General features: G+C 67.5%; 54 protein-coding genes and 1 pseudogene (2 of these 55 cut by a window edge). 29 read left to right on the top strand and 26 right to left on the bottom strand.

Going from position 1 to position 56,372, the window contains the following annotated elements:
- From ligM to AC5RUH_RS02575, 6 genes are all read right to left on the bottom strand, one after another.
- Positions 1–1,096, bottom strand: partial view of a vanillate/3-O-methylgallate O-demethylase gene (ligM, locus tag AC5RUH_RS02600; RefSeq protein ID WP_494127844.1) — the 5' portion only. 311 nt of this gene lie to the left of the window's left edge; only the first 1,096 of its 1,407 coding nucleotides appear in the window; the start codon lies at positions 1,094–1,096; the stop codon falls past the left edge of the window.
- A gap of 102 nt (positions 1,097–1,198) precedes the next feature.
- On the bottom strand, positions 1,199–1,873 hold the full coding sequence (locus AC5RUH_RS02595; protein WP_494127843.1) for a GntR family transcriptional regulator: 675 nt from the start codon (positions 1,871–1,873) through the stop codon (positions 1,199–1,201).
- Between the two features lie 52 nt (positions 1,874–1,925).
- Positions 1,926–2,903, bottom strand: coding sequence for a VOC family protein (locus AC5RUH_RS02590; protein WP_494127842.1), 978 nt, complete (start codon positions 2,901–2,903; stop codon positions 1,926–1,928).
- 18 nt (positions 2,904–2,921) lie between these two features.
- Positions 2,922–4,070 (bottom strand): 4-oxalomesaconate tautomerase, encoded by a 1,149-nt coding sequence (locus AC5RUH_RS02585; RefSeq protein ID WP_494127841.1) that lies wholly within the window; start codon positions 4,068–4,070, stop codon positions 2,922–2,924.
- Positions 4,060–4,755 carry a 4-carboxy-4-hydroxy-2-oxoadipate aldolase/oxaloacetate decarboxylase gene (locus tag AC5RUH_RS02580; protein WP_494127840.1) on the bottom strand — a complete coding sequence of 232 codons (696 nt, stop codon included), beginning with the start codon at positions 4,753–4,755 and terminating at the stop codon, positions 4,060–4,062. The genes AC5RUH_RS02585 and AC5RUH_RS02580 overlap by 11 nt, the downstream gene beginning before the upstream one ends.
- A complete protein-coding gene (locus AC5RUH_RS02575; protein ID WP_494024689.1) occupies positions 4,752–5,486 on the bottom strand; it encodes a PIG-L deacetylase family protein in 735 nt (244 codons plus the stop codon). The genes AC5RUH_RS02580 and AC5RUH_RS02575 overlap by 4 nt, the downstream gene beginning before the upstream one ends.
- 189 nt (positions 5,487–5,675) lie before the next feature.
- Between AC5RUH_RS02575 and purU the strand changes: the two genes are divergently transcribed.
- Complete coding sequence (purU, locus tag AC5RUH_RS02570) at positions 5,676–6,572, top strand: formyltetrahydrofolate deformylase (RefSeq protein ID WP_494127839.1); 897 nt, start codon at positions 5,676–5,678, stop codon at positions 6,570–6,572.
- Here the strand turns inward: purU and AC5RUH_RS02565 are convergent.
- The 3 genes from AC5RUH_RS02565 to AC5RUH_RS02555 all read right to left on the bottom strand — a co-directional run bounded on the left by AC5RUH_RS02565 (position 6,569) and on the right by AC5RUH_RS02555 (position 9,749).
- Positions 6,569–7,825 (bottom strand): aminomethyl transferase family protein, encoded by a 1,257-nt coding sequence (locus tag AC5RUH_RS02565; protein ID WP_494127838.1) that lies wholly within the window; start codon positions 7,823–7,825, stop codon positions 6,569–6,571. The genes purU and AC5RUH_RS02565 overlap by 4 nt on opposite strands.
- The gene (locus tag AC5RUH_RS02560; protein WP_494127837.1) at positions 7,822–7,998 is read right to left on the bottom strand and encodes a hypothetical protein; all 177 of its coding nucleotides are present in this window, start codon (positions 7,996–7,998) and stop codon (positions 7,822–7,824) included. Before AC5RUH_RS02560 ends, AC5RUH_RS02565 begins: the two co-directional genes overlap by 4 nt.
- Before the next feature lie 80 nt (positions 7,999–8,078).
- Positions 8,079–9,749, bottom strand: a complete 1,671-nt coding sequence (locus AC5RUH_RS02555) for a CocE/NonD family hydrolase (RefSeq protein WP_494127836.1) — start codon at positions 9,747–9,749, stop codon at positions 8,079–8,081.
- A gap of 234 nt (positions 9,750–9,983) precedes the next feature.
- On the opposite strand from AC5RUH_RS02555, the gene AC5RUH_RS02550 reads away from it, so the two are divergent.
- From AC5RUH_RS02550 to AC5RUH_RS02530, 5 genes are read left to right on the top strand one after another with little or no spacing between them, the layout of a single operon-like run.
- Positions 9,984–10,754, top strand: a complete 771-nt coding sequence (locus AC5RUH_RS02550) for an ABC transporter ATP-binding protein (RefSeq protein WP_494013144.1) — start codon at positions 9,984–9,986, stop codon at positions 10,752–10,754.
- Positions 10,751–11,464, top strand: a complete 714-nt coding sequence (locus tag AC5RUH_RS02545) for an ABC transporter ATP-binding protein (protein ID WP_494024419.1) — start codon at positions 10,751–10,753, stop codon at positions 11,462–11,464. Before AC5RUH_RS02550 ends, AC5RUH_RS02545 begins: the two co-directional genes overlap by 4 nt.
- A gap of 3 nt (positions 11,465–11,467) precedes the next feature.
- On the top strand, positions 11,468–12,352 hold the full coding sequence (locus AC5RUH_RS02540; protein WP_494024692.1) for a branched-chain amino acid ABC transporter permease: 885 nt from the start codon (positions 11,468–11,470) through the stop codon (positions 12,350–12,352).
- Positions 12,349–13,380 carry a branched-chain amino acid ABC transporter permease gene (locus tag AC5RUH_RS02535; protein ID WP_494024693.1) on the top strand — a complete coding sequence of 344 codons (1,032 nt, stop codon included), beginning with the start codon at positions 12,349–12,351 and terminating at the stop codon, positions 13,378–13,380. Before AC5RUH_RS02540 ends, AC5RUH_RS02535 begins: the two co-directional genes overlap by 4 nt.
- Before the next feature lie 58 nt (positions 13,381–13,438).
- Complete coding sequence (locus AC5RUH_RS02530; protein ID WP_494024694.1) at positions 13,439–14,710, top strand: ABC transporter substrate-binding protein; 1,272 nt, start codon at positions 13,439–13,441, stop codon at positions 14,708–14,710.
- 49 nt (positions 14,711–14,759) lie between these two features.
- Here the strand turns inward: AC5RUH_RS02530 and AC5RUH_RS02525 are convergent, their stop codons facing one another.
- From AC5RUH_RS02525 to AC5RUH_RS02515, 3 genes are read right to left on the bottom strand one after another with little or no spacing between them, the layout of a single operon-like run.
- Complete coding sequence (locus AC5RUH_RS02525) at positions 14,760–16,892, bottom strand: iron ABC transporter permease (protein WP_494024695.1); 2,133 nt, start codon at positions 16,890–16,892, stop codon at positions 14,760–14,762.
- Positions 16,893–16,909: 17 nt separating this feature from the next.
- On the bottom strand, positions 16,910–17,878 hold the full coding sequence (locus AC5RUH_RS02520; protein ID WP_494024696.1) for an ABC transporter substrate-binding protein: 969 nt from the start codon (positions 17,876–17,878) through the stop codon (positions 16,910–16,912).
- On the bottom strand, positions 17,875–18,729 hold the full coding sequence (locus tag AC5RUH_RS02515; RefSeq protein WP_494024697.1) for an ABC transporter ATP-binding protein: 855 nt from the start codon (positions 18,727–18,729) through the stop codon (positions 17,875–17,877). Before AC5RUH_RS02515 ends, AC5RUH_RS02520 begins: the two co-directional genes overlap by 4 nt.
- A 152-nt stretch (positions 18,730–18,881) precedes the next feature.
- Between AC5RUH_RS02515 and AC5RUH_RS02510 the strand changes: the two genes are divergently transcribed.
- Complete coding sequence (locus AC5RUH_RS02510; RefSeq protein WP_494024698.1) at positions 18,882–19,658, top strand: VOC family protein; 777 nt, start codon at positions 18,882–18,884, stop codon at positions 19,656–19,658.
- A gap of 73 nt (positions 19,659–19,731) precedes the next feature.
- Here the strand turns inward: AC5RUH_RS02510 and AC5RUH_RS02505 are convergent, their stop codons facing one another.
- Positions 19,732–21,450, bottom strand: coding sequence for an amidase (locus tag AC5RUH_RS02505; RefSeq protein ID WP_494024699.1), 1,719 nt, complete (start codon positions 21,448–21,450; stop codon positions 19,732–19,734).
- Entirely contained in the window at positions 21,447–22,493 is a 1,047-nt protein-coding gene (locus AC5RUH_RS02500; RefSeq protein WP_494024700.1) for an agmatine deiminase family protein, read from the bottom strand. The genes AC5RUH_RS02505 and AC5RUH_RS02500 overlap by 4 nt, the downstream gene beginning before the upstream one ends.
- Before the next feature lie 98 nt (positions 22,494–22,591).
- Here AC5RUH_RS02500 and AC5RUH_RS02495 point away from each other — a divergent pair, with 98 nt between their 5' ends.
- Entirely contained in the window at positions 22,592–23,236 is a 645-nt protein-coding gene (locus AC5RUH_RS02495) for a TetR/AcrR family transcriptional regulator (RefSeq protein WP_494024701.1), read from the top strand.
- A 131-nt stretch (positions 23,237–23,367) separates the two neighbouring features.
- On the opposite strand, the gene AC5RUH_RS02490 is transcribed toward AC5RUH_RS02495, so the two are convergent.
- From AC5RUH_RS02490 to AC5RUH_RS02475, 4 genes are all read right to left on the bottom strand, one after another.
- Positions 23,368–24,123 (bottom strand): type 1 glutamine amidotransferase, encoded by a 756-nt coding sequence (locus tag AC5RUH_RS02490; protein WP_494024702.1) that lies wholly within the window; start codon positions 24,121–24,123, stop codon positions 23,368–23,370.
- A 1-nt stretch (position 24,124) separates the two neighbouring features.
- Complete coding sequence (locus AC5RUH_RS02485; protein ID WP_494024703.1) at positions 24,125–24,868, bottom strand: amino acid ABC transporter ATP-binding protein; 744 nt, start codon at positions 24,866–24,868, stop codon at positions 24,125–24,127.
- Between the two features lie 2 nt (positions 24,869–24,870).
- The gene (locus AC5RUH_RS02480) at positions 24,871–25,902 is read right to left on the bottom strand and encodes an amino acid ABC transporter permease (RefSeq protein WP_494024704.1); all 1,032 of its coding nucleotides are present in this window, start codon (positions 25,900–25,902) and stop codon (positions 24,871–24,873) included.
- A gap of 83 nt (positions 25,903–25,985) precedes the next feature.
- Positions 25,986–26,888: an ABC transporter substrate-binding protein gene (locus AC5RUH_RS02475; protein ID WP_494127835.1), complete on the bottom strand. Its 903-nt coding sequence runs from the start codon at positions 26,886–26,888 to the stop codon at positions 25,986–25,988.
- Positions 26,889–26,999: 111 nt separating this feature from the next.
- Between AC5RUH_RS02475 and AC5RUH_RS02470 the strand changes: the two are divergent.
- A pseudogene (locus AC5RUH_RS02470) lies at positions 27,000–27,167 on the top strand (LacI family DNA-binding transcriptional regulator); the annotation flags it as partial.
- 63 nt (positions 27,168–27,230) lie between these two features.
- Positions 27,231–28,052 (top strand): substrate-binding domain-containing protein, encoded by an 822-nt coding sequence (locus AC5RUH_RS02465; RefSeq protein WP_494127850.1) that lies wholly within the window; start codon positions 27,231–27,233, stop codon positions 28,050–28,052.
- A gap of 150 nt (positions 28,053–28,202) precedes the next feature.
- Here AC5RUH_RS02465 and AC5RUH_RS02460 read toward each other — a convergent pair whose 3' ends face one another.
- Complete coding sequence (locus AC5RUH_RS02460) at positions 28,203–28,607, bottom strand: VOC family protein (protein ID WP_494013154.1); 405 nt, start codon at positions 28,605–28,607, stop codon at positions 28,203–28,205.
- A 9-nt stretch (positions 28,608–28,616) separates the two neighbouring features.
- Complete coding sequence (locus tag AC5RUH_RS02455) at positions 28,617–29,057, bottom strand: helix-turn-helix transcriptional regulator (RefSeq protein WP_494024707.1); 441 nt, start codon at positions 29,055–29,057, stop codon at positions 28,617–28,619.
- A gap of 286 nt (positions 29,058–29,343) precedes the next feature.
- On the opposite strand from AC5RUH_RS02455, the gene AC5RUH_RS02450 reads away from it, so the two are divergent.
- Together AC5RUH_RS02450 and AC5RUH_RS02445 are read left to right on the top strand one after the other, a co-directional pair.
- Entirely contained in the window at positions 29,344–30,540 is a 1,197-nt protein-coding gene (locus AC5RUH_RS02450; RefSeq protein ID WP_494024708.1) for a M14 family zinc carboxypeptidase, read from the top strand.
- A gap of 164 nt (positions 30,541–30,704) precedes the next feature.
- On the top strand, positions 30,705–31,454 hold the full coding sequence (locus AC5RUH_RS02445) for a TMEM175 family protein (RefSeq protein ID WP_494024709.1): 750 nt from the start codon (positions 30,705–30,707) through the stop codon (positions 31,452–31,454).
- Positions 31,455–31,597: 143 nt separating this feature from the next.
- On the opposite strand, the gene AC5RUH_RS02440 is transcribed toward AC5RUH_RS02445, so the two are convergent.
- Positions 31,598–33,271 (bottom strand): ribonuclease J, encoded by a 1,674-nt coding sequence (locus AC5RUH_RS02440; RefSeq protein ID WP_494002171.1) that lies wholly within the window; start codon positions 33,269–33,271, stop codon positions 31,598–31,600.
- A 367-nt stretch (positions 33,272–33,638) separates the two neighbouring features.
- On the bottom strand, positions 33,639–34,250 hold the full coding sequence (locus AC5RUH_RS02435; protein ID WP_494024710.1) for a DUF8548 family protein: 612 nt from the start codon (positions 34,248–34,250) through the stop codon (positions 33,639–33,641).
- 211 nt (positions 34,251–34,461) lie between these two features.
- Here AC5RUH_RS02435 and AC5RUH_RS02430 point away from each other — a divergent pair, with 211 nt between their 5' ends.
- The 4 genes from AC5RUH_RS02430 to AC5RUH_RS02415 all read left to right on the top strand — a co-directional run bounded on the left by AC5RUH_RS02430 (position 34,462) and on the right by AC5RUH_RS02415 (position 38,575).
- Complete coding sequence (locus AC5RUH_RS02430; RefSeq protein WP_494024711.1) at positions 34,462–35,694, top strand: MFS transporter; 1,233 nt, start codon at positions 34,462–34,464, stop codon at positions 35,692–35,694.
- A gap of 242 nt (positions 35,695–35,936) precedes the next feature.
- Complete coding sequence (locus AC5RUH_RS02425) at positions 35,937–36,848, top strand: matrixin family metalloprotease (RefSeq protein ID WP_494127834.1); 912 nt, start codon at positions 35,937–35,939, stop codon at positions 36,846–36,848.
- An 84-nt stretch (positions 36,849–36,932) separates the two neighbouring features.
- Entirely contained in the window at positions 36,933–38,150 is a 1,218-nt protein-coding gene (locus AC5RUH_RS02420) for an MFS transporter (RefSeq protein ID WP_494024713.1), read from the top strand.
- Positions 38,151–38,290: 140 nt separating this feature from the next.
- Entirely contained in the window at positions 38,291–38,575 is a 285-nt protein-coding gene (locus tag AC5RUH_RS02415; protein ID WP_494002346.1) for a DUF1540 domain-containing protein, read from the top strand.
- On the opposite strand, the gene AC5RUH_RS02410 is transcribed toward AC5RUH_RS02415, so the two are convergent.
- Positions 38,556–39,536 (bottom strand): ornithine cyclodeaminase family protein, encoded by a 981-nt coding sequence (locus AC5RUH_RS02410; protein WP_494024714.1) that lies wholly within the window; start codon positions 39,534–39,536, stop codon positions 38,556–38,558. The two genes, AC5RUH_RS02415 and AC5RUH_RS02410, sit on opposite strands and share 20 nt — an antisense overlap.
- Before the next feature lie 341 nt (positions 39,537–39,877).
- Between AC5RUH_RS02410 and AC5RUH_RS02405 the strand changes: the two genes are divergently transcribed.
- Together AC5RUH_RS02405 and AC5RUH_RS02400 are read left to right on the top strand one after the other, a co-directional pair.
- Entirely contained in the window at positions 39,878–41,776 is a 1,899-nt protein-coding gene (locus tag AC5RUH_RS02405) for an FAD-binding monooxygenase (RefSeq protein WP_494127833.1), read from the top strand.
- A 116-nt stretch (positions 41,777–41,892) separates the two neighbouring features.
- A complete protein-coding gene (locus AC5RUH_RS02400; protein WP_494127832.1) occupies positions 41,893–42,465 on the top strand; it encodes a CueP family metal-binding protein in 573 nt (190 codons plus the stop codon).
- Between the two features lie 167 nt (positions 42,466–42,632).
- On the opposite strand, the gene AC5RUH_RS02395 is transcribed toward AC5RUH_RS02400, so the two are convergent.
- Positions 42,633–43,538, bottom strand: a complete 906-nt coding sequence (locus AC5RUH_RS02395; protein ID WP_494127831.1) for a LysR family transcriptional regulator — start codon at positions 43,536–43,538, stop codon at positions 42,633–42,635.
- A gap of 156 nt (positions 43,539–43,694) precedes the next feature.
- Between AC5RUH_RS02395 and AC5RUH_RS02390 the strand changes: the two genes are divergently transcribed.
- The 4 genes from AC5RUH_RS02390 to AC5RUH_RS02375 all read left to right on the top strand — a co-directional run bounded on the left by AC5RUH_RS02390 (position 43,695) and on the right by AC5RUH_RS02375 (position 48,237).
- The gene (locus tag AC5RUH_RS02390) at positions 43,695–45,326 is read left to right on the top strand and encodes an amidohydrolase (RefSeq protein WP_494127830.1); all 1,632 of its coding nucleotides are present in this window, start codon (positions 43,695–43,697) and stop codon (positions 45,324–45,326) included.
- 65 nt (positions 45,327–45,391) lie between these two features.
- On the top strand, positions 45,392–46,369 hold the full coding sequence (locus AC5RUH_RS02385) for an ABC transporter substrate-binding protein (protein ID WP_494127829.1): 978 nt from the start codon (positions 45,392–45,394) through the stop codon (positions 46,367–46,369).
- Positions 46,370–46,378: 9 nt separating this feature from the next.
- Entirely contained in the window at positions 46,379–47,365 is a 987-nt protein-coding gene (locus tag AC5RUH_RS02380) for an amino acid ABC transporter permease (protein ID WP_494024444.1), read from the top strand.
- On the top strand, positions 47,362–48,237 hold the full coding sequence (locus AC5RUH_RS02375) for an amino acid ABC transporter ATP-binding protein (RefSeq protein WP_494024445.1): 876 nt from the start codon (positions 47,362–47,364) through the stop codon (positions 48,235–48,237). Before AC5RUH_RS02380 ends, AC5RUH_RS02375 begins: the two co-directional genes overlap by 4 nt.
- A gap of 97 nt (positions 48,238–48,334) precedes the next feature.
- Here the strand turns inward: AC5RUH_RS02375 and AC5RUH_RS02370 are convergent, their stop codons facing one another.
- Positions 48,335–49,006: a DNA alkylation repair protein gene (locus tag AC5RUH_RS02370; RefSeq protein WP_494127828.1), complete on the bottom strand. Its 672-nt coding sequence runs from the start codon at positions 49,004–49,006 to the stop codon at positions 48,335–48,337.
- Between the two features lie 559 nt (positions 49,007–49,565).
- Between AC5RUH_RS02370 and AC5RUH_RS02365 the strand changes: the two genes are divergently transcribed.
- The 4 genes from AC5RUH_RS02365 (at position 49,566) to AC5RUH_RS02350 (ending at position 52,504) form a co-directional block, all read left to right on the top strand.
- Entirely contained in the window at positions 49,566–49,700 is a 135-nt protein-coding gene (locus tag AC5RUH_RS02365) for a hypothetical protein (RefSeq protein ID WP_494002157.1), read from the top strand.
- A 5-nt stretch (positions 49,701–49,705) separates the two neighbouring features.
- Entirely contained in the window at positions 49,706–50,851 is a 1,146-nt protein-coding gene (locus AC5RUH_RS02360; protein WP_494127827.1) for a N(5)-(carboxyethyl)ornithine synthase, read from the top strand.
- 181 nt (positions 50,852–51,032) lie between these two features.
- Positions 51,033–51,647 carry a dTMP kinase gene (locus AC5RUH_RS02355; protein ID WP_494127826.1) on the top strand — a complete coding sequence of 205 codons (615 nt, stop codon included), beginning with the start codon at positions 51,033–51,035 and terminating at the stop codon, positions 51,645–51,647.
- A gap of 215 nt (positions 51,648–51,862) precedes the next feature.
- A complete protein-coding gene (locus AC5RUH_RS02350; RefSeq protein WP_494127825.1) occupies positions 51,863–52,504 on the top strand; it encodes an NAD(P)-dependent oxidoreductase in 642 nt (213 codons plus the stop codon).
- A gap of 132 nt (positions 52,505–52,636) precedes the next feature.
- On the opposite strand, the gene AC5RUH_RS02345 is transcribed toward AC5RUH_RS02350, so the two are convergent.
- Positions 52,637–53,605 (bottom strand): nuclease-related domain-containing protein, encoded by a 969-nt coding sequence (locus tag AC5RUH_RS02345; protein WP_494127824.1) that lies wholly within the window; start codon positions 53,603–53,605, stop codon positions 52,637–52,639.
- A 192-nt stretch (positions 53,606–53,797) separates the two neighbouring features.
- Between AC5RUH_RS02345 and AC5RUH_RS02340 the strand changes: the two genes are divergently transcribed.
- The 3 genes from AC5RUH_RS02340 to AC5RUH_RS02330 form a co-directional block, all read left to right on the top strand.
- Positions 53,798–54,166, top strand: coding sequence for a hypothetical protein (locus AC5RUH_RS02340; RefSeq protein ID WP_494127823.1), 369 nt, complete (start codon positions 53,798–53,800; stop codon positions 54,164–54,166).
- Entirely contained in the window at positions 54,163–56,136 is a 1,974-nt protein-coding gene (locus tag AC5RUH_RS02335) for an alpha/beta hydrolase (protein WP_494127822.1), read from the top strand. The genes AC5RUH_RS02340 and AC5RUH_RS02335 overlap by 4 nt, the downstream gene beginning before the upstream one ends.
- A gap of 131 nt (positions 56,137–56,267) precedes the next feature.
- Positions 56,268–56,372 carry the start of a hypothetical protein gene (locus AC5RUH_RS02330; RefSeq protein ID WP_494127821.1) on the top strand. 399 nt of this gene lie beyond the right edge of the window, so 105 of the gene's 504 nt are visible here — the first part of the coding sequence; its start codon is at positions 56,268–56,270; its stop codon lies beyond the right edge, outside the window.

Raw genomic sequence — 56,372 nt, 5'->3', positions numbered from 1 at the left:
GCAGGTCGAAGTACTTGTAGGGCGTTCCCTCCGTGTCGAACAGCGAGGCGAAGATTTTGGTCATGTCCTCGGCGTTCCAGGCCAGCGTGGCCTTCTTCCGCTGCGCCTGGCCGTCGATCTTCTCCAGCGCCTCGCGGCCGATGAAGTCGTGGTCGAACTTGATGAACGAGCCGTAGCCCAGCTCCCACGGGTTCAGGTAGTAATCCTCGATGTTGTCGGAGACGAAGCTGCCGGCCACGGCGTTGACAGCTTCGTAGCTGTCCGCACCCAGCCATTCCCGGTACGGACGAAGCTCTTCCCCGGAGTAGATGGCCGGCAGCGGGGACGGAATCCAACCCGATTCCAAGGTGTTGGACGAGTAGGCCCGGGCGCCGACGGGCAAGAGGCCGAGCTCCCGGCCGGCCTCCAATATGAACTCGCGGACGCGCTCGTAGGACTCGTAGGGCCCCCAGAGCTCCAGCCCGGGGGCGCCGGCCATGCCGTGGCGCAGCGTGCGCACCTGCGCCCCGGCCACCTGCATGTGGTCCATGCTGAAGAATTTCAGCTGCTCCACGGTGCCGCCGTTGAGCTTTTCGATGACCTGCCACGCGTTCGGACCCTGGATCTGGAACCGCCAGTACCTGCGCTGCACCGGCTTGCCCATTGGCCGCGACGGCGACCGCCGGTCCACCTCCAGCTCCACGTCGTACCCGCCGGTCTGCCCGTGAAAGAGCAGCCAGTTGGCCGCGGGGGAACGTCCCACGTAGACGAACTGGTCCTCGGCCTCGTGGAAGAGGATGCCGTCTCCGATCACGTGCCCGGAGGGCGTCGTCGGGACATATTGCTTGGCCCTGTTCACCGGGAAGGTGGCCACCGAGTTGATCGCGGTGTCGGAGATCAGTCTCAACGCATCGGGGCCCTTGATGAACAGGTTGTCCATGTGGTGGGACTGGTCGTACAGCACGGCGGTCTCCCGCCAGGCCCGGACCTCGCTGCGCCAGTTGGTGAATTCCGGTGCCACCACCGGGTAGACGTAGGCGCCGATCTGCGAATTGCGCAGCAGTTCCACCGTATTGCCGGCCTGGTCCAGGACGTCCTGCAGGTTCTGTGCACTCATGATTCCCCTATCCCCGCCGGCCGGGGGCCGGCGTCTCTTCCATGCCTCCATTGGCCGTAGGCATGCTGTGCGGTTTCGGGGCGGCAGGGGAACCGGCGTCTCTTAACGGCCGGGGTCCTCGGCCGCCCGCGTGATGGCATCGGCGACGCTCTTGAGGTGCTTATCCATGGCTGCGGCGGCCCGTTCCGGGTCCTTGGCGCAAACAGCGTCCACAATCTCCAGGTGTTCGGGCAGCGAGACGGCCGGCCGCCCCGGCTGCATGGCCAGCCGGAACTGGAAGCGGACGCTCTGGCCGCGCAGGCGCGCGATCAGTGCGGCCGCCGTTTCGTGCCGGCTCAGTTCGACGACCCGGCGGTGCAGGGTCTTGTTCAGGTCCGAATATCTCAGCAGCTCCCCGGCGGCCACGGCCCGGCTCATGGCCTCGCCCAGGGCCCGCAGTTCCTGCACGTCCTCGTCGGTGACCTGTTCGGCGGCCTTGGCCGCGCAGATGGCTTCCAGGGCGGCGCGGACCTCGGTGATTTCCACCGCTTCCTCCACCGCGACCGCGCGCACCCGGGCGCCCCGGTTCTGGATGCGCTCCACCAGCCCCTCCAGCGTCAGCTCCGCCAGCGCCGCCCGGACGGTGGCCCGGCTGGCATGGAACTCGGCGCAGATATCCGCCTCCACCAACCGCTGGTTGGGCACGAGTTCGCCCCGGTCGATCGCCCTTTTCAGCCCGGCGACGACGGCGGCCGGGTCGGTTGATCGGGGTGCGGCAGTTTGGCTGGCGGTGCTCACGGGAGGCTGCTCCATGCTTGGATAGTGTGCTGACGAAGTTGTTGCCAATAACCTAGCCCATCGGTTCTGAGTGCGTGTCCGGCACCTCGACGGGCGGTGTGCCGTGGGTATGGAAGGTCGAGATGGTCTGCATCCCCCAGGCCTGGCCCTTCTTCCGTTCCGTCTCGGTCCAGACCACCGGTTCCCAGTCCGGTGCCAGCAGGAGCCGCGCGCCGGCGTTGGCGAACTCGATGCGGTTCCCGCCCGGCTCGTAGACGTAGAGGAAGAACGTCTGGTTGATGGTGTGCTTGTGCGGACCGGACTCGATGTGGATGCCGTTCTCCAGGAAGATGTCGGCGGCCTTGAGGATGTCTTCACGGGTGTCCGGGGCGAAGGCGATGTGGTGCAGGCGGCCGGAGGCGCCCAGGTGGTCGGCCGAGTAGACCAGGTCATAGGACTTCTGGCCGAACCGGAACCAGTGGGCGGCCGTGCGTCCGTTGTCCAGCCGGATCAGTTCGCTGTCCTTCAGGCCCAGGACGTCGGCCGAAAACTTCGCGTTCTCCTCCACGTTGGCCGCCAGGTAGTTGATGTGGTCCAGCCGGCGGGCGTTGACCCCGTGGCCGGGGAACCGGGACGCTTGGTTCTTCAGGGCCGGCTTGTCGTCCGTGGCCCGGTACCACTCAGTCTCGTAGTAGACGGACATCGGGTGGCCGTCCGGGTCCGTGAAGTGGAACGACGGCCCGACGCCGAATTCACCGTCCCGCCACTCCCCGCCCTGCCCGGACTCCTGGATCGAAGCCACCAGCCGGTCCAGCGCCTCGGGTGAGGCCGCCCGGTGCGCGACCAGTCCGACGCCGGAGGCCTGCCGCGGGGTGAGCTTGATGCTCCAGTTTTCGTAGTCGTCCCAGGTGCGCAGGAAGACCGAGTCTCCGGCGCGGGCGGCCTCCCGCATGGCCAGCAGGTCGTTGAAGAACCAGTAGCTCTCGTCGAACTTGTCAGTGAACAGTTCGATGTTGCCCAGGTGGGCGATGTCGCGGTGCTGGGGTGTCATGGTCTTCCTTCATTTCGGTTACGGGGCCACCCGGTCTCGGGGAAAGACGGTGCCGTCGAACAGCTTCCGCGCCGTCCGCAGCACCGTGGAGGACGTGGTGGTGATGCCGGCGGGACGCTCGGCCAGTTCCGCGCCGACGTCCAGGTAGCCGGTGGGGTGCTCGAGTCGGAGCGGCCTTCCGCCGGCGGGGAGCCGGGCCAGTTCGTGTCCGACGGCGTTCGGCAGTTGGATGCCGGCCGCCACGGTGGTGGCGCCGAGCACGCCGATGGACGTGTGGCAGCGCACCGGCAGGAAGCTGCGGGTGTTGACCGTGCCCCCGTTCCGCGGCGCGGAGAGCAGCACCAGCTTCGGCACGGTCTTGCCGGACACGTCGCCCATGCCCATCAGCTTCGCCGCCTCAATCCGGATCCGGGCCAGCCGGTCCGCCAGGGCGGTGTCGGCTTCCAGCTCGGCCGGGTCCTCGTAGCCGGTGACCCCGAGATCGGCCGCGCGCAGCAGGACCGACGGCATGCCGTTGTCCACGCAGGTAACGTCGACGCCGTCCGCCACGTCCGCCTCCTGCCCGGTGGGCAGCAGCGCCCCGGTGGAGGAGCCGGCGGTGTCGGCAAAGTCCAGGGTGACCGGGGCGGCGGTACCGGGCACCCCGTCGATGGCCGCGTCCCCGCGGTAGTCCACCCGGCCGCCGGGCGTCGGGAAGGTGGCCGTGGCCCTGCTGTCTGTATTCACCATCCGGATGCGCACCGCCGTCGTGCTTTCCTGCGCCCGAAGCAGGCCGCGTTCGACGGCGAAGGGTCCGACGCCGGCGAGGATGTTGCCGCAGTTCTGGCTGTCCGTGACCGTCGCCTCGTCCACCGCGACCTGCAGGAACAGGTAGTCCACGTCGGTCTCTTCGCCGGCCGACGGCGAGATGACCGCCACCTTGCTGGTCAGCGGGTGGGCCCCGCCGATGCCGTCGATCTGGCGGGCGTCCGGGCTGCCCATGATCCGCAGCAGCAGGTCGTCGCGGTCGCCGCTGTGAGCCGGCAGGTCCGCGGCCAGGAAGTAGGCGCCCTTGGACGTGCCGCCGCGCATCAGCATGCAGCGGACGCCGTAGTCGTAGTCCCCGCCGGCTCCGGAAGGGGCGTCCGCGCCCAGGGGCCGGGCGTCGCCGTCGTGCTCAGCCGTCATAGTCTTCGGCCGCCACGTACTGAACGCCGAGCTTCTCCAGCACCGGCCGCAAGCCGTAGTAGTCCAGGCCCAGCGTCCCCTCCTGGAACCGGGACCGGGTCTTTTCCTCCTTGTCCAGGCGCGCCTGCGAAGCCTCGACCGCCGCCGGTGCTTCCAGTCGCGGCACGCAGACCACGCCGTCGTCGTCGGCCACGATCACGTCGCCGGGCCGGACAGCGACCCTTCCCAGGGTGATGGGGACGTTGACCGCCCCGGCGCTCGCCTTCACCGTGCCCTGGGCGTGGACGGCGGCGGACCAGGCGGGAAAGCCCATCGCCTGCAGTTCGGCCACGTCGCGCACCCCGGTGCTGGTGACCACGCCGCGGACGCCGCGGTACTGCAGGGCTGTGGCGAACAGTTCGCCGAACAGGCCGTCGGTGCATTCGGACGTGGTGGTGACCACCAGCATGTCCCCGGGGCGGCACTGCTCAATGGCCGCGTGGACCATCAGGTTGTCGCCGGGCCAGCAAAGCACCGTGACGGCGGTGCCGGCCACCCGGATGCCGGACTGGATCGGCCGGAACTGCGGTCCGGCCAGGCCGGTGCGGCCCATCGCCTCGTGGACCGTGGCGACGCCGAAGCCGGCGAGCGCGTTGGCGTCGGCCAGGTCGGCGCGGGGCGGGTTGGTGACGATGACGTTTTTCATGCCAGCGTGCCGGTCACTTGGGGGTAGTAGCGCATGTACGCCTCGCCCTTGGTGTCCGTGGGGAAGCCGAGGTTGGGCCCCGCGTTGCGTTTGACCTGCACGCCGCGGCGCGTGGCCAGGTCCGTGTAGTAGTCCCACATGTGCTGCTGCGCCGGCAGGCATTCCATCGCGGTGCGCTTGGCCGGGAAGGCCGCCGTGATGTCGAGCAGGACGTTGGGCTTGAAGTCGCTTTGCTCCGGCTGGTGCGGTTCGAAGAAGAACACCGGCGGGGCGCCCAGCGGGTCGCCGGGGGCGTCGTAGCCGATGGCCTGCGCCAGCACCCGCGCGTCCAGCGCCATCCGTGCCGCGGCCGGGTGGTCCCCGTTGTAGGGGTCGGCCAGCGGATGGGTCAGCACCACCGTGGGCTTGACCTCGCGGTAGATCCTGACCAGTTCATCCACCAGGTGCCGCGTGGGCACCAGCGGATAGTCGCCGGCGTCCAGGAAGCGGACCTCGGCGCCGAGCGCCGCGGCGGCGTTCTCCGCCTCCTGCCGGCGGATCGCCTTGATCTCTTCCAGTTCCTTGCCCTCGCGCCAGGCCTTGGCGGACTCGCCGCGTTCGCCGTAGGACAGGCACACGACGACGGCGCGTTCCCCGCGCTGTGCCGCGGCGGCGATGGCGCCGCCGGCCCGCCAGACGAAGTCGCCCGCGTGCGCGCTGACCACCAGCAGGGCCGGCTCGGTGTCGCTCAAGGGTCCTCCCGGGGTGGTTGTCCTAGGGGAAGTCAACCACCGGGAACCAGAATCGTCAACAATTCTGGTTTCACTTTCCGTGCGTGCCAAAGGAGTGGCAACATCGGTCCCTTCCCACCAGGAGCCTCCGGGCCGCGGGCCTGCTAAATTATTCGCAACAAACTGCGAGCCCTCGGAAGGCAGGGCGCCATGACTACCTACCCGCAGAAGCCCCCGGCAGGAGCGCCGTCGACAGAAGACCAGGGGCGGTTGATCGTCCAGGGCACCGACCGGCCGGGCATCGTCGCCAGCGTTTCCACCCTGCTGACCGAGGCCGGCGCCAACATCGTCTCGCTGGATCAGCACTCGACCAATCCCGAAGGCGGCCGGTTTTTCCAACGGACGGTTTTCCATCTGCCCCACCTGACGGCCCGGGTGGAGCAGTTGGCGCACAGCCTGGAGCAGCAACTGTCCGGCGACCCGGACCTGTCGTGGCGGCTGGTGGAAGTCAGCCGGCAGAAGCGCGTGGCGATCTTCGTGTCCAAGTCGGACCACTGCGTGCTGGACTTGCTCTGGCGGCAGCGGCGGGGCGAGCTGCCGGTGAGCATCGCCATGGTCGTCTCCAACCATCCCGATCTCAGCTCCGATGTGCGCCAGTTCGGGATCCCCTACTTCCATGTGCCGGTGGACAAGGAGGATAAAGCCGCGGCCGAGAGGCGCCACCTGGAGTTGCTTCAGGGCAACGTGGACCTGGTGGTCCTGGCCCGGTACATGCAAATCATCTCGCCCGGCTTCCTGGAGGAGGTGGGCGTCCCGGTCATCAACATCCACCACTCGTTCCTCCCCGCCTTTATCGGCGCGGCACCGTACCGCAAGGCCAAGGAACGCGGCGTCAAACTCATCGGGGCCACGGCCCACTACGTCACGGAAGACCTGGACGAGGGGCCGATCATCGACCAGGACGTCATCAGGGTCTCGCACAGCGACTCCGCGGAGGACCTCGCCCGGCTGGGCGCCGACGTGGAACGCAGCGTCCTGTCCCGCGCGGTGATGGCCCACTGCGAGGACCGGGTGCTGCGCGACGGCAACAGCACCATCGTGTTTTAGAGGTTGCCGCGCGTCCGGGCCACGTTGCTGCCGCCGCCGAGTCCGTTGATCATCGACGGCGCGGCGCGCGCGGGGTCAGGATCGGTAGGTCTTCCGCGCGAAGTCGGCGTACGGCACCGGGGCGACCGTCGCCCGGATTTCCACCTGGCGGTGCGGCTCGACCTGGGGCTTGCGGGTATTGGGCTCCTCGCCCCAGAGCACGGTGACTTCCGTGCAGGTGCGCTGTGCCGCTTCTCCACGGTGGCCAGCGAGAGGAAGGCCTGCTCGTTGGCCGCATAGCCGCAGTCGAAGGACAGGCCGGCGGGTTCCCCGCCTGCCAGCACCTGGTCCACCTGGTAGAACGCGTAGCGGGCCTTGGGCATATCGAAGTACTTGGCCGGCAGCCCGTCCTCGCCGAGCGACTTGAACACGCCGGCCACGTCGTCGCTGTTCCAGACCAGCGTGACCTTTTCGCGGGCCGGGTTTTCCCGCATCCGCTCCAGGGCGCTGCGGCCCAGGAAGTCATGGTCGAAGGAGACCACGCGGCCGTAGTTCAGGTCCCAGGGCGTCAGGTAGTAATCCTCGATGTTTAAGGAGGCGAAGCTTCCGCCGAGGGACCCGGCGGACGCCAGCGGCAGCCACTTCCGGTAGTCGGCGAGCCGGTCTCCGCTGAAAATGGCGGGCACCGGCGTCGGCACCCACCCGGAGCCGAGCGGGGAGGTGGAGTAGGCCTTGGCGCCCACTTGGCGCAGATCAAGCTCTTCGCCCGCCTCGAGGATGGCCTGGCGGACGCGCTCGCCCTCCTGCCATGGGCCGAAGATCTCGAACCCGGCCTGGCCGGCGATGCCGTGCCGGATCGCCCGGACCCGGCAGCCGGCGATCGTGAAGTCGGTCATGTGGAAGAACTTCACGTCGGGAACCGGCCCACCGGTGAGCTTCTCCACCAGCGGAAGCGCCTGCGGCCCCTGCAGTTCATACCGGTAGATCTTCGGGTTGCCCTTCCGGACCAGGGAGTTGCCATCGCGCTCGGCTGCGGCGTCGTAACCGCCCTTCCCCAGGTGGAACTCCACCCAGTCCACGACCATGTGATGGCCCACCAGGTTGAAGCTGCCCTCGGCCAGGCAGGCCAGGATGGCGTCACCGATCAGGTGGCCGTCCTCGTTGACCGCGACGAACTGCTTCGCGGTGTTCGGCCGGAAGTTGGCGAACTTGTTCACGCCCAGGTCGCTGAGCAGCTTCAGGGCGTCGGGTCCGTTAAGGTACAGGTCGGTCATGTGGTGGGACTGGTCCAGCAGGGCGACGGACTGGTCCCAGGCCGCTGCTCCGACCGCCAGTTGGTGAACTCCGGCTGGATCGGAAAGACGATGGGCAGCGCGGGCAGATTCCGCAGCAGCTCCACCGGATTGCCGGTGCGTTGGATGGCATCTTCGAGGTTTTCGGCAGGCATGTCATGTTCCCTTCGGTGATCTGGTTCCACGGCCGGGCCGGCTGGCCGCCGTGCGCGGCCCGGGCTGCGGCGTGTTGCGTTTAGCCCGGGGTTTCGGCGAACACTGGGAGCACCAGGTGCGAGGCGGATTGCCCGCCGGTGTGAATGCGGTGCTCCCCGCGGTTGACCGAGTCCTCGTGCCGGGCGTAGAGGTCGGGCTTGGGGTAGCGCATGACGTCGGACCCCTGCACCACCAGGACCAGGGTGTCCCCGGCCTCGAAGCGGGTACCGGAGGGCAGGATCTCGATCTCCAGCCGGACCGGGCCGTCCTGGGGCAGCGGCAGGGCCCGCCGGTGGGCCAGCACCGGGAGGTAGCCGGTGGAGCGGACCGGATCGAGTTCACGGTGGGAGGCGCGCTGCCAGCCCACCGCGACGGGGCCGTCGTCGAAAATGGCGTAGTAGGGGAAGCCGACCACCGTGCCGTCCCGGTCCTTCTTGAACAGTGCCACGAAGACGTCCAAATCCTCGGCGTCCGGGGCCGACAGGAAGAGCACGGCCTTGGCGTGGCCCACGAGCATGGTCTCCTCGCGGAAGGCGAGGCTGAATTCCGCCCGGTGCGGCCGCAGCCCGCTGCCCAGCGAGTCGTAGGCGGCGGCCCCTTCTGCGGCGGGCGGCTCGTCCGCGAGCGAGCCGGCTGCGGCATCGAGATAAAGGGTGCGGTACCGGGTCTGCGGCGCCGGCCAATCGGCGGCAGCGTAGGTGCTCCCCTCGTAGAAGCGGTCCCGCACCTCCAGCCGCACCCGCGGCCAGTCCGCCAGTCCGCTGTCCCGCCCGTGGAGGAAGTAGTCGAAGAAGATCCGCTGCTGCTCCACCATGCCGGGGCGGTAGTACTCGGCCCACTTCTTCCGGCCGTGCACGTACAGCCATTTCTCCTCGGAGGCGATCCGCCGGAAGCCCTCCAGGGTTCCCCGCGTGTGCAGCCCCTGGTCCGACCAGCTGGCGACGACGAACGCCGGGACGGTGACCTTCTCCAATTCGGCGCTCTTGGACTCCCAAAAGGCGTCGTAGAACGGATGCGCGGCCGTTTCGGCTTCCAGGTCTTCGATGGGGCCGGTGGCGTAGCCCCAGCGTTCCCAGATGTAGGGCCAGAACCACGTTTCCGGGATGCCGCCGTGCCGCGCGACTTCCCGATAGGTGTCGGTCCAGCCTTCCCAGGGGTTGATTGCGGCCAGGTGCGGCGGGTCCAGCTCGGCCACGCGCCACTGGGAGACGGTCAGGTAGGAGACGCCGGACAGTCCGACCTTGCCGCTGCTCCATTCCTGCCCGCCGGCCCACTCGATCAGGTCGTAGAAGTCTCTGGCTTCCTCCGGAGAGCAGTAGGTTGCCGCGCCCTCCGAGTACCAGGTGCCCGGGATGTCGGCCACGACGACCGCGTAGCCGTGCGGCACCCAGTAGGCGGGGTCCGGCGCCTCGAAGGTCGTCAGCCCGCTGGTGTAACCGGCCAGCACCCCGCTGGTGGGGCGGACCACGCCCAGCTGCTCGGTGATGTGCTTACCGTACGGCGACCAGCTGACCAGCGGAGCGGCGGGCACCGCGCCGTCGGGCCGGTAGACATCCACGCGGATCACCGCGCCGGACGACGCGGCCACGGCGACGTCCCGCTCGATGACCATGCCGGGCAGATGTTCGGTCCGCGGCTGCGGCGGACGGCCGCCGCGCTCCTCGGGAGCATGGCGGTGTCCCCTGAAGAGATACGGGATGGAGCCAGACATCGTGTCCGCCTTTCCGCGGTGCAGCCGTGCAGCCGTCGAACGCCTGTTGTTTCCCCTGCCTGACGACGGCGGCCATAACGTTCCCATCACCGCCTTGACATGAGATAGATCACATCGTTAGCTTCAATGTCAACATTCTTGTTAGCACCAGCCGGCCCACGGCGCCGGAATGAGCAGTCTCCCGCCTCCAGGAAGCGTTGAATCCATGTGGCGTATGGCAGAGAGTGTGCGGCCATGACGGCCCGGCTGACCGTCGAGGATGTTTCTCTGCACTTTGGCGGCATCACGGTGCTGGATTCTGTTTCCTTCGAGGTGGAACCGTCGACGGTCTTCGGGCTCATTGGCCCCAACGGCGCCGGCAAGACGTCCCTGTTCAACTGCGTCAGCGGACACTACAAGCCGTCGTCGGGGTTCATCGGCATCGACGGCGCGGACGTCCTCTCCCGTGCGCCGTCTGCCCTGGCGCGGATGGGGCTGGCCCGCACGTTCCAGCATCCCGCGCTGCAGTTGGACCAAACGGTGCTGGACAACGTGCTCCTCGGCGGCCATTCACGGCTGTCCGGCGGTGCGCTGTCCTGGGCGCTCCGGCTCCCGCACGCCGTCCGCGGCGAGCGCGCGCTCCGCCGGCGGGCCCATGACGTCCTTGCCCGGTTGGACCTGGACTGGGCCACCCGGCTGCCGGCCGGCGAGCTGGCCCACGGCTTCCGCAAGCGCGTGGAGTTGTGCCGGGCGCTGCTCAGCCAGCCCAAACTGCTGCTGCTGGATGAGCCGGCCGCCGGGCTTTCGCACGCGGAAGTCGAGGACCTGATCGGCTGGATCAGGAACCTGCGCGCGGAATTCGAGCTGACCATCGTCGTCGTCGAACATCACATGGGTTTGATTTCCGCGGTGACGGACCGCCTGGCCGTGCTCAACCAGGGGCGGAAGCTGGCGGAGGGCACGGCGGCCGAGGTCCGGCAGGATCCGCGCGTGGTCGAGGCGTACCTCGGGCAGGGGGCGGCATGACGGGCCTCCTCGAACTCTCCAACGTGCGCGCCTGGTACGGCCGGGCCGTGGCGCTGCACGGCATCAGCCTGAGCGTGGCCGACGGCGGCGCGACCGGCATCCTGGGCGCCAACGGCGCCGGCAAGACCACGACGTTGCGCGCCATCAGCGGCATGGTAAAGACCAGCGGGGACATCACCTTCGAGGGCCGCAGGATCGGCGGGATGCGGCCCGACCAGGTGGCCCGGCTGGGTATCGCCCACGTGCCGCAGGACCGCGGCACCCTGGCCAACCTCAGCGTGCAGGACAACCTGCTGGTCGGTGCTTACCGGCGCAAGGACCAGCGCGGCGTCGCCGCCGACCGGGACCACTACTTCGATCTCTTCCCGCAGCTCGCGGCGCGGAGCAAGACACCGGCCGCCGCGCTGTCCGGCGGTGAGCAGCAGATGCTCGCGATCGGGCGCGCCTTCATGTCCGGGCCCAAGCTCGTGCTGCTGGACGAGCCGTCTTTGGGGCTGGCGCCCAGCACGGCCGGCCAGGTCTACGAAGCGATCACCAAACTGCGCACCGAAACGGGGTTGTCCATGGTGGTGGTGGAGCAGAACGCTGCCCTGGCCTTCTCCATTGTGGACGAGGCCACGGTCCTGGAAACCGGGCACGCCGTGCTGTCCGGGCCGCGCGAAGAGCTTATGGGCCTGGAAGCCATTCGCAAAGCGTACCTGGGCGGGTGAGCCGTGGATTCACTGTTCCTGCAGCTCATCATCGACGGCCTGGGCAACGGGGCCATCTACGCCGCCCTGGCGCTCGCCATCGTGCTGGTGAACAGGGCCACCGGGCTGATCAATTTTGCGCAGGGCGCCATGGCCGTGTTCTCCACCTTCCTGGCTTGGACCCTGTGGCAGGCCGGCATTCCGCCGGCGCTCGCCATTCCCCTGGCGATCCTGGTCTCGGCGCCGCTGGGCGCCGGGGTGGAGCGCCTGATCATGCGGCGCTTCGAGCGCGGACTGCCCGACACCGCCATCATCGTCACGGTGGCCCTGCTGGTGCTGTTCACCGGGCTGGCCGGCCTGTTCTGGGGCTACAACTCCCAGCAGTTCCCCTCGCTCTTCGCGCTGGGCACCTTCCAGGTCGCCGGGGCCTTCATCAGCTATCAGTCGCTGGGCAACATCGTGGTGCTGCTGCTGGTGGTGCTGGCACTCCAGCTGCTGTTCAAGAAAACCAAGCTCGGCCTGGCCCTGCGGGCGGTGGCGGACAACCCCGAGTCCAGCGCGCTCTCGGGCATCCCGGTGGGCCGGCTGCTCATGGTGGGCTGGGCCCTGGCCGCCGTGCTGGGCGCCATCGCGGGCGTGTTGATCGCCCCGAAGGTCTTCCTGTCCCCGCACATGCTGGACCAGGTGCTGGTCTACGCCCTGGCCGCCGCCATCCTCGGCGGCCTCAACAGCCCGCTGGGCGCGGTGGTTGCCGCCGGCCTGATCGGCGTGGTGGAAAACCTTGCCGGGGCGTACATCGGCTTTATCGGCGACGACCTCAAGATCGCCGTGCCGCTGATCGCCATGTTCATCGTGCTGCTGGTCAGGCCCCAGGGCCTCTTCGGGCAAAAGGAGGTGGTGCGGGTATGAAGCGCAACGTCTTCGCCTCGCGCTGGTTCCGGATCGCGGTTGCCGCCGTCGTCGTCGTGCTGGCGGTCCTGGCGCCGCTGCAGCTCATCCCCTACGTGAACTACCAGCTGACCGTGGTCGCCGCCTTCGCCGTCGCGATCCTGGGGCTCAACCTCGTGACCGGGTACGCCGGGCAGATCTCGCTGGGCCAGAGCGCGTTCGTGGGGCTGGGCGCCTACGTCACCGCGTACGGCGTCACCGAGGGCTGGCCGGTGCTGCTGACCTTCGTGCTCGCCGCCCTGATCCCCGCCGTCGTCGGTTTCCTGGTCGCCCTTCCCGCGGTCCGGCTGCGCGGGGTTTCGCTGGCCATGGTCACCATCTCGCTGCCGATCATCGCGGACCGGCTGGCCAAGCGGCTGGACGATTTCACCGGCGGCTCCGTCGGCATCACCGTGCAGTGGATGAACGCCCCGGACTGGACCGGCTTGGCCGACGACCAGTGGCGGTACTACGTGGTGCTCGGCATCGCCGCCGTGCTCTTCGTGCTGGCGGCCAACCTGACCCGTGGCCGGATCGGACGGGCCTTCGCCATCGTGCGCGAGAACGAGGCCGTGGCCACCGCGATGGGCGTCTCCAATTACCGGTACAAGGTCCTCGCGTTCACCGTCGCGTCCCTGTACGGCGGCGTCGCGGGCTTCCTGTACCTGGCCGCCGTGCAGTACATGTCCCCGGCCACCCTCAGCTTCGTGGTCTCCATCAACATGCTGGCGGCCATGATCATCGGCGGGTCGGCCAGCATTCTCGGGTCCCTGCTGGGCGGACTCTTCTTCGTTTTCATTCCGGTCCTGGCCGGGCAAATCGATGCCTCGCACACCCCGATCATCTACGGCGCGGCCCTGCTGGTCATCCTGTTCCTGGCACCCGGCGGGCTGGTGACCCTGCCGGCGCTGCTGCGGCGGATGCGCCGCCGACGCGCGGAGCCCGAGGCCGCCCTCAAGGCTCCCGAGACCGGCCCGGAGGTCCATACCCCGACCACCACGGCGATGTGAGCCGGCGGGGGGCAACTCACCGATCCAGCACAAGGCCCACAAGGCTAAGGAGAGAACAATGCGAACACGGCAGATCGGACGCGGCGCCACGGGTGCCGTGGCGGCCGCGGCGGCCCTCACGCTCGCGCTCAGCAGTTGCGGCCGGGGCGACGGCGGCAACTCGCCCGAGGGCAGCCCGGGCGCCACGGAGGGCGGCGGAGCCGAACAGGGCATCACCGACACCAGCATCCTGCTCGGCAGCACCACCTCGCTCAGCGGCGTGGCCGGGGCGCCGGGCAGCTGCCTGGTCGCGGGCATGGAGGCCTACTTCGGCGCCGCCAATGCGGACGGCGGGGTGGAATTCGGCGACGGCAAGACCCGCAAAGTGGAGCTCAAAGCGTACGACGACGCCTACGATCCCGGCCGCGCCGTGGCGAACTTCCGGCAGATGATCGCCGAGGGCGTCTTCGCCGACGTCAACGGTCTGGGCACCCGCACCAACCTGGCCGTCATGCCGGTGGCCACCGAGGAAGAATTCCCGCAAGTGTTCGTGGCCTCCGGAGACTCGGTGTTCAGCGAAGACCCCGAGGCCAACCCGTGGACCATCGGCTGGATGCCCACCTACTATGCCGAAGGCAACTCCTTCGGCAAGTTCCTGGTGGACTCCGGCACGGCCGTCACCGTCGCCGTGCTGGAACAGAACGACGACGCCGGCAACGAGTTTGTTGCCGGGCTGGAGGACGCCATCGAAGGCTCGGAGGTGGAGATCGTCCAGCGGGCGACGTTCGAACCGGGCGACCCGACGGTGGACGCGCAGATGGCCCAGCTCGCGGACAGCGAGGCCGACGTCTTCTTCTCGGCCAACACGGTGCCGGCGCTGACGGCGTCGTCGATGGTCCGCGCGCAGGACCTTGGCTGGAACCCGTCCATCTTCCTGGCGGCCGTGGCCGCCAACGAGCGGGACGTGCTGGAACCGGGCAATGCCAGCGCCTTCCCGAACGTGTACAGCACCGGCTTCACCAAGCAACCCACGCAGACCGACGACGAGGAAGTGAAGCAGTTCCTGGCCGACATCAAGGAGTACGCCCCCGATACCGCCGACCAGGTCATCCCGCATTGCCTCTGGGGCTACGCCACCGCCGCCACCCTCGAGGAAGCGTTCAAGAACATGGCCGAGCCGACCCACGAGGCGCTGATGGAAGCGGTCCGCAACGTCAAGGACTTCGAGCCGCCGCTGCTGCTCGACGGCCTGAGCGTGGACACCACCACCAACATGGCGCCGATCTCCGAGGTACAGGTCCAGGAGCACACCGACGAGGGCTACGTGCCGGCGGAGTCCTTCACGCCCTAACGGCACCCCGTGCGCCGGAACGGTTCCGGCCGTTCCGGCGCCCGAAGGGTCATGCAGTCCGGTCGACGCGTGAGCGCCAGAGCAAGTACACGAAGTACGGGGCGCCGACCAAGGCGGTCATGATGCCGGCCGGGATCTGTGCCGGGGCGATGACCGTCCGCCCGATGATGTCCGCCAGCACCACAGTGCAGGCGCCGAGCATTGCGGCCACCGGCAAAACCCGGCTGTGCCGGGCGCCCACGAGCGACCGGGCCGCGTGCGGGGCGACCAGGCCAACGAAGGCGATCACGCCCACCGAGGACACCGCGCCCGCGGTCAGCAGCACCGCCGTCGTCAGCAGCAGCAGCCGGGTGCCGTTCAGGCCGACGCCCAGAACGCGCGGGGAATCGTCGTCGACGGCGATCAAGTCCATGTCGCGGCGCAGTCCGGCCAGCACCGGCACGGCAAGAACCAGCGCGGCAAGCGGCGGCAGCACCGAGGCGAAGGTCCGGCCGTACGTGGAACCCGAGAGCCAGGTCAGGGCTTTCGTCTGGTTGTAGGGGTCCGTGGTGACCAGCAGGACTGCGATCACCGCGGTGAGCGCGGCGGAGACGCCAATGCCGATCAGGACGAGCTTGTTCTGCTGCAGGCCGCCACGGAACGCCAAACCAAACACCAACAGAGCCGTCAACGCCGATCCGACCAGCGCGGTTCCGGTGACCGCCCAGGCGCCGGCCAGCGGAACAGTGGTGATGACGATGATTGCCGCGAGCCCGCCGCCGCCGGACACGCCGATAATGCCCGGTTCGGCCAGGGAATTCCGGGACACCGCCTGGATCAGCGCTCCGGCGAGCGCCAGCGCCGCACCGGCCAGCACTGCCGCCACAACGCGAGGCATCCGCGTACCCAGAACCGCGCTCACGCGGTCTCCGGATTGACCGGTGAGCCAATTGGCCAGATCGCCGAGCAGCAATTTTGCGTCGCCGAGCAGCGCCCCGGCCACCACCAGGCCGGCCAACAGGAAGACAAGCCCCAAAACCACGCTGAGATAAAACGTGCGGGAACGCAATCTGGCCAGGGCGTCGCCGGCTGCGCTGAGTCCGGCGTCCGGCATCCGCAGCGCCAGGATCACCAAGAACACCGCGCCGAACACCGTGGTGACCGCACCGGTCGGCACTTCCACCCCGGCCTGCGCACCGAGCACCACCCGGACCGCCACATCGGCGCCGACCACGACCACCGCGCCCGCCAGCCCCGAGATGGGCAGCAGCACCCGGTGGTGGCCCAAGCCCCGGACGCGGGAGGCCAGCAGCCGCACGATGGCGGGTGCGCACAGACCCACGAAGCCGATCGGACCCGCAACGGTCACCGCGCAAGCGGACAGCATCACGGCCAGGACGATCGCGCCGGTGCGCGCGATCCGGGGGTCGGCGCCGGCCAGCCGGGAAGCATCGTCGCCCAGACCCAGCAGGTCCATCCTCCGGGCCAGGAACATCAGCCCGGCAACAGCCAGCAGGATGATCGGGGTGAACTGCAGCAGCTCATCATTCCTGGTTTGGGTAATGCTGCCCTTGCCCCAGGCATACAAGCCGGTGGTCTCCTGGCTGAACAACAGCAGCAGGCCGCTGGTAGCCGAGTGAAGCCCCAGGGCGAGGGCGGTTCCGGCCAACACCAGACGGATCGGGCCGCCATTGCTGTTGGCCCCCGCCCCGGACAAGGCAAGCACCAGTGCAGCAGCGGCGAGGCCACCGATGAATGCGAGGCCGCCGGAGAGCAGCGCGGGTAGCGTGATCCCAAACGCGGCGACCGCGACGATCGCCAGATGGGCGCCGGCGTCGACCGCCAGCGTATCCGGGGACGCCAGGACATTGCGGGTAGCGGACTGCAAGGCGGCACCCGCTACCCCGAGGGCAACGCCGACCAGGATTCCGGCCAGCAGCCGCGGAATGCGGGAAGCAACCAAAACGGCGGTCTGCTGGTCGGAACCGCCGCCGTCGAGCAGGCCGAGCAACTCGGCCAGCCCGACGGCGGCGGTCCCTTGGGTGAGGTGGACCAGTGAGAAGAGGAGCAGGAGCACCAGTCCGCTTCCGGCGACCACCCCTGTTGCGGCCCGTCGCCCGCCTGCCCCGGCGGGAACCGGTTCGGGAGCCCCTGCAACGGCCGCCTGCACGGACGGCGCGGGCCTATTCACCGTCTCGGTCATGGTTGGTCCGTCCCGTGCTACTTGGTGAGCGTGGAAACTATGGCGTCGACGTACTGGGTCATCGACGCGGGACCGCCGAACAGCCAGATGCCGTCCTCCAGCCTGTGGACCTCGCCGGCCTGCACGAACGGCAGCGACTTCCAGACGGCGTTGTTGGCCAGTTCGTCGGTGAAATCGCCCTCGACGCTGTTGGTGATGTAGACGAAGCTGTCCGCGTCAACCGTGGTCAGCCCCTCAACGTCGGTGGAGGCCAGGCCGTAGGCGGCATCTCCTTCGAGGTCCCAGGGAGAGACCAACCCCAATCCGGTGTTGATGTCGGCCAGCAACGAACCTTCAACGAAGGGCCGGATCGAGACCTGGCCGTCTGCCACCCAGCCGTCGGCGAAAGCGACCCGCGAGCCGGCAAGTCCTGCTTCTTCCAGTGCGGCTTTGCCATCCGCCATGGCGGCGTCGAACTCGGCGATGGCGTCGTCGGCCTTCGCTTCGGTGGCTGTGGCCTCGGCGATCAGCCGAAGGTTGTCCTTGGCCTGATCGATCTGGCGGCTGGCGTCGGCGGACTTAACCACCACCACCGGGGCCAGCTCTTCCAGCTGGGAAACGACGTTCTCGGCCAGGTCGGTGGTGGCGACAATCAGGTCCGCGTCCAGCGAGGCGATCGTGTCGAAGCTTGGTTCACCGCGGGTGCCGATGTCAGTTACCGTGTCGTCCAGCGGAGCGGCATTCACCCAGGCGCCATAGCCCTTGACGTCGGCGACGCCGACCGGCATCACGCCCAGGGTGACCAGGTTTTCAACCACGTTCCACTCGGTGCCGACCACGCGGGTGGCCGGTCCTGAGAGCTCCACGTCTACGCCGCGCGAGTCGGTGACCGTGAGGCTGCCGCCGCTGCCGGCGGCTGCGGGTTCGGCAGGCTCTTCGGTGGTGCCACAGCCGGTGAGCAACAATGCCACGGCGCCGAGGGCCGCCAGGGCCTTATGGATCTTCATGGACGGATGGTCCTTTCGTGTTGGTCATGCGTTTGGTCGGTGTGCCGCCCCACGGCCCGGGTGCGCAGCCGCCCGGTCAGCGGGTCGGCATGGGTGACAATGGGGATGGAGTAAACCTTGCTGAGCAGCTCCGCGTCCAGCGCCTCGTGGGCCGGGCCGGCGGCTGCGATGCGGCCTTCCGAGAGCACCACGACGTGGTCGGCCAGCGCGGCGGCCTCGTCGAGATCGTGCAGTACCAGGCCGATCGCTACGCCGTGGACACGGGCCAGGTCATAGACCAGATCGAGGATCTCCACTTTGTAGCGCAGGTCCAGGTGATTGGTGGGCTCGTCCAACAGCAGCACGGCAGCATCCTGCGCCAGGCAGCTGGCCAGCCACACGCGCTGCAGCTGGCCGCCGGACAGTTCCTGGACGCCCCGGTTCGCCAGATCCGTGATCCCCGTGAGCAGCATCGCCCGTTCGACGGCGACGGGCCCCTCAGGATCGGCAGCCCTCCAGCGTCCGCGGTACGGGTGGCGTCCGAATTCCACCACCTCGCGAACGCTTAGTCCATGGGGAACCGGCCGGCTCTGCGACAGGAGAGTCACGTGTCTGGAAAACTCGCTGCGTTTCATCATGAGCGCATCGGTTGGGGCTCCGTCGTCGGGCTGCACGGTGATCGTTCCGGCAGACACGGCGTGCAGCCGCGCGAGCGCCCGCAGCAGGGTTGATTTGCCGCTGCCGTTCGGACCGACGAGTGCGATGATCCGCCCCGGCTCCAACTGAAGGCCGGCACCGTGGACAACGTCCTTGTCCCCATAGCGCAGCACTAAGTCGCGTGCGTGGAGTCCTGCTCGTGTTGGTTGGATCACGCGGAACAGATTAGCTAAGGCTTACCTAATTAACCTAATGCGGCCGCAATGTTGCGGCGCCCCTCGGTCCCCCGGAACACCCATTGCCGCCGCGGCCCGGGCCCGAGTAGGCTCGCGCTTGTTTCCACTCAACCGCGGAACAGGAGCCAGCCATGCCCAAGCCCACCCTCGCCCCCGGTGCACCCTGCTGGGTGGACCTGATGACCTCCGATCCGGACAGGGCCAAGCAGTTCTACACGGAGCTTTTCGGCTGGACCTATGAGACCGGCGACCAGGAGAAGTACGGCGGCTACATCATGGCCTTCAAGGACGGCCATGCCGTTGCGGGCATCATGCAGAGTCAGCAGGCCGACACCCCGGACACGTGGACCACCTACCTGCGCGTGGATGACATCGACACCACCGCCAGCATCGCCGCGGCCCACGGCGGCCAGGTCTACGTTGAGCCGATGGAGGTTCCCGAACAGGGCAAGATGGGCATGCTCGCCGACCCCGGAGGGGCCGCCGTCGGCCTCTGGGAGTTCGCCGGGCATACCGGCTACGAGTTGGCCGCCGAGCCTGGCTCCCCCGCCTGGCACGAACTCTTCACCCGCGACTACCCCGCCACCGTGAAGTTCTACCAGGACGTGTTCGGCTGGGACACGGACGTCATGAGCGACACCGACGAGTTTCGCTACACCACGCTTGGCTCCGGCGACACCGCGGCGGCCGGGATCATGGACGCCGGCGCCTGGCTGCCCGAGGGCGTCCCGGCGCACTGGCGCATCTACTTCGCCGTCGAGAACGCCGACGCGGCCGTCGACAAGGCCACCGCCCGGGGCGGGAGCGTGGTCCAGCCCGCCGAAGACACGTCCTTCGGTCGCGTCGCCACCCTGACCGACCCGACCGGCGCCATGTTCCTCGTGGTCCAGGAGTTGCCGCACGCCTAGCCCCCCGGAAATTGCGGGCCGGGCCCATCAGGTGCGCGTGTGCCGGCCCGCCCCTTGCTGGCCGGCCCGGCCGTCAGCCGAGCCGCGGGGTCCGCGGCGGCTCGGTGCGGCGGGCGCCGGTCGCCTCGAAGGCGGCCGCCACGGCCAACAGGGCGTTGTCGTCGTAGGCGCGCCCCGCGAAGGTGAGTCCCACGGGCATGCCGATGTCCGCCGTCGTGCCCATGGGCACGGTGACGGTGGGAATGCCGAGGTGGCGCGGGACGAGGTTCCCGTTGGCCACCCAGACGCCGTTGCGCCAGCCAAGGTCTGCCGAAGCCTGGTTGATGTCCATGTCCGCGGGGCCGATGTCCGCCACCGCCGGGAAGACGACGGCGTCCAGCGCGTGGTGGTCCAGCCAGGCTTCCAGGTCCACCCGGCGGGTTTCCTCGAGTCCCCGCAGCCCCTCCTCCAGATGGGGGATGTCGGTGAACGAGGCAACGCCGTGTTCGCGCACGTGCGCCGGATAGGCGGCGATGTCGTCGAAATCGTCGTAGGGGTCGGGCAGGGCTCCGGGCGGGTGCGGAAAAATCTTTGACCCGTCCACGTCGGCCAGGGTCCGGAGCGCGGGGTCCCCGTTGGCGGCGAGGAAGTCATCCCACGCCCACGCGGAGAGATCCAGGATCTCCCGCCGCAGGTACTCCGGGCTGACCAGGCCGCGGGTGCCGATCTTCGGGGCGCCGGGGCGGTCGCCCTCGTAGTTGGAGACGACCGGGAAATCGACGGGAACCACCTCGGCCCCCGCCGCCTCCAGGTCCCGGCGGGCAGCTTCCCACAGCTCGATGACGGAGGCCCGGGTCTCGATCCGCTGCCCGGTGGGACCGCCGATGCCGGGGTCCTCGCCGGTGCCGGCATCGGGGTCGGCGTTGATGTACATGCGGGGCACGCCGAACCGTTTTCCCTGCAGCGCGTCCCGTGCCTGCTGCAGTCCGCGGGGCGCCAGGGCCGGGTAGGAGTCGGTCCGGACCGACGAGGCGGCGGGGATGGGCACCCAGGGCTGCAGGCGCCAGAAGTCGCCGCGGGTTTCGGGGTCGTCCGCCACGATCACGTCCAGCACTTCCAGCAGGTCGGCCATGGTCCGGGTGTGCGGCACCACCACGTCCATGGTGGGAACCAGCGGCCAGTTGCCCCGCACCGAGATGACGCCGCGCGACGGGGTGTAGGCACACAACGCGTTGTTCGACGCCGGCGCCCTGCCGCTGGACCAGGTCTCCTCGCCGAGGCCGAAGGCGGCGAAACTTGCCGCGGTCGCGGTTCCGGAGCCGTTGGATGAGCCGGAGCCGAAGGCGGCCGTCAGGAAGTCGGCGTTGTAGGGGCTTTCGGCGCGTCCGTAGAGGCCGCGCTGCATGCCCCCGTTGGCCATCGGCGGCATGTTGGTGAGGCCCAGGAGCACCGCCCCTGCCGCGCGCAGCCGTTCGATGGCGAACGCGTCCCGCCTGGCGACCAGATGCTCGAAGGCGGGCGAGCCGGCGGCGGCGGTGAGGCCTTCGGCCATGTAACTGTCCTTGGCCGTATAGGGGATGCCGTCCAGCGGTCCCAGGGTTTCTCCGCGGGAACGCCTCCGGTCGGAAGCGCGGGCGTCCGCGAGCGCCTCGGGATTCATGACGACGACGGCGTTCAGCCGGATGCCGCCGTGGTCGTAGGCGGCGATGCGTTCCAGGTAGGCGTTCGTGAGTTCCTCGCTGGTCGCCTGCCCCGTGTGCAGCGCCTCGCGCAGCTGGGCAATCGAGGCCTCGACCACGTCGAACCGGCTCATGCTGCCGCCTTCGCGCCGAGCTTGGGTTGCTGCTGCGTGATGCAGTGGATCCCGCCGCCGCGGGCCAGTATCGGCCGCGCGTCCACCGTGACCACGCGGCGGCCGGGGTAGGCCTCGGCCAGGATTTCGGCCGCCAGCGCATCGGCGCGCTCCTCGCCGTAGCCGCAGGCGATCACGCCGCCATTGACCACCAGGTGGTTGACGTAGCTCCAGTCGACGAAACCCTCCTCGTCCTTCACGGTGTCGGGGGCGGGCAGCTCGATGATGTCGAACGGCTTGCCCGCCGCATCGACCTGGGTCTCGAAGAAGGACCGCAGGGACCGGCTGACGTCGAAGTCGGGGTGTGCGGGGTTGTTTTGCATGTGCAGCAGGATCCGTCCTGGTGCGGGAAGGGCGGCCACCATGTCTATGTGCCCGCGCGTGCCCAGGTCCTCGTAGTCACGGGTCAAGCCCCGGGGGACCCACACCGTATGCGTGGCGCCCAGCGTGCGGGCCAATTCCGCTTCCACCCGCCCCTTGTCGGCATACGGATTCCGATCGGGATCGAGCTGCACGGTTTCGGTCACCAGCACGGTGCCCTCGCCGTCAACGTGGATGGCGCCGCCTTCGTTCACCAGCAGGGAGGTGACGAGTTCGGCGCCGGCCTGCGCGGCGACAAAGCTTCCGATGCCGCGGCTCTTCTCCCACTCGGCCCAAGCCGGCGCGCCCCAGCCGTTGAAGGTCCAGTCCACCGCTCCCAGGACGTCCGGCCTTTCGTCGTCGACCACGAAGGTGGGGCCGATGTCACGCATCCAGAACTCATCCAGCGGCGCCTCGAGTCGGTCGATACCACCGTCCAGCATGCGGCCGGCGCGCTCCCGTTCCGTCGGGTCGACCACCATGGCAACGGGTTCAAACTCCGCGACGGCATGCGCGACCGCGGCCCAGGCGCCATACGCTTCCTCGACCGACGCCGCATCCCCGCCCAGCGTCAGCCCGGCCCGCGGGAACGCCATCCAGGTGCGCTCGTGGGGATCGGTTTCCGCCGGCATTCTCCAAGCCACAGAGGCCTCCGTCTCGTGAGGGAACAGGAAGGCGGTCCGACCCGCCTTGTTGATCGCATGATCAATAATGCAGCGAAGTTACTCTAGACTGTTCTGTGATGTCAAGCACACCCAAACGCACCCCGCGCAAGGCGCCCGCCGAACGCGCCGCAGAACTCGCCGAAGCGGCCCGGACCATCGGGCTCGAGCAGGGCCTTGCCGCGATCACCCTGCGCAACGTGGCGGGCAGGGCCGGTGTGGCCCCGGGCCTGGTGGCGCACTACCACCCCACCGTCGATGTCCTCGTGGCCGGCGCCTTCACCTCCATCGTGGCCGCTGAAATCGATGAGGTGTCGGCCATGGTGGCGGAGAAGCCCACGCCCCGGCAGGGCCTCGGCCTGCTGCTTGACACGCTTCTGGACGACCGCCGGCTGGATGTGACGGCGGTATGGGTGGAAGCGTGGTCCTTGGGCCGCCGGAACGAGGCGCTGGCAGTCAGCGTGCGCGCGCAGATGGACGCGTGGCAGGCGGTGATCCGGCATTTGCTCGAGGCGGGCGTTGCCGCCGGCGAATTCGCCACGCCGGACGCGGAAACCGTGGCCTGGCAGGTTCTGGGCATGATCGACGGGCTGAATGCCCAGGGGCTGGTGCGCTGGAACGGGGTCAGTGACCGGCACACCCACCTCGCCCGCGCCGTCGAAGTGATGGTCGGCGCGGCGCCGTCGTCGCTGCTGCCCCACGCGGCGCCCGTCACGGACCAATAGCGCGCGGCCGCCTTTCGGTGGGCAGGACGACGGCGGCATCAGGCTTATGCTCTTCGCGTCGGAAAGCTTGGGAAGAGTTCCTTTGCCATGGCTGCACCAGGGCACCGGCACGCGCCTCGGGAAAAGTCCGCTTAGGCCTCAACGTGCGCATGCTCGCGGACCACTTCAATCCAGCGGTCTGTGACCAGCGACCATTGTTCTCTGAGCGCGGATTCGGCTTTCATAAATCGGTCAATAATCTCCGATTCCGGGTTGATCCCCAGACCGGCCAAGATATCCCCGCTCTCGAGGCTCCACTGACTTGCCGTGCGTGCGACTGCTTCGAGGTGGAATTGCACACCCCAGGCGTTCCGACCGACACGAAATGCTTGGTTGCGGCAAACGTCGCTCGAGCACAAGGAGACAGACCCTGCCGGAAGCGTGGCCACTTCAAGCCAGTGCCATTGGAGCGCTTGGAGCGGTTTGTCAAAGCCGTAAAGCAGCGGATCCGCGGCTCCCTCGGGAGTCAATTGCATCTCCACGAGCCCGATCTCCGGCCCCGCGGCGATCGTGTCAACACGTCCACCGGCGACATGGGCGAGCAATTGCGCGCCCAGGCAGATTCCCAAGAGCGGGACCTGCGTCTCCAGGGCGTCCTTCACCAGGGCGCGCACTCCAGGCAGCCACGGGGCGGACTCGTCGTCGACGGGCCCGGGAGTACCACCGAGCACTACGATCCCGTCGCAGCCGGCGCTGGTAGCGGGCACAGAGTTCGCAGTTTCCGGTCCCACCACGGTCGTCTCCACCCCAGCCCGGGCCAGTCGTTCGCCGACCAGCGCTGCGTCGGCGCTGCGTTCGTGTTCCACGATGAGGACTTTAAGCTTGCCGCCTTCGGCGGCTTCCAACATCTCAAAGCCTCCCTGCTGCAATGATTTTTTTCAGAAATTCCTGCGTCCTGGGTTCCGCGGGGTTGCCGAAAATTTGCTCGGGTGGCCCAACCTCCAAGACCTGCCCCTCATGGAGAAAGGCCACACGGCTTGAGACTTCCCGGGCGAAAGACATCTCGTGGGTGGCCATGAGGATAGTCAGTCCGTCGTTGGCCAGATCCCGGACGATGTTCAGCACCTCGGCGACAAGTTCCGGGTCAAGGGCGGAGGTTATCTCATCGAGCAGCAGCACGTCGGGGTTCATTGCCAGCGCCCGCACGATGGCCACCCGCTGCTGCTGGCCACCCGACAGCTGGTCTGGAAAGGCCTTGGCCTTGTGATCCAATCCCACCCGCGTGAGCAGTTCATGTGCCTGCTTCTCTGCTTCCGCTCTCGCCACTCCCAACACCCGGGTTGGGGCGAGAGTGACATTGTCCAGGGCCGTCATGTGCGGGAATAGGTTGAAGCTCTGGAAGACGATGCCCACCCTGCGCCTTAAGGCATTCACGTCGATGCCCTCGCCGGACACGACGTCATTGTCCAAGTAGATTTCTCCGCCTTGGATCGTTTCCAACGCGTTTACGCAGCGGAGCAGGGTCGACTTCCCGCAACCTGAAGCGCCGATGAGGCAGACAACCTCGTGTTTTTCGACGTGAAGGTCGATGCCACGCAAGACAACGTTGTCTCCGTAAGACTTGACCACACTGTTCATTTGAAGAAAGGGCATGATTATCCTTGCAGCCTTTGTTTTCTCTCGTCCCGCTCCAACAGCCGGTCGACAAACCGGGTCTGCGGAATGGTGATCAGTATGAACAGAATCGCGACGACGGTGACCGAGGACAGGTTGAAGTAGTTGCTGGCGTACGTCTTAGCCTGAGTGAATGCGTCCACCGTCCCGATGATCGTGACGAGCGCGGTATCTTTCTGCAGCCCAATGAAGTCGTTGAGCAGCGGCGGCGACACGCGCCGGAATGCTTGCGGGACGACGACGAAACGCAGGGTCTTGCCGTAGCTGAGGCCGAGCGACCTGGCCGCCGAAACCTGCGACCAATGAATGCTCGAGATGCCGGCCCGATATACTTCCGCCACATACGCGCTGTAGGTCAAGGTCAGGGCAAAGATCGCCGCCCACATCGGACTCATATCGCTGAGCAACGGCACATTGGCCAGCGGCAGACCGAACCCGATGAGGTAGATGACGATGATCGATGGGATGGCACGGAACACGTCCACATACATCATCGCGAGCCAGCGGATAGGCCTGCCCGCCTGGCCGGGCACCATCCTCGCGATGGCAATGACCAAACCGAAAATCAGAACGAACAGCTCTGCCGTCACGGCAATAATGATGTTGTTGGTGAAGGCCTTGGCCACGTCGCCCAGGCTCTGCGCCATGAAGGAGATATCGAAGAAGGTGGACTGGACTGCGTGATCGTTCGCCAGAAGGAACAAAACGAATACGCTGACGATGCTGACCGGCATCGACGAACCGAGCGTAATCCAACCACAGTTGGCTCCCCGGAACCTTAGGCGCCGCCCCTGCACCAGGTCGCCGGCCTCCAGCGCGGCGGAACCGGCCTTGGCGAACCGGTAACCGCGCACGAGCGGGATTCCTGTCGCAAGGGCCAACGCCACGAGAGTGGCACCGACGCCAGTAAGGACGACGGTCCAGAGCCCTTCCGTCGCCGCCGCGTTCAACATCACCGCGGTGTAGGCGGTCAGGCCAAGGGCCAAAAGGAAGATGACGGTGGCTGCCAGCAAGACTGTACTTGTTGCATCGGCAGGCTTCGCGTCTTTTGCGCGCCCTGTCGGGGGCGAGGAAGTTATGGGCGGGAAAACACCCGTCATTTAAGGTCGTCCCAGACGGGGATCGTGGCCGGGTCGACCCCGTAGGCGTCGGCAAGGTAGGTAGAGCCCAACTTGTCGAGGGTTCCGTCCGCGCGGAGTTCGGCAAGGATCTCATTGACGGTGTCGACGTTGGTCGATCCCTTGGGCATCATCACTCCGTAGGATTCGTCCGTCGGGATTTGGCCTGCCACCTTCAACGCGCCACCGGACTTCGCCGCTGCGCCCAGCACGATGCTGAGATCCTGAATACCGGCATCGATCCTGCCTGCTGCGACGGCAGCCTGCTGTTCGGGATCCCCGGGGAAAACAGCCACTTCGCTCTTGGGCTTGATCACATCCGCCACCAGCATCTGACCCACCGTTCCCTGCTTTACCCCGATCCGGGAGTCGGCAAGGTTTTGTTCGTTGACGGAAGAGTCCTTCTTGACCAGCACCCCGGCTGTGGATTGGAAATAAGGTTCGGAAAATTCCATCACCTGCTTGCGCTCTTCGGTGATCGTGATCTGGTTCAGCGTCATATCGAAATCACCCGCCTTCCCTGCCACGAGACCGTCAAAGGACGTATTCCGCAGGACGATATTTTCGGCTCCAGCCCGATGTGCGATGTTCGCCAGCAAGCAGAAATCAAAGCCGCTTGCGATGCTCTCGACGGTGTCGCCGTTGTACCAGCCTGGCGACGGGAGGTCCGCCTTGACCGTGATGGTCCCCTCCTCAATCAGGTCAAGCTCGTGTGTGCCTGCCGGGCCGGACACGGCACAGTCGCCGTAGGAAGCCGGATTCCCGTCCGCGGCAGCATCGTCTGAATCGGTACCGGCGCCCCCTGCAGAGCTTCCGCAAGCCGCCAAACCAAACGCCAGTGCCACGGCACCGGAGGTAGTCACCATTTGAGAGAGTCGCATATCGTGGTCCTTTCGGCGGTGCCTAAATCGATTTAGGCAATCGCTTAGAATTGTAAGTGCAAGTGCACCGCAGGTGTCAACTACGTCACACCAGAGAGAGATCTACATCGCATGAGGGAGCGGCCAAGCAGCGGCGCTGCGGCACCGCGCGTTCGCATCAAGGACGTTGCTGCCGCTGCCGGGGTGTCCACAGCGACGGTCTCGAACGTCTACAACAAGAAGGGCGAAGTGGCCGCGTCAACGCGCACAAAGGTCCTGGCCACCGGCAAGAGGCTCGGATACCAGCCAAACCCATCAGGCCGAGCGCTGCGGATGGGGCAGACCCGGGTTTTAGGCGTCCTCGTGAGTTACCGAAATTCCCCTGTCTGGCGCTACACGTACCTGCCCTATTACCGCGGCATAATTTCCGACGCCGCCATCGAGGCAATGGACCATGGCTACTCCGTGGTCGCGGCGTCACCGAAGGCAGACGACCTCGCCGATTCCTTCCCGCTCGTAGACGGGGTCATCGTCGTCGACCCTCTGGACAACGACCCCATAGTCGCCTTCTGCGCCGAACGGGGTATTCCGCTGGTCGCCGACGGCGGCTTCGTCAGGGGCTTGGAGGGGGACCTGCAGATGGCGGTCCTGGGCAATGTGGGTCGTTCCGTGCATGACATGCTCGACCTCACGGCCCGCCAAAGCCACGCCGTGGCCGGGCGTGCCCCCACCCACATGGCGCTCTTCACCGGATCCATCATTGACCGCTACACGGCGGAAACAGAAGCGGCGTTTTCCTCCTGGTGCAAGGCACATGGAATTCAGGCGCGCATCACGGCTCTAGGACCCAGCGAAGACGCGGGACAGGCCGCCCACCGACTGCTGTCCACCGATCTGCCCGATGCGGTCTATTGCCTTAACGAGAGTTACTCCGGTGCCATCATCGCGGCCGCAGCAGTTCTGGGGGTGGGAATCCCCGGGGATGTAGTCGTCTCCTCCGCGGCGACCTCCGAGCAGGCCATCCACGACCCGAGGGTCAACTATATGGAATCTGCAGACCCCGAGGGCCCCGGGCGAAGTGCCGTCCGCCTCCTCGTCAATTTTCTGGAAACGGGAGTCCGGGAAGATGCCCATCGCGTGTTCCGGCTGCGGCCCGCGGAACAATGGACCATGCCGCACAGCTAGGCCTGCATCAGGGAAACGACTCATCAACCGGGCGCTGGCCCAGGATCGCACCGCGTCTGCCGGGAAGCCCCGTCTACCTGCCGTGGTCAAGCGGTCGACGAGGGCGGGCCGCGCACCTACGGAAGGTGAGCGGCCGCCGTCGTTCCGGGGTTACTTGTCCTGATTGATGCGGATCATGTTGCCCGAAGGGTCGCGGACGGCGCAGTCGCGCGGTCCCCACGGCTGGTCCATGGGCTCCTGCAGGACCTCTGCCCCGATGGACACCAGCCGTTCGAAGGCGGCGTCCAGGTCATCGGTGCTGAAGACCAGCATGGGCAGCACGCCCTTGACCAGCAGCTCCTGGAGCTGGTCGCCGTCGGCCTGCGAGCGCCCTGCATGGGGTGCGGAAAGCACCAGCTCCAGCCCGGGCTGGTCGGGGCTGCCCATGGTGATCCAGTGGAAGCCGTCGTTGGCGACGTCGTTGCGGACTTCCAGCCCCAGGCCGTCCCGGTAGAACGGGATGGATTCCGCCGGGTCATTGACCGTGATGTTGCAGTACTGAAGTGAAATGCTCATGCATCCAACCTACGCAGGGGCCGGGGCGGCCGCTTCTTCGATCCTGCTCGATCTCAGGTCCACGGGCCGGGTGAGCAGCTTCGCGATGCAGGGCGGCATCGCCTCGGCCGCCGGGTGCTCCCGGGCCCGATAAGCGCTGGGGGTTTCGCCCACCAGCTGGGTGAACCGGGTGCTGAACGATCCCAGCGAGGTGCTGCCCACCTCCATGCACGCGTCGGTGACGCTCGCCCCGGAGCGCAGCAGCGCCATCGCGCGCTCAATCCGGCGGGTCATCAGGTAGTTGTAGGGCGTCTCCCCGTAGGCGGCCTTGAACCGGCGCGAAAAATGCGACGGCGACATCAGCGCCTTCGCCGCCATCGTCGGCACATCGAGCGGCCGGGCAAAGTCCCGGTCGATCAGGTCCCGCGCCCGGCGCAGATGCGCCAGGTTCGCCAGCTCCTCAGGGGTCACACGTCGAGAGTATCCCCTGCCCGGATCGACGGGTAGCCGTGCGGGGCGGCAGGCGGCGCACCGCGGCTTCCCGGACCCCGGATGGCAGCCGTGGCGGGCCGTTGGACGTCGCGGCCGGCAACTACGGGGTGGCAGTCCGCGATCCGCCCCTGCACTCTGGCGCAATCCCGGGACCCACGGCTAGCGTCTCATTACCGGCAGTTCCCTCGAGCCGCCGATCCCGACAGCGCAGCCGCCTGAGCCGGCGCGCTGGCGCATGAATCGCTCAACCTTTGGAGGACATGCAGTGACGCACCAGCCCAAGAGCAGCACCAGCCACGGTTCGGCCAAGCCCCGGCGCTACCGTGGCCTGGCCGCGGCGGCGGCCCTCGCCGTCATCATTCCCTTTAGCGCCGCAACCCCTGTTCTTGCGGATGCCAACTTCCCCTCAACCGAGGGCAACACCAATACCGCCAGCATCCTGACCTATGACGACCTCGTGAAGGAACTGCGGAAGCTGGAAAAGAACAGCCGCTTCGGCGTGGACGCCTTCACGCTGGAGGAGGCCGGCACGCAGGTCAACAAGTCCGAGCAGGGCCGCGACCTCTGGGTGGCCACCGTCGGCACCGGCGCCGAGCACGTGTGGATCCAGGGCCGCATCCATGGCAACGAACCCTACGGCACCGAGTCGATCCTGTCGCTGCTGAAGGACCTGGGCACCAACGGTTCGGCGGACTATCAGCTGCTGCGCGAGAAGTTCACCTTCCACTTCATTCCGATGTACAACCCGGACGGTTCAGAGGCGAACATCCGCCATACCGTGCTCTGGGACCAGGCCGCCGATCTGCCGGAGTTCGGCGCCAACGGGCGGGAACAGCGGATTGACCTGAACCGGGACTGGACGCCCACCGGATTCGTGGCCAACGAGTCGCTGGCCTTCTATGAGTACTGGACCGACGTGAAGCCGGCCTACGGGATCGACATCCACCACCAGGGCCTGAAGAAGGAGTGGGGCACCGGCGATGATGTCACGCTGTCGTTGGGCATCTCGCTCGCCCCGGGCGGCCCGACCCTGCCGGGGATCAAAGACGGGGCCTACGACGAACTGACCCGCCAGATGCACGTCCACGTCTACGACGAACTCTCTCAGTACGGTTCCATCAACATGGACCGCTACCAGGTGGGCAACGGCCTGGAGATCGACATCAAGGGCGGCGTGGTCTCGGCGATGATGCTGGGTCTGGACTATCAGGGCATGAACCCGGAGGGCCACTCCAACCCCGTGGTCTTCTTCGAAACGTCCGGCAACACGTCCGACGGCAGCCTCGGCCAGAAGGCGAGGGGCAAGAGCGTCAGGCAGAACCTGCTCGCCATGAAGGAACTGCTGCTGGGCCTGGCCACCGGCGAAGTCCAGCAGGAGGACGCGGACCGCTGGGAGGAAATCCCGCATCAGCCGGTCACCGGCTACAACACCGACTACGCCGGGACCATCCCGGTCCCGTAGCCGGCCTTGCCAGCAGTGGCGCGGTGCCTTCCCGCGCCGTGCCACTGCGCCGCCGACGACGATGGTGCGCGCACCATCGGGCCTCGGTCCCGACCAGAGGCGGGTGCCGCCGTCGCGCCTTACGCCCATTGCATAGTGACCACGGTTTGCGCCACGCTGATCTCGTGGCACAACCCCGGGACGGCGAACCGCCGGCACACGGCGCGGGCCCCGAAAGCTCCGCGGAACATTCCGAACAGCCGGAGCGCAATTCCGCCATGTTGGCCCGGGAGTCCAGCGAGTTTGACCGGGGCATCGGCTTTTACGACGTCATCTACGGTTTCGCCATCACGCTGCTGATCACCAACCTGGATGCTCCTTCGCCGGAGGCATGGCAAGACCTCCGGTCGCTGGCAGGCTCCGGCCTGGTGCATCAGCTTGCCGGTTTCGTCCTGAGCTTCGTGGTGATCGCCGTGTTCTGGCGGATAAACCTCCGCCTGATACAACGGCTCTCGGCACTTGATTCCGCAACGACGACGGCGAACCTGGTGGCTGCCTCATTCGTCATCCTGATTCCGTTCACCACGCAGGGCATCAGCGACCCCGAGACCTCGTCCCTGGAACTGTCGACCGTGCTGTACGCTGCCAACCTTGCCCTCGCTGCCTTGGCACAGCTGGCCATCTTCGAGATCGCCCGCAGGAACCGCCTCGAGATCGAGCCGATGAACCGCAGGCAGCATCGGGCGTTCGTGCTCGATTCCCTCGTCCCGCCGCTGGTCTTCGCTTTGTCGATTCCGGTGGCCTTCGCCGCCGGCGGGACGGCGGGAAAGCTCACCTGGGCCTCGCTCATCGTGCTGGGGCCCCTTTCGGGCAGGCTCGCCGCCCGCGAAAGCCGGCGGCCAACGGCTGCTTCAACGCAGAAGGAGCGCCGGTGACCAGGAATTCCTCCACGGGCTGCCGGATCGCGCCGATTCTCCGCCCGTGAACCTGAGGTGGGAGGGCTCTTAAAGGGGGAGGGACGGACGAGCTCGTGCCCGTCCGTCCCTCCCAACTTTCTTCGCTGTGGCGCACGGGCCGGCTAGGCCTCCACGATGATGACCGTGACCACGGGCTTGCGCCGCAGCGCCCGGTCGGACCAGCGGATCAGGGCCTGCGCGATCGCCTTCTCGGCGTCCGGGCCGGTCTTGTCGCCGCGCATTTGCATCAGCGTCTTCTCCACGATGCCGGTGGCCTTCTCCAACTGCTCGACCGCCGGGGCGAAGCCGACCGGGAAGAACTCCGGGTCTTCCTCCAGCCGCCCGGTGTCCGGGTTGACGATCAGCAGCGCGGTGACTGCGCCGTCTTCGGCCAGCCGGAGCCGGTCCTGCAGGGAGGCTTCGGTGGCCGCGCCGGCCACCATGTTCTCCACATAGACGTAGTCCGCGGCGATCTGGCCGGAAACCCGGGCCACGCCGTCCTTCAGGTCGATGGTGGTGCCGTCTTCCACGATCAGCGCGCGCTTCGGGTCCACGCCCGTGCGAACGGCCAGTTCGGCATTGGCCTTCAGATGGCGGTGCTCGCCGTGGACGGGCAGCACGTTCTTCGGGCGGACCAGGTTGTAGCAGTACACCAGCTCGCCGGCCGAGGCGTGGCCGGAGACGTGCACCTTCGCGTTGCCCTTGTGCACCACGTTGGCGCCGCGCTTGGTCAGGTCGTTGATCAGCCGGTAGATGGAGGATTCGTTGCCCGGAACCAGCGAGGAGGCCAGCAGCACGGTGTCGCCCTCGGTCAGGTCGATCATGTGGTCGCCGCCGGCCATGCGGGCCAGCGCCGCCATCGGCTCGCCCTGGGAGCCGGTGCAGATCAGCACGGCCTTGGTGGGCGGCAGCTTCTCCAGTTCCTTGAAGTCCACGAGCACCCCGCGCGGGATGTTCAGGTAGCCGAGCTCGCGCGCCGTCGTCATGTTGCGCACCATGGACCGGCCCACGAAGGCGACCTTGCGGCCGTACTTGTGTGCCACGTCGATGACCTGCTGGATGCGGTGCACGTGGCTGGCGAAACTGGAGACAATCACGCGGCGCGGGGCGGTGCGCATGACCGTATCGATTGCCGGCACCAGATCGGCCTCGGCAGCGAGGAAACCGGGGACTTCGGCGTTGGTGGAATCCGGCAGGAACAGGTCCACGCCCTCGTCGCCCAGCCGCGCGAACCCGGCCAGGTCGGTGATCCGGCGGTCCAGCGGGAACTGGTCCATCTTGAAGTCGCCGGTTGCCAGCACCAGCCCGGCCCCGGTCCGGATGGCCACGGCCAGTCCGTCCGGAATGGAGTGGTTGACGGCCAGGAATTCCAGGTCGAACGGACCGAACTTCTTCCGGTCGCCCTCCTTGACCTGCACCATCTTGGCGTTCAGGCGGTGTTCCTGCAGCTTGGTCTTCACGAAGGCCAGCGTCAGCTTCGCGGAGATCACGGGGATGTCGGCGCGTTCCTTCAGCAGGTACGGCACGCCGCCAATGTGATCCTCGTGCCCGTGGGTGAGGACAATGCCGACGACGTCGTTGAGGCGTTCGCGGATGTAGGAGAAGTCGGGCAGGATCAGGTCCACGCCCGGGTGCTGCTCCTCGGGGAACAAGACGCCGCAGTCCACGATCAGCAGCTTGCCGCCGAACTCGAACACCGTCATGTTCCGGCCGATTTCGCCCAGTCCGCCCAAGGGGACTATGCGCAAGGCGTCTTTGGCGAGTTTCGGAGGAGTTTGCAACGGCTTGGTGTTCATGGATTCCGATCTATGGTGCGGTGTGTTGCCGGGCATCAACGCCCGAAGCCGGAGTTGCCGGCACTGAAGTCTTGGGTGGCCGATGCGCCCGAGGCGCTTCGACGGCCTTCCGCGCAGCGGGTGCGGACGGAAAGCATACTTCTCCCGACTTTACCACCGTTGACGCTTCGCTTCTCCAGTTCCGACCCGAGGCTACTGGCACCGCAAAGTGCTTTGTCTTGAATTTATCGTTCATCGTCATCGGGGGACCTTGGTGCCCCCGCGATGCTGGATGCAACGCCATCTGAGCAAATTCGAAAGCCGTCCTGATTTCGCGCGGATTTAGCAGTCATCCGAACTGGAGCTCAGTATCCTTCCCGTGATCGGGTCAGGCGTTCCACAGTGCAGCGTCGACATCACCGTGACGCCATTGCCTCATATCAGCAGCAGAACGAATGACTGCCTGCACGTGGTCATACTGCAGATTCGAAATGCCAGCCGACCGCATGTGGCGACGAATGCGTACATCTATTGCTGTCCCTGAATCGATCCCCGCGAGAATGTCCAAGTAGTCCACCGTTTTCGGGCCCACATGATCGACTTCACGCAGGGCTGCGCGAAGTACCTGACGTTGAGGAGCATCCGAGAGCTGAGCACGAAGATCTTCAACCGTGTCGATTCGGAATCCGTCGCTTTCAAGAACCTTGACGATTTCTTCAATCTGGGTCAGACGTTCCTGCCCCCTCCACCGAATTACACCCGAGAGCCCGCCCTGATCCAGGTGTCGGCGGAAGCCGGAAGTCGTCTCCGCATCGGGCCACGCAGCAATAAGGGCCTGCACGCGCGGTAGAACTGTGCTCTTGTACTTCTGCCGTCGCTGGAGAACAGCGTCAACCACAATCGCCCCCATATGGGACCAACCACGGGTAATTTTTGTGGATCCGGCAATTCCGTTTGAATCCATGTATGCGAGAAGCTTTTCTGCGTCCAGTGTGATCATGCCTGAATACTGCCATGCCAGTCCGTCGGTTTCGTGTACCACTTCCGTGGGAGAATTCTGCGCCCGCACGACGGCGCCTTGCACCGTAACGACCAGCGGCAGTAAGAACCGGCACCGATCACTTCGGCTAGGGTGACTGGGGATTCTCCGTTGCCGCCCACACAACCCGAAGGAGCCAGCCACGGTCCGCGCATTCGCCTCCCGGCCGGCATTGCCGTGGGTGCTTCTGGGCATCGCCATCCTGGCTTTAAGCCTGCGTGCACCGATCATCGCGCCCACCGCCGTCGTCGGGGACATCCGCGCCGACACCGGGCTGTCGGCCGCGGGCGCGGGCCTGCTCACGGGACTGCCGGTGCTGCTCTTCGCGCTAGCCACTCCCCTAGCGACACAGACGATCCGGCGCTGGGGCCCGGAAGCTACGGTGGTGCTGTGCCTGGCCGGTGTCCTGGCCGGAACCGTAATCCGATCCCTCGGCCCGGTACCGGTGGTGCTGACAGGGACGGTAATCATCGGCGCGGCGCTCACGCTCGGCAACATCGTGGTTCCGGTGCTGATTCGCCGCGACGTGCCCTGGAACCGCGTTTCCGCTGCCACCGGCGTCTACTCGGCCACGATGAACGTCGGCTCCATGGCGACCTTGCTGGGCACCGCACCGCTCGCCGCGCTCGTCGGCTGGCGGTGGGCACTGGCGGCCTGGGGCGTGTTGGCCATCCTCGGCCTCGCCTACTGGCTGCCGACGGCGCGACGGCGGCGCGCGGCTTTGGCAGCCGGGCCGGACCGCGCGTCCGGTGAAGCGCCCGCCAATACCGCCGCAGGCAAACCCGTTGGCACCGGTAGATCCGGAACGGCGTCGCTGCCGCGCCCGAAGACCGGCGGCGGGCGGCCCAATAGGTGGATCATCTGGTTGCTGACCTTGGCCTTCTGTGGCCAGTCCGCCGCCTACTACGGAACGACCACCTGGCTGCCCCTGCTGCTGTCCGAAGTCCGGGGCATGTCCATTGCCGCCTCCGGAGCCACGGCCTCGCTCTTCCAGGTGGCCGCCATTGTCGGCGCTTTCGGGGTGCCGCTCGTGGCAGCACGAACCCGGCTCTGGGTGCCGACGGCAGGCATCGCCGTCTTGTGGATGACCCTCCCCCTCGGCCTGCTCCTGGCACCCGACGCCTACATTCTCTGGTCCATCACGGGAGGGATCGCCCAGGGCGGCGGGTTCACGGCCATCTTCTCGGTCATCCCGCGCGTGGCCCGCAACGACAACGAGGCGGCCTCCGCGTCCGCCCGGATCCAGACGGGCGGATATCTGGCCGCGACCTGCGCACCGCCGGTGGCCGGATGGCTGAACACGGTGACCGGCGGCTGGACCGCTCCCCTGCTTCTTGTCCTCGCGTGCACGGTGGCGTTCGCCGCGGGCGGGCTGATGGCCGTGCGGGTGTCCGAGCGGCAGTAGGCCGCGGAATTATTCGGGCCGGCGGCCGCCCTGGAGCTGCCTCTACGCTGGTGGTTCCGCGATGATGAAACGTATAATTCTGCTGCTGTCGTCGTTCGGCGAGGCCGAATTGGGGTAGTTGGGGGAAGCAGATGCAGCACCGGGCAGAGGGATTGGCAAGGGACGCGTCCCCCGGAGCGCAAACCCGGCCCGGGCAGCCGGGCGTCAAGCGGTCACCCAGCGGGAGGATCCCGCAATGGGCGTTGGACGAGGCACTGGGAACCTCTTCCCCGCCCCGGCCCGCCGAGGGGCCCGCTGCCGGCTGGCCGACGCCGGCAAGAAAGTCCCGCCCGCGTTCCGTGCAGCGGGGTACCTCCCCGCGCCGCGCCGGCCGCCTGTCGAGCGGGCTGGCCCTCGCCTTCGTCATCGCCCTGTGCTTCGCCCCGGGCGTGTTCAGCCGACACGTCATGCCGGCGATAGCCCCCTACCTTCCCGGCGCGGACATTCCGCCCCGCGGCGTCGAAGCCGCCGACAACCCCCTGGGCCGGCCGCCCGCCGTCGCGGAGTCGGACGCCTACGAGTTGTACGCAACACCGCCGGAGTCCTCGCAGCCCTTCCTCGCCTATGACCCCTGCCGCCCCATCCACTACGTGGTCCGTCCGGACAATGCGCCGCCGGGGGGCGACACGATCATTCAGGAAGCCATCGCCGAGGTTTCCGCGGCCAGCGGACTGCAGTTCGTTTACGACGGACCCACTGACGAGGCCTTCGCCGAGGAAGGCCGCGAACGCTTTCAGCCGGAGCGGTACGGCAAGCGGTGGGCGCCGGTGCTGATCACGTGGTCGGATCCCGACGAAGTGTCCCGGCTGGCCGGAGATATAGCCGGACTCGGCGGCAGCTCCTCGGTCGGCGCACGGGGAACGCCGCACGTTCTCGTCGCCGGCCAGATCACCTTGGATGCGCCGTCGCTCCGCAACGTCCTCACATATCCCGACGGTCGGGAGCACGTGCGCGCCGTCATCATCCACGAGCTCGGCCACGTGCTGGGGCTGGCGCATGTGGATAATCCGGAGCAATTGATGTATGCCGGGGCAAACGGCGTGACTGCACTGGCCGACGGCGATCGGGCTGGCCTGGCGCTGCTGGGCACCGGTCCGTGCGTGCCGGAAGTGTAGCCCGGCGGCATAATCAGGACTGCTGGTCTGCCCGGAACGCTGGGACAACGAGGACCGGCCCAGGCAGGCTAGGAGGCCGTCCGCGTGCAGGAGAAGCTGTGGAGCAGAAATTTCGTGCTGGCCATCGGCGCGAATCTGTTCATCTACATCGTCTTCTACCTGCTGATGACGTCCATGGCGCTCTACGCGGCCCAGCGGTTCCTGGCCTCCGACGCCGGGGCAGGCTTTGCGTCCAGCGCCTTCATTTTGGGGGCGCTCGTCTCGCGGTTCTTTGCCGGGCCGCTGATCGACAACGCGGGACGGCGGCGGATGCTGCTGATCAGCCTGGCCGCCTTCGTCGCGGCGTCCCTCTTGTACATCCCGGCGGACTCCCTCACCTCGTTGGTGGTCCTGCGGCTGGCCCACGGTGTGGCTTTCGGCCTCGCCAACACCGCCGTCACGGCCGGTGCGCAGGCGCTGATTCCGCCCGCCCGCCGCAGCGAAGGCACCGGCTACTTCGCCGTTTCCACCACGCTGGCCACCGCCCTCGGGCCGCTGCTGGCGGTGGTGCTGGTTGTTGACGGCAGTTACGAGGTCGCGTTCCTCTTTTGTGCGGCCTGTTCCGTCGCGGCGTTGGCGGTGACCCTGATCCTGAAACTGCCGGAAGCGCCGGCGGCGCCGACCGCCGTCGTCAATCAGCGCGGTCCGGGCGGCGAGCAGGCAAAGGAGCGCCGGACGCCCGCGGTCCTGCTCGGAAAGGTTTTCGCGCCCGAGGTCCTGCCGATCACCACCGTGCTGCTGGTGAGCGGGCTGGCGTTTTCCGGCATCCTCTCGTTCCTCACCTCGTATACCGCTGCCGCGGGTGCAGCGGATGCTGCGGCGCTGTTCTTTATGGTGTTTGCCGGCGCGGTGCTGGTGTCGCGGGTGACCACCGGCAGGGTCCAAGACCGCCGCGGCGACAATGTGGTGCTGTATCCCGCGCTGGTGCTGTTCGCCGCCGGCCTGGCGCTGCTGGCGCTCGGGCCGGACACCTGGATAGTCGTCGCCTCCGCGGTGCTCAGCGGACTCGGGTTCGGGACCCTGCTGCCCGGAACTCAGGCCATTACCGTCCGGCTGGTTGCGGAGCGGAGGTTCGGCACCGCCCTGGCCACCTACTACCTGATGCTGGACATCGGCACCGGCTTCGGCCCGGTGCTGCTGGGCCTGCTGGTGCCGCTGACCGGCTTCGACGGAATGTACGGCTGGCTTGGCCTGCTCATGCTCGCCTGCATCCTGCTGTACTACGTGGTGCACGGCCGGACGGCCAGCCGCGCGGCCGCCTGAGTCCCAGGCTCGGCGCCTCTTGCCGCGACGGCAATTACCTCACAGTCTTATGCCTTTTTGATCGGCCGCATCGCGCCTACCGTAGTTAATGGAGCCGCCCAACCCGGGGCGGTCCCGGGATGGAAGGAAGTGCCATGACTGTGACTTCACACGTTAGCGACTGCTCAGTGACCAACTGTTCCTTCAACGATCACAGCGAATGCAATGCGGCCGCCATCACCGTGGCCGGCGGCGAGAACCATGCCGCCTGTGCCACCTTTATCGACACCGGAGTGCACGGCGGGCTTCCCAAGGTGCTGGCCAGCGTCGGCGCCTGCCAGCGGACCGAGTGCACCCACAACGACCACCTCATGTGCCAGGCGCCCGAAGTTCACGTGGGTCCCGGCGCGGACAACGCGGACTGCCTCACGTACGCGCACCGGTAACGCGCGGCCCGCCCTCTTCATAGACCACAGCCGCCGTCACCAGGTCCTCCCAGGCCATGCCGACGCCGGTGTAGAGGCAGCACGTGCGCGGGCGCCGGACCAGCTTGCCCTGCACCAGGTCACGCAGGTTCGGCGGCTGGATCTGCTGCCATTCCTCCACGCTGCGGGCCGGGATCAGGTCCCCGCTCTCCCGCCAGGACGAAGCCCGGCCTTCCACCACCACGTCGCTGCGCAACACCAGCGCCGCGTCGACCTCCCGGGCGTCCAAGCCGTGCTGCCCAACCGACGCGATGATCGCCCCGTCCTTGGGCAGCCTGCCATCGAACAGCGGCTCCGGCGAGGATGTCACGCAAAGTACGACGTCGGCGCCCGCCACGGCAGCGTCCGGCGCACCGGTTGCGTCGGCCACCTCTATTCCCTCCGCGGCCAGCACGGCGATCAGGTTCGAGATGCGTTGCGGACGCTGGCCGACGACCGCGAAGCCCGCGTTCGGAAATACGGACCTGGCGGCGCGGATGTGGTTCAGCGCTTGTATCCCCGCGCCGAAGACCAGCACCTGCGGGGCATCCCCAAAGCCCTCGCCGTCCGGTGCCGCCGCCGCAATGTTCTTCACGGCCGCCAAGGTTGTCGCCGGAGTGCGGATGGCCGTGAGCTCCGCGCCGTCCATCGTCGCCAGCGGGGCCAGCGTCTCGGCGTCGAACAAGACGTAGATGCCCTGGATCTTCTCCAGCCCGCGGGCCGGATTCTTCGGCGCGATTGTCGCCACCTTCACCCCGCTGTAGCGGCCGGCGCCCTCGGTCGGCATCAGCAGAAACTCCCCGTCCGGCGCGGGGCTGAACAACCGGGGACTGTCCAATTCCGGATCCACGCCGGACAGCAGCCCCTCCTCGATGGCGCGCACCGCGCGACTGAACGGAACAGCGGCACGCACGGCATCGGCGTCGTAATAAGGGATGGTCACAGAAAGTCCTCTCGCAGCATCTGGAGTCGTTGCTGGCCGGATTCTACGGCCAACATCCGCCGGTTACAGTTTTCGTGACCCCCATCACTTCACGCAGGGCAACCCCGCGTGCGGCGACAGCGCGATTCCGCCCTTCCGTCCCCGCAACACCCAAGTCAGGCGGCTAGAGAGGGCCACGCCGCCGGACCCGGAGGATCACCCGCTGACAGCGGCGTTACTTGTTAGCTGCGTCATGTTTGCCGTACAGTATCTGCAACCGAACGGTTATTCAGTTATAGAACCCGGTGTTCAAATATAGAACACTGGCGACGGCCGCAGATGCAATAGAAGTGAGGACACCCGTGCAGTTTCACCACCACGGTTACGTATCCGGAGACCCGCGCGTCAAGCCGGCAGCCGGCGTAGGCATCGACCGCCCCGAGGAGCTTCCCGACGAGGTCGACGTGCTCATCGTGGGCTCGGGTCCCGCCGGCATGCTCGCGGCCGCGCAGCTGGCCCAGTTCCCGAACATCACCACGCGGCTGGTGGAGCGCCGGGAGGGACGGCTGGTCCTCGGCCAGGCCGACGGCATCCAGGCCCGCAGCGTGGAGACCTTCCAGGCTTTCGGCTTCGCCGAGCGCATCACCGCCGAGGCGTTCTGGCTCACCGAGATGAACTTCTGGCGCCCGGGCACCGAGAATCCCAAGCACATTGTCCGCGGCGGCCGCGCGGTCGACGACGAGATGGGCATCAGCGAGTTCCCACACCTGATCGTCAACCAGGCGCGCGTGCTCGACTACTTCGCCGAGGTCGCGGCCAACTCGCCCACCCGCCTGACGCCGGATTACGGCTGGGAGTTCAAGACCCTCGAGGTTGCCGACGAGGGCGACTACCCGGTGAAGGTGACGCTGATCCGCAGCGCAGGCCCGGACGCCGGCTCGGAGCGCATCGTCAACGCCAAGTACGTGGTGGGTTGCGACGGCGCCCGCAGTAAGGTCCGCGCCGCGATCGGCAGCACCCTGGCCGGCGACAGCGCCAATCATGCCTGGGGCGTCATGGACGTGCTGGCCCAGACCGACTTCCCGGACATCCGCACCAAGTGCGCCATCCAGTCGCACGACGGCGGGTCCATCCTGCTGATCCCGCGTGAGGGCGGCTACCTGTTCCGCATGTACGTGGACCTCGGCGTGGTGCCCGACGACGACAACGGCAAGATCCGCCAGACCTCGATCGAGCAGATCATCGCCAAGGCCAACGAGATCATGACGCCGTACACGGTGGACGTGCGCAGCGTCGCCTGGCACAGCGTGTACGAGGTGGGCCACCGCCTTACCGACCGGTTCGACGACCTGCTGCCCGAGGACGTCGGCACCCGCACGCCGCGCGTCTTCATCACCGGCGACGCCTGCCACACGCACAGCGCCAAGGCCGGCCAGGGCATGAACGTCTCCATGCAGGACGGTTTCAACATCGCCTGGAAGCTGGGACACGTGCTGGAGGGCCGCAGCCCGGAGAGCCTGCTCTCCACCTACTCCGCGGAGCGCCAGGTGGTGGCGAAGGACCTCATCGACTTCGACAAGGAATGGTCGACGATGATGGCCAAGAAGCCCGAGGAGTTCGCCGATCCCACGGAGCTCGAGGACTTCTACGTCCGCACCGCCGAATTCCCGGCCGGCTTCATGACCGAGTACGCCCAGTCAATCCTGACCGGCGCGCGCAGCCACCAGGACCTGGCCACCGGCTTCCCCGTCGGCAAGCGCTTCAAGTCCGCCAAGGTCTCCCGCGTCTGCGACACCAACCCGCTGCACCTGGGCCACCTGGCCGAGGCCGACGGGCGCTGGCGCATATATGTCTTCGCCGACCAGGCGCAGGCCGGCGAGTCCGCGGCCGTGGCCAACCTGTCCGAGTGGCTGGTGACCGCACCGGATTCCCCGCTCGCCGCCCGGCCGGAGGGCGCCGACCTCGACGCCTGGTTCGATGTGAAGGTGATCTACCAGCAGCATCACGAGGAGGTGGACATCAACGCCGTGCCCGCCGTGTTCAAGCCCGAGGTGGGCCCGTTCCAGCTGACCAACCTCGAAAAGGTCTTCGGCACCGCCAAGGATGAGGACATCTTCGAAGCCCGCGGCATCTCCCGCGACGGCGCCATCGTGGTGGTCCGGCCGGACCAGTACGTGGCGAACGTGCTGCCGCTGTCCGCGACCGCGGAGCTGGCCGAGTTCTTCGCGCCCCTGCTGAAGGCCCGCGAGCCGCAGCACTGATTCACCCTTCATGAGGACGACGGCGGCGCACAAGTGCCGTCGTCGTCCTTTTCTTGCGGACAGATCACCACCGTAGGCCCCGCGTTGCCCACGGTGCGGGGATGAGGAGATGGGATATGAAACGGGCCGTTATCGCCGCGGCTGCGCTTGGCCTGGTGCTGACTGCCTGCGCGCCAGCCCAGGGGACTACCTCCGCGGGGGAGGCCACGGACGCCGAATTCCTCGCTGGCTTCGGGCTCGACGATATGGACGCGGTTGGCATCATCGACCACCTCGACCGGCTGGACACTGCCGAGCGGCCCACCGACTTGATGGCATCTGTCCGGCAGGGCGATCTACTGCTCACCGACGGCCACAACGAGGTAACGCTGGACCTGCCGGAGGACAGTTCCTACATCTCAGTCGCCCCGTACCTGAACCAGACCCATGACTGCTTTTACCATAGTCTGACAACCTGCCTTGGCGAACTGGGCAACAAGGACATGAGCGTCAAGATCACTGACGACACCACCGGGGAGACGCTGGTGGATGAGCAGCTTGAAACCTTCAGCAACGGTTTCGCAGGGTTCTGGGTTCCCGGCGACATCCACGGCACCATCGAAGTGAGTTACGACGGGCACACCGGCTCGGCCGATTTCTCGACGACCGATGACAGCGCCACCTGCATCACGGATCTCCGGCTGACCTAAGGACGCTCGGATTTTGCCGCCTCGCGCCGGTAGCAAGCGTTGGCCTGCCTGCTGGCCAGTTCGTTGGCCCAGATGGGCGCGTACGGGACGCGCAGTTCGGGGTTCAGCGCCCCAGCCGGCGCTGACCGCCACCGGATCAGCGGGGGTGGTCCCCGGGTCCCCACGCCTCAACTCTCCGGCTGCAACAGGTTCTCGCAACACCCGACTAGTTCCCCGACGAGGTCCGCGGGTGCGTCCTCGGCCGACAACGCCATGAGCTTCCGGGAAAGCTGCAGCTCGGGCACCTGCACGGCCGTCAGTCCGCTTGGCCGTGCGCCCATCGCCAGTTGCGGCACCATAGCTGCCCCATGGCCGGCGGCGACCAACCGCAGCGTCGCGTGGAAGTCGTCACTGGAAGCCACGATACGCGGGTGCAGGCCGGCGTTGGCCAGCACTGCGTCCACTACGTTCGCGTCGCTGGAACCGCGCAGGTGGATGATCCAAGGCATCGCGCCCAGCGCATTGACGTCCATCCGCTGGTCTTCCCGGTAGCCCGCCGCGGTGGGAATAACGACGCGGAACGGGTCCTCCCCCAGCCAATGCCGGGTCACCCCCTGGGGCAGGACCAGCCCGGATTCGCCCACCTGGTACACAAGGGCCGCATCCAGCTCCCCACCGACTCGAACTCCCGGCACGACGGCGCTCGGTTCCCCGATAGAAATTTTCAATTGCGCACCCAGCTCCCGCCACTGCACTGATTCCAGGACGTCCCCCAAGATGAACGTCGCGGCCGAGGGGAATGCCCCGATGCGCAACTCGCGCACCGCATCTCCGCTGGCGGCGGCCCCCGCGGCCAACAACCCGTCGACGTCGCGCAACAGCTTTAGCGCATGTTGGCCCACTGCATGCGCGGCCTGCGTGGGCTGCACGCTGCGTGCGCTGCGCACGAACAACCGCGTGCCCATGTCCTTCTCCAGTGCCGACATCTGCTGGGACACCGCCGAGGCCGTGTATCCCAGCCGATTGCCGGCCGCCGTGAAGGAACCGAGCCGTAGCACTTCCACGAGGGTGCGCAGGTGGATCAGGTTGAGCATTAGCGTTCCTTGAACTGAGTTCGTCGAATCACCGCTGTGTTGTACGTCATAGTTTGCTACATCGTCGCCTAGAGTGTTGCGAACGGGACGAAGAAGTTCCGCAAGACACGCTTGGGCATGCCGCTTTCGGCGCTAGCATGCCGCGAAGGATTAGAAATGCTTGAGCAACGCCTCTACGTCAATGCCACGTTCTACACCCAATGGGCCGGGCTTCCCCGGGCCACCGCGCTGCTGACCCGGGGCGAACGCATCCTCGCCATCGGCACACCCGAGGAAATGCGCACCCACGCCACCGGTACATACGAAACCATCGACCTCGGTGGCACCACAGTGGTTCCGGGCCTGACCGACGCCCATATCCACACCGCGAACTACGCCCGCGAAATTGCCGCCCTGGACCTTCGCGGCGCCACCAGCCTCGAGGACGCCCTGGACAGGGTGAGGAACTACGCGGAGGCGCTGCCGGCATCGGCCTGGGTCTTCGGCGGACGCTGGGACTTCAACGCCTGGGATGTGCCGGTGCAACCGGACCGCAAGGCGCTGGATGCGGCCACAGGTGGCAGGCCCGCCGCATTGCCAAGCATCGATGGGCACACGGTTTGGGCCAACACCTCGGCATTGGCGGCCGTCGGCATCGACGCCTCCACGCCGGATCCGGTGGGTGGTGAAATCGTCCGCGATGGCGACGGCCATCCCACCGGCATCCTGCGCGAGACGGCCCATGCCCAGCTGAGCGACATCATGCACAGCGCCGAGGCCGGGGACCTCGAGGCACAGCTTGCCGAGGCCCAGCACCGCCTGCTAGCCGTCGGGCTCACCGGCATCCACGACTTCGATGGCGAGGACTGCCTGCATGCATACCGGTCTCTGCGCGAGAGCGGCAACCTCCATTTGCGCGTACATAAGGCGATCCCGCGCATCGCCTTGGACCAAGCGATCGACGAAGGGCGGGCCACCGGCAACGGCGACGCCTGGCTGAGCACCGGTCCGGTGAAGCTTTTTTCCGACGGCGCCTTGGGTTCCCACACCTGTCACATGACCCAGCCCTTCCCCGGCGAGGACGGGAACGCTGGCATCGAGGTCATCCCCTATCTCGACCTGCTCGCACTGGTTCGCCGGGCCGCCGGCGCCGGAATCGCGGTCGCTACTCACGCCATCGGGGACCGCGCCAACCAGCTGGTGCTGGATGCCTATCAGGACCTGGTCCGCAACCCGCTCGATGCCTCCCCCAACATCACGGGCCACACCGAACGAGCAGCCAGCCGATTGCGGCATCGGATCGAACACACGCAGCATTTACGCCCCGCGGACGTGCAACGCGTGGCGCGCCTCGGCGTCGTTCCCTCCATGCAGCCCACCCACTGCACGTCCGACATCCCGCTGGCCTCCACCCTGCTCGTTGGCCGCGAACTGGCCTCTTACGCGTGGCGCTCGCTGATCGACGCCGGCGCACTTCCCGCCTTCGGCTCCGACGCGCCCGTGGAATTGCCCGACCCTTTACACGGGATTCATGCCGCCGCGACCCGGCAGAACCGTGACAACGATCCCGTCGGCGGCTGGCAGCCCGGCGAGCGGGTGAGCGTCGCCGAGGCGATCGCCGGCTACACCACCGGCGCCGCGCATGCCTCCGGCGAAGAGGCTACCAAGGGCCGGCTGCGCCCAGGAATGCTGGCCGACTTCACGGCCCTCGGGGCCGACCCCTACGCCGTCGGTCCCGCCGAGCTACGCGACATTCCGGTCATGGCTACCGCCGTTGGGGGATCCCTCCGGTACCGGAGGGACCTGTAACCGCTCCGCCCGCTACACACCTCCAGCACACAATCCGTTCCAACCATCCGCACCAAGGAGACCGCATGAACATCACCCGAGTCCGTACCCTCCGCTCCGGCGTCATGGCATCCGCTGCGTTGCTGGCACTGCTGGCCACGACGGCCTGCGGCGGGCAGTCACTCTCCTCCACCGAGGGCAACGCCGCCGGCAACGAGGACACCTCCTTTAGCGCCGCACCGGCACCCGATGAGGACCTGGCCAAGTCCGTCATCGACGGCATCACACCGAACGCCGATTTGACCGCCGGCCTGCCCGAGTCGATCAAGACCGAGGGCATCAAAATGACCACCTCCGAGGGTTACCCGCCCATGGAACTGCTCGCCGAGGACGGCAAGACACTGATCGGGGTGGACCCCTCCCTCGGCCGGGCGATCGCGAACAAGCTCGGCGTCAAAATCACCATCAACAACGAGGACTTCAACGCGCAGATCCCGGGCATCACCACCGGGCGCTACGACATCATCATGTCCTCCATGACCGACAACGAAGAGCGGCGCAAGACCGTCACATTCGTGGACTATGTCCAGGCCGGCAACGGCTGGGTCGTCAAGAAGGGCAATCCCGCCGGCATGGGTGACCCGTCGACGGCCTGTGGCAAGACTGTGGCCGTCGTGGACAACGGCTCCTCGCTCGCCCTCGCGGAGGGCTTTGACAAGGACTGCAAGGCCGCCGGGAAAGACGGACTGGAGATCCTGAAGTTCTCCGGCGACCAGGACGCCATCCTGCAGGTGCGCAACGACCGCGCCGACGCGGGGATCAACGACTACCCCGTCGCCGCCTACCGCGCGCAGACCTCCGAGGGCGTCCTGGAAGCCGTGGCCATCGAAGGCGATGAAAGCGTCTGGGGCATCGCGATGAAGCAGGATAACAAGGAACTGATCGACGCGGTGCAAAAGGCCCTGCAGGAGCTGATCGACGACGGCAGCTATGGGAAGATCCTCGCCGCTTGGAACGTCCAGCAGATGGCGATCGACACTGCCACAATCAACGACGGAAAATAGGGGGCGCAGATGAGCCAAGCGCTCCGACGCAGCAATCGGCCCAGGCAGCTGAGCGGGCCCGACGGCACCGCCGTGACCGTGGTCCCGCTCCGCCATCCCGAGCGGTGGATTCTGGGGACGCTGGCCGTGGTGGTCTTCGCCTGGCTGGCCTTCACGCTGGCCACCAACCCCAACATCCGCTGGGGCAAGGTCGCCGAGTACCTCTTCTTCCCCAAGATTATCGACGGGATCTGGGTCACCCTGATGATCTCCGTGCTCGCCACGGTGCTCGGGCTGGTCCTCGGCGTCTTGCTGGCAGTCATGAAGCTCTCGCACAACCCAGTGCTGAACTGGCTATCCACGCTGTACATCTGGTTCTTCCGCGGCACCCCCGTGCTCGTGCAGCTGATCTTCTGGTACAACCTGGCCTTCCTGTTCCCGTCGCTGATCATCCAGGTCCCGTTCACCAACATCGGCTATATGTGGAACACCAATGACGTGATGACCGGGTTCAACGCGGCGTTGCTCGGGCTAGGGCTGAACCTTGCGGCGTACTTCGCTGAAACGGTGCGCGCCGGCATCCAGGCCGTCGACGCCGGCCAAAGCGAGGCCGCGTATGCGCTCGGCATGACCCCGGGCAAGCGGATGCGGAAGATCGTGCTGCCGCAGGCGCTGCGCATCATCATCCCGCCCACCGGCAACGAGTTCATCTCCATGCTTAAGACCACGTCGCTGGTGTACGTCGTCGCGGGCAACGACCTGATGACCAACGCCAGTCAGATCTACAAGCAGAACAACCTGATCATGGAACTGCTGATCGTTGCCTCGCTCTGGTACATGGTCATGACCGCCATCGCAACCTTTTTTCAGTCCAAGCTCGAGGCCCGTTTCGGAGCCGACGCCGTGCGTCTGGTCCGCAGGCCGGGCTTCCTGCTCAAGACCGTTACAGCCAAGAGAACGACGGCGGAACCGCGCGCGGCGGATGATGTCGCCACGGCCGGAAAGGATCTCCCATGACTACCGAACCCAACAGCCTTTCCGCCTCCCCTGCACCTCGCGCCGGCGAACCTGTCTCCGCGTCATCCCCCGCGACGGCCGCCGGCGGTACCGCCTCCACGGCTCGGGCGCACAAGCTGCATGTGGAATCCCACGGCGTCACCAAGTCCTTCGGCGCCCACCAGGTACTCACCGGCGTGGACTTCACGGTTGCCGCCGGCGAGGTCAGCTGCATCGTCGGGCCCTCCGGCTCGGGCAAGTCCACCTTCCTGCGCTGCCTGAATGCGCTGGAGGCGTACGACGACGGCACGCTGCTGGTCCACGGGCGGCACGTCGGGTACGAGTATCGGAATGGACGCTACTACGAGTGGACCCCCAAGCAGTTCGCCGCGTTCCGCTCGCGCATAGGCATGGTCTTCCAGCGTTTCAACCTCTTCGGGCACCTGACTGCCGAGGAAAACGTCGCCTGCGCGCTGACCGAGGTCCGAGGCGTCTCCAAGTCCGCCGCCCGCACCCGGGCACTGCATGAACTGGCGAAGGTGGGCCTGGCCGACCATTCGCAGAAACGCCCGCACCAGCTTTCCGGCGGACAGCAACAGCGCGTGGCGATTGCGCGCGCTCTGGCCATGGACCCCGAAATCATGCTCTTCGACGAACCCACTTCCGCACTGGATCCGGAGTTGGTCGAGGAAGTCCTTGAGGCGATGAAGGCACTCGCCCGTGCAGGCATGACCATGGTGGTGGTCACCCACGAGATGGGCTTCGCACGTGAGGTTGCCGATACCGTTCATTTCTTCGATGCCGGGACCATCGTCGAATCCGGCGCGCCGGCTGATGTGCTCGCCAACCCGCAGATGGAGAGGACGAAGGCGTTCTTGGCGAAGGTGCTGTAGACGCCTGCGGTTGACCTTCGAGTCGCCGTCGCCGCCTAAGATCCGCTGAGGGGGCGGCTCCGGTGCGGGTCTTCGCAACGGCGCCGCTAACGAGCGCTCAGGCTTTGGCCTGCCGGCTCACCATCTCGTTGATCCAGGCAGGCGCATACGGGGACGTGCAGTTCGGCGGCGTCGGGTAGTCCTTGAGCACCCCGAGGCGTTCGCCGATGTTGATCGCGCGGGCGCGGTGCTCGGCGTGGTCGATGCCGATCTGGGCGAGGGTGTGGTTCATGGCCCACTGGAGGCGGTCCGGCGCGTCCTTCATCTCGGCCTCGACGGTGTCCAGCAGTCCCTCGAGGTCCAGGCCCTCGGGCTTTTTCGCCACCCGTTCGGTGGTCAGCGCCCACCCGGCGCTGGCGACCACCGGATCCGCGTCGCCGGTCCAGGCCACGCGGAGCTCCTCGGCGTGCGGGCTCTTCTTGACCACGTAGTTCACCAGCCAGTCGTGCACCTTGGGGGCGCGCGCCTCGCGCAGCATGGCGTCCAGGTCGTCGCGTCCGAAATCCTTCGGCCGGCAGATCAGCAGGGCCAGCAGCCGGGCTGCAGTGTTGCCCGTGGCCCACAGCCCGCGCGCCAAATCCTGCTGGGTCTTCAACCGCTTGGCGACAGCGCGCAGCTTGCCGAGGTTAACGCCGTGGTCGTCGCCGCGCTTCTCGTTCGCCTCGCGCACCTTCGGGTCCTCAAGCGCGGCCAGCTCGGCCATCACCTCTGTTACCGTCGTCTCGGACATCCACCCTCCCGGTTACTCACGTCTGAGATCCAGCGTACTGGTGTTTGAATCACGGGCGCTCTGGCGCTCCAAGCCTCAGGGCTCCGGTACTCCACGCCTCGCGGGGCTCTGGCGCTTCAAGCCCCTGTGCCCTGGTGTTCCACGCCTCAGCGCTCTGGCGCTCCAACCCGCAGGCCCGGCAGTTTCACCTCTCGCGGCGCCCACCATGCCCCAATGCCGAAGCACCCGCGTCGAAACGGGCCCATATCCGACAGGGCTACGACATTATCGGCCCGTTTCGCCGTTTTCGGCCGCTTTCGGCGGTATCGGCCGCTTTCGGCGTTTCCGGCGGCCGTCGATGGGACCAGGACTCAGGACGGCCCCGCGACAGCGCATCCCCCACCGTCGTCCTCGACCGCAGCCGGACTGCCGCCCCATTCCCGCCGTCGTGCCACAACGTGCACCGCCGACGGCCACCGGAGCACCTGCCTGACGCGCGATGGCGTATGGTCAGGAGTACGGAGCACGTCTGTGCTCCCGTTAAGGCGCAGCATTCTTTGCTGGCGCCAAGGAGGCACTCATGGCCGACAAATCTCCCCGACAGACCGCATCGAAGAAATCGGGCAAGTCCATCAAGGAAAAGCGCAGCGACAAGAAGGCCAAGGCCGCCGGCGCCGCAGCCTCGGAGACCCTGACCACTATCAAGAAGCGCTGAGGCTTTTGACTCTGCTCTCGCTCGGAGTCCTGGCAACTACGCGAAAGCCCGATGAGCGCAGGCTGGCCCTCCATCCTGCGCACATCGAGCGCCTCGACGCCGACCTCCGCGAGCGGATCATCCTCGAACGGGGCTACGGCGAGCGCTTCGGCGTGTCCGACGCGCACCTGGAACAACTGGTGGGACGCATGGCGCCGCGCGAGGAACTCATTGCAGCAGCGGACGTGGTGGTGCTGCCCAAGCCGCAGCCGGAAGACCTTGCCGAACTCCGCGACGGCCAGATCCTCTGGGGCTGGCCGCACTGCGTCCAGGACCGGGCCATCACCCAGTTGGCCATCGACAAGCGACTGACGCTGATCGCCTTCGAAGCGATGAACCATTGGGCCGCGGACGGCAGGTTCGCCCTCCACGTCTTCCATAAGAACAACGAGATGGCCGGCTACTGTTCGGTGCTGCATGCGCTGGAATTGGCAGGATCCACCGGCGACTACGGCCGCCCGCTCACCGCCGTCGTCATTGGTTTCGGCGCCACGGCCCGCGGCGCGGTCACCGCCCTGAACGCGCACGGCATCCACGACGTGCAGGTCCTGACCAACCGCGCGGCGGCCGCCGTCGGATCCCCGATCCACTCCGCGCGGATCACCCAGTTCGACCAGGACGCCACCGCCCCGCACCTCAGCCACGTCATCACCGACGACGACGGACGGGTGCCGCTGGCTCCGTTCCTCGCCGAGCGGGACATCGTGGTCAATTGCACGCTGCAGGACCCCAACAACCCGCTGATCTACCTCGACGAGGCGGACCTGGACGGCTTCCGGCCGGGCAGCCTGATCGTCGATGTCTCTTGCGACGAAGGCATGGGCTTCAGCTGGGCGAAGATGACGACCTTCGCCGAACCCACCTTCGAGGTCGGCAACCACGTGAGCTACTACGCCGTGGACCACACGCCGTCGTACCTGTGGAATTCCGCGACCTGGGAGATCAGCACGGCCCTGATCCCGTTCCTGCGCACCGTGATGGGCGGACCCGGCAGCTGGCTCGAGGACGAGACGATCAGCCGGGCCATCGAGATCCGCGACGGCGTCATCGCCAACCCGGCGGTTCTCGCCTTCCAGGACCGCTCGGAAGACTACCCTCACCTGCCTGCCTGAATTCCGCGGTACCGATCGCCCCATAGGGACGACGGCGGCGCTCACGTGCCGCCGTCGTCTTTCTGGCTCGGAGCCCCTCGCCTGCTCGGCATGTCTCAGCAAATTCACAGCCCGACCGGGCATCGATCCCGGCCGCGCGTGCGTTGTTGAGGAGACATCACCACAGGAGAGCAGGGAATTTTTGCCCACGGAAACCGGACGCGGCCCGCGGCGGCCCCCGCGGAGAACCGTCGTTATCCTCGGCATCGACGGAGCCGGGAAGACGACGGCCGCGGCCTCGCTGGTCGAAGTTGAGCGGGCGGCGGGCCGTTACGCGCAGTTAGTGCGTAACCCGGCCGGACGGCGCTGGCTGTCCCGGGCAGCTGCACGCCTCGGCATCGGCATTACTCCGCGCTGGGCCGACCGGTTCGAGTCGATGGTGCGCATTGTGAACGTGCTGGCTGCCCACCTCCGGGCGGCAGCCTTCCGGGGAACCACGGTGATGGACCGGCACCTGCACTGCCAGCAGGTCCTTCGTGACGTGCGTGGCCTGCCGCCGGGAGGCGTCCTGCCCTGGCTGGTCCGAGCCCTGCCTCGGCCAGGCGTCGTCGTGCTGCTGGATCTGCCCGCCGAGGCGGCGCACACCCGGATCATCGCGCGGGGCGAGGATTCCGAGTCGGCGGACTACCTGCGGGCGGCACGCAACGTCTACCTGCGAAGGGCCAAGTCCTTGGACTGGCAGGTCGTCGACGCGGTTGGGTCCCGCAGCGACGTCCTGCGCCGCGTCATGGAGGCTGTGTCCCCGCCTGCCACCTAGCTGGGCCTCCCGGCCCATGCTCACTTGCCTGCCTAACGACGACGACGGCCGGCCCTGACTGAGCGGGCGGCCGCCTCGGCGGCACTTACGGCCGGCCGGGGAGCGGGCGGTCCGTCGCCTGGAGGCACTCACCCCGGAATAAGTTGATGCTTCAATCGATTGCACCTAGCAGAGGCCAAGCCTTTTGAAAGACATCACGCCAACGTAAGGACAGCATGAAGATCGGAATCATCGGAGCCACGGGCAACGCCGGACGCGCCCTCTTCCACGAGTCGGCCAAACGCGGCCACCAGACAACAGCGATCGTCCGGAGCGCCGCAAAGGCCGGGGACGTCCTCGGCGCGGACGCCGCGGTACTGGAACGCGACGCTTTCTCCCTCGGCGCCGAAGACCTTGCAGCCTTCGACGTCGTCGTTAATGCGTTCGGCACGGCTCCGCACGAGGCCTACCGGCACGTTGACCTGGCCCGCTCGCTGGTCGAGCTCGCCGGGGAAACCACTCCCCGCCTGGTCTTCATCCTGGGCGCCGGCAGCCTGACCACCGGCGACGACGACCACCTGTTCGTCGAGGACATCCGCAACATCCCCAGCGCCGAGGCGTGGATTTCCATCCCGGAGAACCAGCTGAAGGAACTCGAATACCTGCGCGGCGTCACGGACGTCGACTGGGTCGGGGTGTCCCCCTCGGCGCTGTTCACGCCCGGTGACGCCACCGCCCCGGTGCTGGGCACGGACCGGCTCCTGTATGCCGCCGACGGCGAATCACACACCACCACCGGCACGATGGCCGTGGCCATCCTGGACGAGATCGAAAAGCCCGCGCACCGGAAGACCCGCTTCACGGTCAGCGACAGCTAAACCTCCCCGGCCACAACACGACGGCCGCCGCAGCTGGTCCGGCCCGGGCAACCTGTCCGGTCGCAGGCAGCTCGGCGGCCGTCGTTCACCGTCTCGACAGGCGCCTGTCCACGCGCCCCGCCCGCTGGAAGATCAGCGCCGGTGCCCGCGGCCGGTCCGGCGTGTACCGGTACCGGCCGGTGCTTTCTTCTGCATGGCAAGCAGCCTCGCCAGCGCGTAGCGGTTCACCGTTCCTGCCTTCTGCCCCTGCAGCAGCCAGTGGCCAATGCCGTCGACGCCGGTCTGCACGCCCGTGATGGGGATGCCGGTGGGAGAAATCTGGTGCCCGGGCGTGAACGTGATCGGGCCCGGCGCATTCGGATGGGCAATGACGTGGCAGGCGACCTCGGCCGCAACCCTGGCCGTGCGCGGGTCGGTCTGCACAACGTCCATGTGGATGGTCCGCCGCCTGAACCCGCGCGGATGGACGGAGGCCAGCGTCTCCCGGTCGATCCACTGGTATTGCCCGGGTTTCCAGAACTTGGAGTCGATATAGACCACCCGGTCGCCGTTGATGACGGCGTGGTCGATGTCCGCCACGTGGCTGCCCGGGAACCGCAGCCCGTGGAAGATCCGGGTCCCGGGAATGGCCAGCAGGGTCTCCAGTGCCTGCGCCGTCCACCGCTCGCCCTCCGCGCCCTTGGCGATGTCCTCCGGCCGAAACCGGGACCAACCGCCCGACAGGGCCGCGCCGCCCGCGCCGAAGACCAGTTGCCGGGCAACCTTTTTCGGCGCCGCGACGCCCCAGTGCCTGCCAATCGCGCCAAGGCCCAGGAAACAGGCTGCCGTCAGGACGACGGCGACCGGCAGCTGAGGCGGAGCGTCACCTAATGCGGCGCTGGCCAGCATCGAGATGAGCACCACTGACTGTCCGAAACCGATCAGTAATAGGACGACGACGACCACAACGCGAAGGCCGTTGTAGCTGCGGCCGATGCGCTCCGCGGGCGCGGGTTGGTTCCGCCACGACAGCTGGCCCGGATCGAATTCCATGAACGGCGAATACAGGGTTTCGGGTCCAGTCGGCCGGCGGGCGGCCCCCCACTGTTCCGGACGTTCCATGCAACCTCCCCGGATCTCGTTTCAGCATGGAGACCCAGTATGTCCCCGCCCCGCGCCGGGGGCCAGGGGTTCCGGGCCGTGAACCCGCCGGAAGTGCCAAATCGATAAACCATGGGTAGTCGTCCCCATTCAGTTCTGCGGTGCCGCATGCAACAGTGTGAGGGAAACGGTTAAGCGGGGGAGGGCGGCGGGATGGGCAGCTGGCGGATCAATCCGAGGCAGCTCCACATGATCCTGGTGGACGTGGCCGCGGACGGCCAGTCGCTGGACAAGGCGGCAGGCGACACGGCGGCGGCAGGCGACGAGGCGGCGTCGTTGTTCGGCAGTGCCACGGACGTAGCCGACGCGTTCGCGGGGTTCTGGTCGCCGCGGCGGGACGTGGGCCACCGGATTGCCGGCCTCGTGTACAACAAGTCGCGGGTCGTGGCCGAAACCGCGGAGCTGTTCGTCGAGGCCGACGGGCGGATGTCCGCCGAAGCCGCAGCCTTCGCCGAGTCCCTGAACGCCGACCACTCGACCGTCCTTGCCCCGCGCGGCTTCGGGCCGGTGCCGCAGCCGTGACGGTGCGACTGGGCAGCGTCCCGGAGATCAACGTCCCCTGGGACCGGCTGGGCGATGCGGTCCGGGAGATGTCCCTGCGCGCCGAGTCCGCGGCAAATTACCTGGTCGACGCCGGTGCGGCGTGGGCCGGGCTGAGCTTTGCCTATCAGCAACCGGACACCGAGCTGGAGGTCCACTCCGCCCTGAATGAGCTGGACGGACCCATGCGGGAATGGACTGCGGCGCTGGCCGCTGCCCGGGAAGCCGTCACGGTCTTCGTCGCCTCCGGCCGGGCACTGCAGGCGGAGTCCGAAGAACTCGCGGCGGCACGCCCCGGCCTGGCCAGGGCGCTGAACGGCGCGGACTCGCAGGAGGGCGACGAGGCGGACCAAGCGGAGCAGCGGGCGGAGGCCTTCAACGGACGCGTCCGCTCCCTGCGGGCCGACTGGCAGGCGCTGACCGCGGAAACCGCCGCCGCCCTGCGGGCCATCGGCGGCACCGTCGACTCGCTGCCGCCCACCCCGCTGCTGGCCGCCGGGCCGTCCTCCCCGCCGTGGGCCCACTTCACCAGCGGGCTCGACGAGCGGTTCGGCCCGCTGACGCCGGAGTCGTACCTGCCGTCGCTGGCCGGGCTCACCGACGAGGAACTGCGGGCCTGGGCCGCGGCCAACCCCGAGGGTGCCGCCCTGCTGGCGGCCCACAAGCTCCCCGCGTGGCGGATGCCCGGCTCGTCCGAGGCCGCCATGGCGGAGGCGATGGCCGGCGACGCCGCGCTGACCGAGGGCGGGATCGCGGGAATCCGCGAGGCCTGGCTCACCCTGGCGCCGGCCGAACAGGAACGGCTGCTGCTGCTCTACCCGGCGGTGTTCGGGGGCCTGAACGGCATCCCCTTCGCCGGCCGGATCCGGGCCAACGCCATCACCGCCGCCGGCTACCGCGAAACCGTGGCGACCCGGCAGGCACAGCTGGGCCCACAGCCCGACCTCAGCGACTACGTCGCGGCCGCGGGCAATCAGCAAGGCCACCCGCGGATGGTCTACCAGCGGGCCTACCGGCAGTACGCCGCCGACCTCGACACCTGGCAGGCCGAACACGACCGGCTGGCAACGCTCAGGACGGGACTGGACTACGCCGTCGGCCATCACTCCCAGGTGGTCCTGGTTAGCCTGGACGGCGACGGCCGGATCGTCACCATGAACGGCACCCTGACGCCGGACACCAGGACCGTGGCCGCCCTGGTCCCGGGCACCGGCGCCGACCTGGGTCAGCTGGAGGCCTACTCGGCCCGGTTCGACGCGGTGAACGGCGAACCGCCCGCCGGCACGGTCTCCTTCTACTGGCAGGGCACCGACTTGCCGGATGAGGTCCCCGACAACATCACCACCTCGTTCAACGAGCGGGGCGGGCCCCTGCTGGCCGCCTTCGACCACGCCCTCGACCTCGAGACCCGGCCCGACGCCCGCACCACGTACATCGGCTACAGCGCCGGCGGCTCGCTGCTGGGCACCGCCGAACGCGAGGGCCTGGATTCCACCAACATCGTCTACGTCGCACCGGCCGGCACCGGGCACAACGTGGGCAGCCCCGAGGACACCGCCAACCCCGAGGCCCACCGCTACTGGCTGCAAACCCGCGACGACCCCATCAGCGCCGCCCAGATGCTCGGCGGCGGCTACCACGGCGCGTCGTTCTGGCGCGGCGGCAGCCCCACCGCCATGGACCCGGTCCGGCTCGAGACCGGCTTCCTGAGACCGGAGGACCCCGGCTCGCTGATGGACGGGCACACCGACTACTTCTGGCCGGGCTCCACCTCGGCCACCAACATCCAGGGCGTCGTCGAAGGCACCAGCGTCAGCACGTTTGTCGAGGACCGAATCCAGCAAACCTACTCCCCCTACGGCCCGCTGATCACCAGCCCGCTCAAGCAGGATCCCGAGGACTACGCATATGGCAACCTTGAAACCGTGACGGTCGAAAGTCTGGAGAAATGAACATGCGGGCTCGCTCCCCCTGGCACCGCCCGGCCCGCCCGCGCGGCGAAGAACGACGGCGGCGCCCCGGCTTCGCAGCCGCCCTCACCGCGACTTCCACCCTTTCCGCCGTCATTCTAGGAGGCTGCGCCATGCCGCAGGAGAACCAGTCACAGGAGATACAACCGACGTCCCAGGACTACGGCCGCCAGCTCGAGCAACTGCTCCCCCAGGCGATCGCCGAGGCATCCACCGCC

It is taken from the genome of Arthrobacter sp. Y3223166, from assembly GCF_059090935.1.
This window is presented reverse-complemented; position numbering and strand designations above follow the sequence as displayed.

What these genes read in the sequence shown, in the direction of transcription:
- AC5RUH_RS02560 (WP_494127837.1), bottom strand. Translation starts at nt 7,998, where the DNA reads ATGCCTGCCGAAAACCTCGAAGATGCCATCCAACGCACCGGCAATCCG.
- AC5RUH_RS02370 (WP_494127828.1), bottom strand. Translation starts at nt 49,006, where the DNA reads ATGTCCGAGACGACGGTAACAGAGGTGATGGCCGAGCTGGCCGCGCTT.
- AC5RUH_RS02435 (WP_494024710.1), bottom strand. Translation starts at nt 34,250, where the DNA reads ATGATCACACTGGACGCAGAAAAGCTTCTCGCATACATGGATTCAAAC.
- AC5RUH_RS02495 (WP_494024701.1), top strand. Translation starts at nt 22,592, where the DNA reads ATGTCAAGCACACCCAAACGCACCCCGCGCAAGGCGCCCGCCGAACGC.
- AC5RUH_RS02555 (WP_494127836.1), bottom strand. Translation starts at nt 9,749, where the DNA reads ATGTCTGGCTCCATCCCGTATCTCTTCAGGGGACACCGCCATGCTCCC.
- AC5RUH_RS02400 (WP_494127832.1), top strand. Translation starts at nt 41,893, where the DNA reads ATGAAACGGGCCGTTATCGCCGCGGCTGCGCTTGGCCTGGTGCTGACT.
- AC5RUH_RS02545 (WP_494024419.1), top strand. Translation starts at nt 10,751, where the DNA reads ATGACGGGCCTCCTCGAACTCTCCAACGTGCGCGCCTGGTACGGCCGG.
- AC5RUH_RS02395 (WP_494127831.1), bottom strand. Translation starts at nt 43,538, where the DNA reads ATGCTCAACCTGATCCACCTGCGCACCCTCGTGGAAGTGCTACGGCTC.
- AC5RUH_RS02380 (WP_494024444.1), top strand. Translation starts at nt 46,379, where the DNA reads ATGAGCCAAGCGCTCCGACGCAGCAATCGGCCCAGGCAGCTGAGCGGG.
- AC5RUH_RS02485 (WP_494024703.1), bottom strand. Translation starts at nt 24,868, where the DNA reads ATGCCCTTTCTTCAAATGAACAGTGTGGTCAAGTCTTACGGAGACAAC.
- AC5RUH_RS02585 (WP_494127841.1), bottom strand. Translation starts at nt 4,070, where the DNA reads ATGACGGCTGAGCACGACGGCGACGCCCGGCCCCTGGGCGCGGACGCC.
- AC5RUH_RS02505 (WP_494024699.1), bottom strand. Translation starts at nt 21,450, where the DNA reads ATGAGCCGGTTCGACGTGGTCGAGGCCTCGATTGCCCAGCTGCGCGAG.
- AC5RUH_RS02375 (WP_494024445.1), top strand. Translation starts at nt 47,362, where the DNA reads ATGACTACCGAACCCAACAGCCTTTCCGCCTCCCCTGCACCTCGCGCC.
- AC5RUH_RS02345 (WP_494127824.1), bottom strand. Translation starts at nt 53,605, where the DNA reads ATGGAACGTCCGGAACAGTGGGGGGCCGCCCGCCGGCCGACTGGACCC.
- AC5RUH_RS02385 (WP_494127829.1), top strand. Translation starts at nt 45,392, where the DNA reads ATGAACATCACCCGAGTCCGTACCCTCCGCTCCGGCGTCATGGCATCC.
- AC5RUH_RS02475 (WP_494127835.1), bottom strand. Translation starts at nt 26,888, where the DNA reads ATGCGACTCTCTCAAATGGTGACTACCTCCGGTGCCGTGGCACTGGCG.
- AC5RUH_RS02590 (WP_494127842.1), bottom strand. Translation starts at nt 2,903, where the DNA reads ATGACACCCCAGCACCGCGACATCGCCCACCTGGGCAACATCGAACTG.
- AC5RUH_RS02365 (WP_494002157.1), top strand. Translation starts at nt 49,566, where the DNA reads ATGGCCGACAAATCTCCCCGACAGACCGCATCGAAGAAATCGGGCAAG.
- AC5RUH_RS02530 (WP_494024694.1), top strand. Translation starts at nt 13,439, where the DNA reads ATGCGAACACGGCAGATCGGACGCGGCGCCACGGGTGCCGTGGCGGCC.
- AC5RUH_RS02525 (WP_494024695.1), bottom strand. Translation starts at nt 16,892, where the DNA reads ATGACCGAGACGGTGAATAGGCCCGCGCCGTCCGTGCAGGCGGCCGTT.
- AC5RUH_RS02520 (WP_494024696.1), bottom strand. Translation starts at nt 17,878, where the DNA reads ATGAAGATCCATAAGGCCCTGGCGGCCCTCGGCGCCGTGGCATTGTTG.
- AC5RUH_RS02580 (WP_494127840.1), bottom strand. Translation starts at nt 4,755, where the DNA reads ATGAAAAACGTCATCGTCACCAACCCGCCCCGCGCCGACCTGGCCGAC.
- AC5RUH_RS02340 (WP_494127823.1), top strand. Translation starts at nt 53,798, where the DNA reads ATGGGCAGCTGGCGGATCAATCCGAGGCAGCTCCACATGATCCTGGTG.
- AC5RUH_RS02550 (WP_494013144.1), top strand. Translation starts at nt 9,984, where the DNA reads ATGACGGCCCGGCTGACCGTCGAGGATGTTTCTCTGCACTTTGGCGGC.
- AC5RUH_RS02565 (WP_494127838.1), bottom strand. Translation starts at nt 7,825, where the DNA reads ATGACCGACCTGTACCTTAACGGACCCGACGCCCTGAAGCTGCTCAGC.
- AC5RUH_RS02460 (WP_494013154.1), bottom strand. Translation starts at nt 28,607, where the DNA reads ATGAGCATTTCACTTCAGTACTGCAACATCACGGTCAATGACCCGGCG.
- AC5RUH_RS02490 (WP_494024702.1), bottom strand. Translation starts at nt 24,123, where the DNA reads ATGTTGGAAGCCGCCGAAGGCGGCAAGCTTAAAGTCCTCATCGTGGAA.
- AC5RUH_RS02390 (WP_494127830.1), top strand. Translation starts at nt 43,695, where the DNA reads ATGCTTGAGCAACGCCTCTACGTCAATGCCACGTTCTACACCCAATGG.
- AC5RUH_RS02510 (WP_494024698.1), top strand. Translation starts at nt 18,882, where the DNA reads ATGCCCAAGCCCACCCTCGCCCCCGGTGCACCCTGCTGGGTGGACCTG.
- AC5RUH_RS02440 (WP_494002171.1), bottom strand. Translation starts at nt 33,271, where the DNA reads ATGAACACCAAGCCGTTGCAAACTCCTCCGAAACTCGCCAAAGACGCC.
- AC5RUH_RS02535 (WP_494024693.1), top strand. Translation starts at nt 12,349, where the DNA reads ATGAAGCGCAACGTCTTCGCCTCGCGCTGGTTCCGGATCGCGGTTGCC.
- AC5RUH_RS02350 (WP_494127825.1), top strand. Translation starts at nt 51,863, where the DNA reads ATGAAGATCGGAATCATCGGAGCCACGGGCAACGCCGGACGCGCCCTC.
- purU (WP_494127839.1), top strand. Translation starts at nt 5,676, where the DNA reads ATGACTACCTACCCGCAGAAGCCCCCGGCAGGAGCGCCGTCGACAGAA.